This is a genomic window from Pseudomonas sp. NPDC089569, assembly GCF_050280625.1.
Taxonomy (GTDB): domain Bacteria; phylum Pseudomonadota; class Gammaproteobacteria; order Pseudomonadales; family Pseudomonadaceae; genus Aquipseudomonas.
On the sequence record NZ_JBNNVQ010000049.1, the window covers coordinates 1 to 40,478 of the forward strand.

A 40,478-nucleotide genomic window follows, 5' to 3' on the forward strand; every position below is an offset into this window, starting at 1 on the left:
CGTAGTTGGAGGTAATGATGATGATCGGACGCTTCTTGGCCTTGATGGTCTCGTCGATCTCGTAAACGTAGAACTCCATCTTGTCGAGTTCTTGCAGCAAGTCGTTGGGGAATTCGATGTCGGCCTTGTCGATTTCGTCGATCAGCAGAATCACCCGCTCATCGGACTCGAAGGCTTCCCACAGCTTGCCTTTTTTCAGGTAGTTGCGAACGTCATGCACCTTGTCCACGCCCAGTTGCGAATCGCGCAGGCGACTGACGGCGTCGTACTCGTAAAGGCCCTGGTGGGCCTTGGTGGTGGACTTGATATGCCAGGTAATCAGCTTGGCGCCAAAGGATTCGGCCAATTGCTCGGCGAGCATGGTCTTGCCGGTGCCCGGTTCGCCCTTGACCAGCAGCGGCCGCTCCAGGGTGATGGCGGCGTTGACCGCCAGCTTCAGGTCATCGGTGGCGACATAGGCCTGGGTGCCTTCGAACTTCATCTGCTAATCCTCGAACGGTAATGCCGACCTGAACGAGGCAGGACGCGGCGCAATAAAGAGTCAAACCCGACTATAACGCGCTGCCCGGTCGAGTGGGAACGCAGACGGCTTATTCAGTCTCTGAATGGGGCGTCACATCTTGACTCGGTTTCGGCCGCTGGCCAGTATTGAGGTATCGCTATTTTGGCGATAGCTTGCGGCGCATGTCTACCAAATACCGATTTAGAGATACCTATCGCATTCAGTTGCGGGAAAAGGATCATCCGCCGCCCCACGTTCACCTGACCGGTGGCGGGCTGGATGTCATGCTGAGTCTGGAAACCCTCGAAGTGATGGTGGGCAAGGCTCCGTCGCTGATCATCAAGGAGGCACTGGCGTGGGTCAGGGCTCATCAAGTGCAATTGCTGGAGGACTGGAAACGATGTTACCCATGAAGCGACCACGACTGTCGGCGGTGCTGGCTTTGCCGGATTATCGTCTGGCGTTGACCTTTATCGATGGTCAACAGTTGACCCTTGATCTGAGCCACGACCTGCAGGCTTTCCCCGGATTGCAGCCATTGCGCGGCGGTGCATTCGATACTGCCGTACTCGGCGATGATGGCTGGTGTGTCGAGTGGCCGGAACAGGATATCCAGATAGGTGCCGACACCTTGTACCTGGATGCGCTCGCCCAGAACGCATCGGATGAAAACACGCGGATCTTCATCGACTGGCGTGCCCGCACCGGGTTGTCGCTCAATCAGGCTGCCGAGGCGCTGGGGGTCAGTACCCGCAGCATCAGCCGCTACAGCAACGGTCGTGAAGCCGTGCCCCGATCCCTGGCCCTGGCGTGCCTTGGCTGGGACTTCCTGCAACGGCAATCGAAATCGCCGAGGGCGGCTGAAGATACCGGTCGTTACACCGTCACACGCAAATTTTAACTGGCATCCGGTTTCGGTCGTTCATAACGCGCATTGAACGCCTGAATGAATCCATTACGCAAAATCTGCAAAAAAGCCTGGAACGCGCTGACATCGCGCTGATGTACGCTGCCTTTGAGTTCAACCCGCGTCGCAAACTGATTTTTGCCCTGATTTTTCAATACCGTTTCGGTGCCGCCCACAAGCGCTTCCCACACGGAGCGAAACAATCCCTTTTTGTCGTTTTCCACGTCCTGATGCCAATTGAACACATCAACGTCGAGCAACAACGGTTTGATATAGCCGGTGAGCTGGCCCTTTTTGGCCTCGGCTTCGATCACCAGATCCCCGTGCCCGGCATGGAAGTCGAATTTTCCGTAGGCAGAAGCGAAGTCATTCAGGCGTCTGAGCTCGATGTCCCGGGCCCGCAGGCGAAATTCGAAGTCTTCAAAGTCGCTCAGCGGGGCGAACGTGGCGCTGGTTTCCAGGGGCGCATGCCCCAGCAGCAGAGCCTTGCCCTCGAAGCGAGCGTCGCGTTTGCCCTTGGTATCGACCACATTGGTCAGGTTGTGGAGGCTGGCGTCGACTTTCGTGGCGGTCATGTCGACGGGCGGTCTGGAATTGAAGTTGCGAAAGCTGACCTTGCCGTTATTGATCCGCACTTCGTTCAAGGTGATCGGCAAGAGTTTGCCCAACTGTGCCCGCCAATCGGTGCCCTGGCCGGTTTGCGAGTTCTGCTTGTTGGCGCCGCCATCGACGAAGTTCACCTCGGGCCTGACGAATCGGACTTTGGCCACCACGGCGTGGTCGTGCCAGAGCGAATGCCAACTGACCGACAGGTCGATCAAGGGTGCATTGACGAACGGTACAGGTACCTTGCCGTCGACCTTGACGATTTTCAGACCGTTTATTTTGTAGGCGCCGCGCCACAGCGCCAGGTCCACGTCGGCAATCTGGCCACGATAGTCCCCCATGTCGGCCAGTTTGTCGTTGAGGTAATCGCGCACCAGATAGGGCAGGGCCAGGTGCAGGGTGAGCATCAGCAACACGAGGCCGGCGAAGGTCCACAAAGGCCAGCGGTATCGGCGTTTCATGGCGGTAAATCTCTGGCGATCTAAAGCCATTGACTGCGCTGCCATGCCGACGTTCGACCTGACTGGACGACTACGAGCAACAGGCATACCTTTGTGCGCCTATTCAATGCTGTATCAAGGACCCAGCCATGAGCCGTATTTTCGCTGACAACGCCCACTCCATCGGTAATACACCGCTGGTGCAGATCAACCGCATTGCGCCACGCGGTGTGACCATCCTGGCCAAGATCGAAGGGCGCAACCCCGGTTATTCGGTCAAGTGCCGGATCGGCGCGAACATGATCTGGGACGCTGAAAGCACTGGCAAACTCAAGCCTGGCATGACCATTGTCGAACCCACCTCCGGCAATACCGGCATCGGCCTGGCCTTCGTGGCCGCGGCCCGTGGCTATAAATTGATGCTGACCATGCCTGCGTCCATGAGTATCGAGCGACGCAAGGTACTCAAGGCGTTGGGCGCCGAACTGGTGCTGACCGAGCCGGCCAAGGGCATGAAGGGCGCAATCGAGAAGGCCGGCGAAATCGTCGCCGGTGATCCTTCCCAGTACTTCATGCCGGCCCAGTTCGATAACCCGGCCAACCCGGCCATTCACGAAAAGACCACCGGCCCGGAAATCTGGAACGATACGGACGGTGCGGTGGATGTGCTGGTGGCGGGCGTCGGCACGGGGGGAACCATCACCGGCGTGTCGCGGTATATCAAGAATACCCAGGGCAAACCGATTCTTTCCGTGGCGGTGGAGCCTGCCGTATCGCCGGTGATCACCCAGGCATTGGCCGGGGACGAGATCAAGCCCAGCCCGCACAAGATCCAGGGCATTGGCGCCGGTTTCGTACCGAAGAACCTGGACCTGTCGATGGTGGACCGGGTGGAGTTGGTCAGTGACGAAGAGTCCAAGGCCATGGCGTTGCGTCTGATGCAGGAGGAAGGGATTTTGTGCGGCATCTCCTGCGGCGCGGCGATGGCGGTAGCGGTGCGGCTGGCCGAGACACCGGAAATGCAGGGCAAGACGATCGTGGTGATCCTGCCCGATTCCGGCGAGCGTTACCTGTCGAGCATGCTGTTCAGCGATCTGTTTACCGATCAGGAAAACCAGCAGTAACGGTTCGCTAGCGGGGCGGTGGAGAAGCAGGACGGTTTTCTCCACCAGGCCGATCCGGGTCAGCCCGCGTTCAGTCGCTGCGTGTTATGAAGGGCTTTATTGCGCAATCCTCAACACTGAATGTTGAAACAGCCGGGTTTTTCCCGAGGTCGGCAATGTTTATCATGCCGACAGCCGCGTCGGGCAAATGGCGTTGCGCAAAGTGTCTATTACCAAGGAGTTGTTGATGACCATTTCCTTTGCCGCGAAAGCGTCGTTATTGCTGCTGTTTCTCTGCAGCACGCTTTATGTCCATCTACGTGGCAAGGCGCGCTTGCCGGTCCTGCGCCAGTTCGTCAACCATTCGGCGCTGTTTGCACCCTATAACGCCTTGATGTACCTGTTTTCGGGCGTGCCTTCCAAGCCTTATCTGGATCGCAGCAAGTTCCCCGAGCTGGATGTGCTCAAGGACAACTGGGAGACCATTCGCGACGAAGCGATGCACCTGTTCGACGAAGGTTACATTCGTGCCGCCGAGAAGAATAACGATGCCGGTTTCGGCTCGTTCTTCAAGAAAGGCTGGAAGCGTTTCTATCTCAAGTGGTACGACAAACCGTTGCCGTCGGCCGAGCTGCTGTGCCCGAAAACCGTGGCGCTGGTCAGCGGCATACCCAACGTCAAGGGCGCCATGTTCGCGCTGCTGCCCGGTGGCAGTCACCTCAACCCGCACCGCGATCCGTTTGCCGGCTCCCTGCGCTATCACCTGGGGCTGTCGACCCCCAACTCCGACGATTGCCGCATTTTTGTCGATGGTCAGGTCTATGCCTGGCGCGACGGCGAAGATGTGATGTTCGATGAAACCTACGTGCACTGGGTCAAGAACGAAACCGAGAAGACCCGGGTCATCCTTTTTTGCGACGTGGAGCGGCCACTGAGCAATCGCTTGATGACTCGCATCAACCGCTTCATCAGCGCCTGGCTGGGGCGTGCGACTGCCCCGCAGAATCTTGACGACGAGCGCGTGGGCGGCATCAACAAGGCCTACGCCTGGAGCAAGAACTCCAGCGACAAATTCAGCGGTGTGGTCAAGCAATGGAAGCGGCGCAATCCCAAGGCGTACCGCGTTCTACGGCCCGTTCTGGCAGTGGTGGTGCTGGCGTTGTTGGGGTACTGGCTGTTTGGGTAACTGAACAATCACCTTCCCCTGTAGGAGCGAGCAAGCTCGCGATTGACTACAAGACAACGCGTACTTTCAGACAGCACGCGTTATCGTTGACGACCATCGCGAGCTTGCTCGCTCCTACAGGGAACTCATTTACTGAGGGCATGTTCGGCCCGCACCGAATTCATGAACGCCTGCATCGCCGATGATTGAATGCGGTGGCGTCGGGTAATCAGGCCAAAGGGCGGTAGCCGGGCTTCGAATTTGATCGGTAGCACGGCCAAAAGATCGCGTCCCGGATAGTCTTCGACCACCGACACCGGGGTGACGCCCAGCATGTCGGTCTGTTGTATCAACGAGAGCAGGGTCATGATCGAGGTGGTTTCGACGATGCTGCTGGGGATATCGACCCGGGCATTGTGGAACACCTGATTGATGATCGCGCGCATCGGGCTTGGATGCTGTTGCAGCACCCAGGTCATGTTTTGCAGCTCGGCCCAACCCAGTTGTTTCTCCTGGGCCAGTGGATGGTTCACACCGGCAATCACGCACAAGGCTTCTTCGCCAAGGCTGTCGAAGAGCAGTTCCTCGGCCCGGGCACCGGCCGGAATACGCCCCAGCACAATGTCCAGCTGGTCCTGCAACAGGGCCTGTACCAGCACGTCGCTGGTATCGACCTGGATGCTCATGGACAACCGCGGATGGCTTTGTTTCAGGGTCGCGATGGTGCGGGTCAACAGCCCCGAAGCCAGCGCCGGGATCGCCCCGACCGCCACCCGGCCCAGGTTGCCGGATTCAAGCGCCACCAGTTCCTCGCGCATGCCGCTCAGTTCGGCGAAGACCATGCGCGCGTAGTAAATGACGGTTTCGCCGAAAGGGGTGGAGCGCATGCCACGGGGCAAGCGTTCAAACAGCTCGACGCCGAGCAGGTCCTCGGCTTCGTGCAACATTTTGGTCGCTGCCGGTTGAGTCATGCCGATATGGTCGGCAGCCCTACGCAACGATCCGAACTCCTGCAATGCCAGCATCAGGCGCAGTTGGCGCAGACGCAGTCGACTGTGGATCACATTGGCATCAGGAATTTTGGTCATGGGCCGCGCTCGCAAAATGGACTGCGGCAAGCCTGACAACAAATGTCAGGCGTTGCCAGCATTGCCGTGTCATTGCACCGATTTTGCCTTCGCAACGGGGGACTTGCGCAGGCCCACCAAGGTTTGCAGCGCTTTGGAAATCAGCGGCCAGAACAGCATCAACAGCGCTGCCGTGGTCAGGCTGCCGACCAACGGGTTGGACCAGAAAATGCCCAGGTGTCCGTCGGAGAACAGCATCGACTGACGGAAAGCATCTTCAGCCTTGTCGCCGAGTACCGCAGCGAGTACCAGTGGCGCAATCGGGTAGCCGAGTTTCTTGAACAGATAACCCAGCGCGCCGAAGCCCAGCATCAGCATCACGTCGAAGAACGCGTTGTGCACCGAGTAGGCGCCGATGGCGCAGACCATGATGATGATCGGCGCAATGATCGAGAACGGGATGCGCAGGATCGAGGCGAACAGCGGCACGGTGGCCAACACCACGATCAGGCTGACCACGTTGCCCAGGTACATGCTGGCAATCAGGCCCCAGACAAAATCGTGTTGCTCGACGAACAGCGTCGGCCCTGGATGCAGGCCCCAGATCATCAGGCCACCGAGCATCACCGCTGCTGTCGCCGAACCTGGAATGCCCAGGGTCAGCATCGGCAGCAGGGCGCTGGTGCCAGCGGCATGGTCGGCGGTTTCCGGGGCGATCACGCCTTCGACTTCGCCTTTGCCGAAGTGGTCGCGGTTCTTCGAAAAACGCCGCGCCAGGCTGTAGCTCATGAACGACGCAGCGGTCGGGCCGCCGGGGGTGATACCCATCCAGCAACCGACCAAGGTGCTGCGAACGATGGTCCACCAGTAACGCGGAAGCTTCGCCCAGGTGCGCAGGATCACCATCGGCGTGATGCGCGCATGCTCGCCACGGAACACCAGGCCTTCTTCCACGGTGCAAAGGATTTCGCCGATGCCGAACAGGCCGATCACCGCCACTTCGAAGCTGATGCCGGTCATCAGGATCGGCTGGTCGAAGGTCAGGCGCAGGTTGCCGGAGACAGTGTCCATGCCGACCGCCGCCATGGCGAAGCCGATCATCATGGCGACTACGGTTTTGAGCGGCGGATTCTTGCTCATGCCGATGAAGGTACAGAACGCCAACAGATAAACCGCGAAAAACTCCGGTGAACTGAACGACATGGCGAACTCGGCGATGCGGGTCGACAGGAACGTCAGCAGCAACACGCCGCACAGGGCACCGATCAGTGCCGAACTGAAGGCGGCGGTCAGGGCCTCGGCGGCGCGGCCTTCGCGGGCCATCGGATAGCCGTCGAAGGTCGTCGCCACCGAGGAAGGCTCACCGGGAATGTTGAACAGTATCGAGGTAATCGAGCCGCCGAACAGCGCTCCCCAATACATGCACGACAGCAAAATGATCGCCGACACCGGCGACATGGTGAACGTCAGCGGCAGAAGCAGGGCCACGCCGTTGGGCGCACCAAGGCCGGGCAACACGCCGACCAGAATACCCAGCAGCACGCCCACCACCATCAGGCCGATGTGGCCTGGCGTCAGGATCAGGTCCATGCCTTGCAACAGGGAATCGAATTCGCTCATTTGAACTGTCTCCCGGCCATCGCTATCCAGTCACCCACGGGACCGGCATCCAGCGGGACCTTGAACCACAGCGCGAAAATCAGGTAACTGGCCAGTACCGCGCCGCACGAAACAGTGCCAATCATCCATTTGCCATAGGGCTTGGCGCGGACCTTGTCACGCCACATGAACCAGGCAATGAATGCTGCCGAAGCCAGGTAAATACCGGTGAACGGCATGGCGCCGACAAACAGGGCGATGGGCACGAACACCGACAGCACTTGCCTGAACGCACTGCGACTGACGAAGGCCACGTTCAAGGCTTGCCAGCGCACCAGCGCCAACACGCCGTTGGCAACGCTCGCGGCACTCAGCAGCAGGCCGATGTAGAAGGGGAAGTAACCCGGTTCCGGGCCGGCATCGCCCCAGCCGATGCCTTGCTCGGCGCTGCCGTACATTACGACTGCACCGATCAGGGTGGTGAACAGTGTCAGGCCGAGTTCGACCCAACGGGTGCCGACCAGTGCCGGCGAGTCCGAAGAATGGGACATGAAAACACCTCCAGCAGGTGACGGCCGCCTGTGGGCGGCCGCGGCAACTTCAGTTTTTCAGCCAGCCGGCTTCCTTGAACACCGGCGTGACACGGGCGGTGTCCTGTTCGATGTAGGCGGTCAGCGGCTCACCTTCGAGGAAAGTCGGCACCAGGGCGTTCTGCTTGACGTAGGCCTTGAACTCGTCGGTCTGGGTGACCTTGCGCATCAGCTCGACGTAGAAGGCGCGTTGCTCGGCGCTGACGTCGCCAGGCATGAACACGGTGCGCGGGAAGCGATACTGGTCGATGCCCAGGCCCTGTTCGTGACAGGTCGGCACATCGGCCCAGGATTTGTCGCCGGCGACCTTGTCGGTGTAGCTCATGCGTTCCTTGCTGAACACGCAGAGCGGCTCGACCTGGTCGCCACGCCACTGGCTGACGCTTTCACTGGGGTTGTTGACGTTGGCGGCGATGTGCTTGCCGGCCAGTTGCGTCGCCGCTTCACTGCCGCTCTTGAACGGGATGTACACCAGTTTGCTGTTGTTGGTCTGGTTGAGCAGCAGGGTCAGGGTCTGGTCGACATCCTTGGACTGGCTGCCACCCATGCGCAGGTTCGAGGGATCAGCCTTGACCGCCTCGTAGAAGCCTTTGGCGTCTTTCCACGGTGCGCCCTTGTAGCTCCAGAGAATGAAGTCATCCTCGGCCACGGCGGCGATCGGCGTCAGCTCCTGCCACTGGTAGCCGAGCTTGGACACCAGCGGCAACAGGTAAATGTTGTTGGTGCCGATCACCAGTTTCTCGGCATCGCCCTTGTTCATCTTCATGTCGAGAAAGGCCTCGGCGCCGTTACCGCCGCCCTTGTTGAGGACGATGGTGTTGACGTCGAGCAGCTTGTGGGTAGTGATGATCGACTGGATCAGGCGCCCGAGCTGGTCGGTCCCGCCACCGGGACCACCGGCGACGACGATTTCGACGTTCTTGTCCGGTTGCCAGGCGTGAGCCAGGGCGGGAAGGGCACCGGCGGCGACCAGTGTGCAGCCAAGAAACAAACGGGAGGTACGGCGGACGAATGCATTTCGCATGATGGAAGAGCCTCGTTTTTGTAATTGTTATTTGCGACTTGTCTGCGCCCGAAAGCCGCAAGCCTGGCCCGAGTGTGGGAAAGCACCGTCGCCGCGTCTAGTCAAAACAATACATACACCGATAGCCTGGGGTTATAGCTCGGTTCGCTGTGGGACCGGGTTTGGCGGCGAACAACGATAACGCGTTGCATCATAGACACTGCGGTGTTCGGTTCGCCCGTAGGAGCCAGGCTTGCCGGCGAAGAACGATAACGCGGTGCGACAGATGCACCGCGGCGTTTGGTTCGCGGGCAAGCCTCGCTCCTACAGGCGAAGAACGATAACGCGATTCACCGGGTACACCGCGGCGTCTGGTTCGCGGGCATGCCAACGTTGAAAGGTTGCTGAAAGCAGGGCATGACATAACCCGAAGCTATCGCCTGATTTCAAGTTTTGATTAGACGGTTATCGCCCGGCCTTCGATAGTGCTCACCACCGGCTCAAGACATCCCAAAAAAATAATAAAAGAGGTACGCACCATGGCTCGTCCCAGTGCTTCCCTGCATTTGCCCGGCGCAGATGCTTCGCCCTCCGACGCGGCACTCCCGCAGGCGTCGACCGCCAGGGCCAGCAATGTGCGTTGGCGGATCTTCGCGATCATCTTCGCGTTGACCATGGTCAACCTGATCGACCGGGTGTCGCTGTCCATCGCGATGCCGACCATCGCCCATGAGTTTTCCCTTTCGCCCGGCATGCAGGGCCTAATCCTCAGCAGCTTCTTCTGGGCCTATGCACTGTTGCAGATTCCCGGCGGCTGGCTGATCGATCGCTTCGGCCCGCATCGGGTCATCAGTTGGTCCACCGGTTTGTGGGGGGCGTTCCAGGTGCTGGCGGCCTTCGCCACCGGTGGGTTGTCGTTGCTGTTCGCCCGCGTGGCGCTGGGGGCTTCGGAGGCGCCGTTGTTCCCGTCGGGCGGTAAGTTGATTTCTCTTTGGCTGGCCCCCGGCGAACGCAGTCGCGGCGCGGTATTGATGGACAGCGGCAGCCCGCTGGGCGTGGCACTCGGCGGGCTGATCATCGCCTACCTGATTGCGTCGCTGGACTCCTGGCGCCTGGCGTTCGTGATCGCCGGTATCGCGACCCTGGCGCTGGCCTGGCTGGCGCGGCGTTACCTGCGCGATGACCCGACCAGTCACCCGCAGGTCAATGCGCGGGAACTGGAGAAGATCAACATCGGCCGCGCTACACCGGCTGCCGAGGCTGCCCGTGCGCCAGTCAAGGGGCTGGGTATCGCGGTCCGCTCCCTGAGCGGCTTGCTGATCGGTCGGGCCAGTTGGGCGATGGTGTATTTCGGCCTGCTGACCTGGGGGCCGAGCTACCTGGCCCAGGCCCGAGGGTTCGATATCAAGGGCATTGGCGCGGCAACCTTCGTGATTTTCATCTGCGGCGCACTGGGGTCGCTGACCGGCGGTTTCCTGTGCGACACCTTGATCCGCAAGGGCGTCAGCCGTGGCGTGGCGGTCAAGAGCCTGCTGGCGTTTTCCGGCCTGGTGGCCCTCGGCGCGTTCCTGCTGCTGCCGACCCTGAGCAATCCTTACGCTGCGGTGGCGTTGCTGGCCATGACCGCGTTTTTCCTGATGTGGGGCAGTCTCTACTGGAGCTTCCCGGCGTTGCTGGCAGCCCCGGCACGGGTCGGCCTGATCGGCGGCGTGATGAACATGGCCGGCAGCACCGGCGGTATCGCGGTGCCGATTCTGGTGGGGGTGATCCTGCAAATGGCCGGTGGCTTCGCGCCGGTGCTGGGGTTCTTCGCGGCGTGCTCGGCGGTCTTCGTCCTGGCAACGCTGTTCATCAGTCTCGACGAGGTGCGCCATGGCTGAGCGTCTATCCGACAAGGCCTGGAACGGTCCGATCATCGATGCCCATCATCACTTCTGGGACCCTGCGATCAACGACCACCCGTGGCTGGCGCCGCAGGCCAACATCCCGTTTCGCTACGGTGATTACAGCGCGATCAAGCGCCGCTATTTTCCCGAGGATTACTTCGCCGATGCCGGTGACCATCGCGTGGTGCAAACCGTATACGTCGAGACGGAATGGAACCCGCAGGACCCGATCGGCGAAACCCGTTTCATCGAACAACTGGCCGCCCGCTATGGCGTACCGAACGCAGTTGTCGCGCAGGCCTGGCTGGATCACCCGGACGCCATCGCGGTACTGACCGAACAAGCCGCCTTCAAGTGTGTGCGCAGTGTGCGGCACAAACCCGGCGGGCCGACGTCACCCGAGCAGTTCGGCCGCGTGCGCAGCCTGATGAGTGACGAGCACTGGCGGCGCAGTTATGCAGCGCTGGAAGGATTGGGTCTGCATTTCGATTTGCAGACACCCTGGTGGAACCTGCCTGAAGCCGAACGGCTGGCTCGGGATTTTCCCGGCATCACGCTGATTCTCAACCACGCCGGATTGCCCAATGATCGCAGCGCCGAAGGCCTGGCGGGATGGCGCGCGGCAATGGCAAGGCTGGCCGAGTGGCCGAACGTGCAGGTGAAGATTTCCGGCCTGGGACAGGCAGGACGGGCCTGGCGCGCCATCGACAATGCGTGGATCGTGCGCGAGGTGATCGCAATGTTCGGCAGCGACCGGGCGATGTTCGCCAGCAACTTTCCGGTGGACAGCCTGTGTGGTTCGTTCGACGACATCTACAGCGGTTTCAAATCCATCGTCGCCGATCTGCCGGTGGCCGATCAGGAGCGACTGTTCTACAGCAACGCGCAGCGTATTTACCGTTGCGAACCTTGCGCCATTGACCGGGCGTGGCCTGAACCCTTGAGGAGTGAAGCATGAAAAAAACCACCATCGCCATGGTCCTGGGCGACCCGGCCGGTATCGGACCGGAACTGATCGCGCGCCTGCTGGGCGAGCCCGAGGTACGCGCCAAGGCCCGGGTGATTCTGATTGCCGACGAAGCGGAAATGCGTCGCGGCATGCGCATCGCCGGGGTGGAATTTCCCTATCGCCGGGTGGAGTCGCTGGAACAGTTGTCGTTCGTTGACGACACGCCGCTGTTCTACGATTTTCGCGGCGACGCCATCGGCGAATTTCCCCGTTGCGAGGCCAGTGTCATTGGCGGTCGCTACAGCCTGGATACCCTTGAAATCGCCCTGCGCCTGACCCAGGCCGGTACCACCGACGCCGTGCTATTCGGTCCGTTGAACAAAACCTCGCTGCACATGGCCGGCATGGCCCACAGCGACGAGCTGCACTGGTTCGCCGAGCTGCTGGATTTCCACGGGCCGTTCTGCGAGTTCAACGTGCTCGACAACCTCTGGACGTCGCGGGTGACATCCCATGTGGCCCTGGCCGATGTGCCGGGCCTGCTCAGCCAGCAACGGGTGGTGGAAGCGATCCGACTGATCGATACCGCGCTCAAGCGCAATGGCCTGGAGACGCCTCGTATCGGTGTTTGCGGGCTCAATCCGCACAACGGTGACAACGGCTCGTTCGGTCGCGAAGAGCTGGACATCATCGGCCCGGCCGTGCGTTCGGCCCAGGCATTGGGGATTGCCGCGGACGGGCCGTATCCGGCCGATACGATTTTCCTCAAGGTCCAGGGCGATGCCAGCGCCTTCGACGCCGTCGTGACCATGTACCACGACCAGGGGCAGATCGCGATCAAGCTGATGGGCTTCTCCCGTGGCGTCACGGTGCAGGGCGGCTTGCCGATCCCGATCACCACGCCGGCCCACGGCACCGCGTTCGACATCGCAGGGCAGGGCAAGGCCAACGTCGGCGCGACGCGCCAGGCCTTCGAAATCGCCTGCCGGATGGGCGCCAACCGCGATTGATGTTTCGCGGTATCCCCCTGACCGCGAACGGAACGCCGCGGTGTATCTGACCCACCCCTGTTCGCCCGTAGGAGCGAGGCTCGCCCGCGAACGGAACGCCACGGTGTATCGGACCCACCGCTGTTCGCCTGTAGGAGCGAGGCTCGCCCGCGAACGGGACGCTGCGGTGTATCTGACCCACCGCTGTTCGCCTGTAGGAGCGAGGCTCGCCCGCGAACGGGACGCCGCGGTGTACCTGACCCACCCCTGTTCGCCTGTAGGAGCGAGGCTCGTCCGCGAACGGGACGCCGCGGTGTACCTGACCCACCGCTGTTCGCCTGTAGGAGCGAGGCTCGCCCGCGAACGGGACGCTGCGGTGTATCTGACCCACCGCTGTTCGCCGGCAAGCCTGGCTCCTACGGCACGCCGGACACCGCGGTGTACCTGACAACCCGCGTCATCGTTCTTCGCCGGCAAGCCTGGCTCCTACCGATCAAACCAAACCCCTGTGGGAGCGAGCCTGCTCGCGATAGCGGTCTGTCAGTCACTGCACAAGTGTCTGGCAGGCTGCATTCGCGAGCAGGCTCGCTCCCACATTTTTTTGTGTGGCGCCTGATAACCCGATCTGTCTGTTATGACTTTTGCGATCACCCCAGGTTATCGCCGGATACGCATAAGTGATTATCCGCAACCCTTTGCGCTGGCTAAAGTCGCTCCATCGAATGAACGCCAGCGGTCCTTTGCGGCCGCTGCGATCAGGCGAATGACAACTACAAAAAGCCCGCCTTGTCACTTCCGCAAGGCATCGATCGGCAGCAAAGGAACACTCCCATGACCCGTCCAGATTCCACCCTGGTTCTGTCCAGTGCCATCGCCAAAAGCCGGCTGCGTTTGCTGCCGTTTCTGATCCTGATGTACATCCTGGCCTTCATCGATCGCTCCAACGTCGGTTTCGCCAAAGCGGCCCTGCAGGCGGACACCGGGCTGGGCGATGCCGCGTTCGCTTTCGGGGCGAGCATTTTCTTCATTGGCTACGCGTTCTTCGAAGTCCCCAGCAACTACATGCTGCACCGCTTGGGTGCCAAGGTCTGGCTGTGCCGGATCATGGTGACCTGGGGCCTGGTGTCGGCGGCGATGATGTTCGCCCACAACGCCCAGACCTTCTACGTGCTGCGCTTCCTGCTGGGTGTGGCCGAGGCCGGTTTCTTCCCCGGGATCATCCTCTACCTCACCTACTGGTTCCCGGCGCAGAGCCGTGGCCAGGCGCTCGGTCTGTTCTACTTCGGCCTGCCACTGGCGCTGGTGTTGGGCAGCCCGCTGTCGGGCTGGCTGCTGGACTTCCACGGGGTGTTCGGCCTGACCAACTGGCAATGGCTGTTCGTGGTCGAGGGCTTGATGGCCTCGGTGGTCGGTATCGCGGCCTACTTTTATCTGGTCGATCGTCCGGCCCAGGCCCGCTGGCTCAGCGTCGATGAAAAACAGGCACTGGAAAAAGCCCTGGCCGACGAAGACGCGCAGAAACAGCACAACAGTCCGCACGGGTTCCTCAGCGCCTTGCGCAACCCTCGGGTGCTGCAGTTCTGCGTGGCCTATTTCACCATCCAGATGAGCGTGTACGGCGTCGTGTTTTATCTGCCGACGAGGATTGCCGGGCTGCTCGACGGGCATGTCGGCCTGAACGTTGGCCTGATCACGGCGATTCCGTGGATCTGCGCGCTGATCGTGACCCGCCTGATCACTCGTTACGCCGACCGCACCGGTCAACATCGTCGCCTGGCGGTGTGCATGCTGACCATGGCCGCCCTGGGCATCGCCGCTTCGGCGCTGGGCACGAGCATGGTGCCGGTGGTCCTGGCGTTCTGCTTCGCGGCTGCGGGCTTCGTGTCGGTGCAACCGCTGTTCTGGACCATCCCCACCAGCTACCTCAGCGGTGCTGCCGCAGCCGGCGGGATTGCCCTGATCAACTCCCTCGGCAACCTCGGTGGTTTCGTTGCGCCGAACCTGAAAACCGTGATGGAAACCTCGTTCGCAGACCCCCGTGCCGGCATGTTCGCCCTGGCGGCGGTCGGCATCCTCGGCGCCATCCTGCTGTCCCGGCTTCGCACCACCCACGCATCTGGCTCACAACTCTCACCGGCTCAAGTTGGCTGATCAAATCCCAAGCATTGGCAAGGAACTGTATTCATGAAAATCAAAGCGATCCGTACCCGCGTTTTCGAGTGGAAAGGCAAAGTCGTCCCGCCTCAAGCGCACTTCTGCACCAACGCCAGCGACATCCTGTTCGAGCGCGGCGACGCCATGGGATCGTTCCGTTTCCACGGTTGGCTGGTGGTGGAAGTCGAGACGGACACCGGCCTGGTCGGCATCGGTAACTGCGCCCTGGCACCACGGGTGGCCAAGGAAATCATCGACACCTACCTGGCCCCCATCGCTATCGGCGAAGACCCGTTCGACAACGAATACATCTGGCAGAAGATGTATCGCCAGAGCCACGCCTGGGGCCGCAAGGGCATCGGCATGGCGGCGATATCGGCCATCGACATCGCGGTCTGGGACATCATGGGTAAAGCGGTGAACAAACCCGTGTTCAAGCTGCTGGGCGGGCGCACCAAGGAGAAGATCTGGACCTACGCCTCCAAGCTGTACGCCAACGACAACCTCGATCTGTTCCTCGAGGAAGCCCAGGGCTACCTGAACCAGGGTTTCACCGCGCTGAAGATGCGCTTCGGCTACGGTCCCAAGGATGGCCCGGCGGGCATGCGTCGCAACATCGAGCAAGTGCGCGCCTTGCGTGAACTGGCCGGCCCCGACGTGGACATCATGCTCGAATGCTACATGGGCTGGACCCTGGAATATGCCCGGCGCATGTTGCCGAAACTGGCCGAGTTCGAGCCGCGCTGGCTCGAAGAACCGGTGATCGCCGACGACATCGAGGGTTACATCGAGCTGAAAAAAATGGGGATCATGCCGATCTCCGGCGGCGAACACGAATTCACTTCCTACGGCTTCAAGGACCTGCTGGAGCGTCGCGCCGTGGACGCCATCCAGTACGACACCAACCGCGTCGGCGGCATCACCGCGGCGCGCAAAATCAACGCCATGGCCGAAGCCTGGTCGGTGCCGGTGATCCCCCATGCCGGGCAGATGCACAACTACCACCTGACCATGTCCACCACCGCCTCGCCGATGGCCGAGTTTTTCCCGGTGTTCGACGTCGAAGTCGGCAACGAACTCTTTTACTACGTGTTCAAGGGCGAGCCGCAACCGGTCAACGGCTACATCCAGCTCGACGACAACAAACCGGGCCTGGGCCTGGAAATCTCCGATGAATACCTGAGCGACTTCAACATCATCGAATGACCCTTGGGCGCCGCCAACGCGCGGCGCCGTCCACGACTTTCGGGAGGCCGACATGCGCCTGATTCAATTTGAAAACACTGCCGGGCAGCGCCAGGTCGGGCTGGTCGAGGGTGCGCAAGTCCAGGTGCTCAAAGACACCTTGAGCACGCGCGAACTGGCTCTAGCGGCAATTCGTGCCCAATGCAGTCTGCAAGAGGAAGTGGCCCGACGCGGCACCGAGCCTGGCCCGGATTACGCGCAGCTGTTGCACAACGGCCAGGTGTTGCCACCGCTGGACCACGAAGACCCGGCCCATTGCCTGATCAGCGGCACCGGCCTGACGCACCTGGGCAGCGCTTCGACGCGGGACAAAATGCACCAGCACGATGGCGCGGTCGAAGCCGGCATGACCGACACCATGCGCATGTTCAAGTGGGGGCTGGAGGGCGGCAAACCGGAGGAGGGCCAGGTCGGCGCGCAGCCGGAGTGGTTCTACAAGGGCGATGGCAGCATTGTCGTGCGTCCCGGTGCGGACTTCCCGGTGCCGCCGTTTGCCGAGGACGCCGGTGAAGAGCCGGAGCTGACCGGTCTCTACGTGATCGGCGACGACGGCCTGCCATACCGTGTCGGCTATGCCCTGGGCAATGAGTTCTCCGACCACGTGATGGAGCGACGCAATTACCTTTACCTCGCCCACTCCAAGCTGCGCAGTTGCTCCTATGGGCCGGAGTTGCGCGTCGGCGAATTGCCAAGGCACCTGGTCGGCACCAGCCGGATCAAGCGCAACGGCGAAACGATCTGGGAAAAGGAATTTCTCAGCGGCGAAGACAACATGTGCCACAGCCTGGCCAACCTCGAATTCCACCATTTCAAATACGCGCAGTTCTTGCGGCCCGGCGATGTCCATGTGCACTACTTCGGCACCGCCACCCTGTCGTTTGCCGACGGTGTGAAAACCCGGCCGGGGGATCGCTTCCAGATCAGCCTCGATGAATTCGGCGCGCCGTTGATCAACGGCATTGGCGAGAGCGCCCAACCATTGGCCATCGGTCAGGTGCGTGCGCTCTGACTCTTCAATCACCGGCGCTGTCGGCCGGTCAAGGAACCCACATGACATTGCCCCTTGGACACAACTACATCGGCGGCCGCCGCAGCGCCAACGGCACGGTGCAGCTGCAAAGTCTCGACGCGACTACCGGCGAACCCTTGCCCGGCAGCTTCTTCCAGGCCAGCCAGGCGGAGGTGGATGCCGCCGCGAAAGCCGCCGCTGCGGCGTATCCGATCTACCGCAACCTGAGCGCGGAAAAACGCGCGCAGTTCCTCGATGCCATCGCCGAAGAAATCGATGCCCTGGGCGATGATTTCGTCGCCACCGTGTGCCGTGAAACCGCATTGCCCGCAGGACGCATCCAAGGCGAACGCGGTCGTACCAGCGGGCAGTTGCGTCTGTTCGCCAAAGTGCTGCGTCGTGGCGACTTCTACGGTGCGCGTATCGACCGCGCATTGCCCGACCGTCAGCCGTTGCCACGTCCGGACCTGCGCCAGTACCGCATTGCCCTGGGGCCGGTGGTCGTGTTCGGCGCCAGCAACTTTCCGTTGGCATTTTCCACGGCCGGCGGCGATACCGCCTCGGCGCTGGCCGCCGGTTGTCCGGTGGTGTTCAAGGCCCACAGCGGGCACATGGCAACCGCTGAATGGGTGGCGGACGCGATCATCCGCGCGGCCGTGCGTACGCAAATGCCGGCGGGTGTGTTCAACATGATCTACGGCGCCGGGGTAGGTGAGTGGCTGGTCAAGCATCCGGCCATACAAGCGGTAGGTTTCACCGGATCGCTCAAGGGCGGCAACGCCCTGAGCCACATGGCGGCGACCCGGCCGCAACCGATTCCGGTGTTCGCCGAGATGTCGAGCATCAACCCGGTGTTCCTGCTGCCCGAAGCGCTGAAGGTGCGCGGCGAGCAGATCGCCGCGCAACTGGCCGGTTCGGTGACGCTGGGCTGCGGGCAGTTCTGCACCAATCCCGGCCTGGTCATCGGCCTGCGCTCGCCGCAGTTCAGTGCCTTTGTGGAAGCGTTCTGCGCCAACATGAATGAACAACCGGCACAAACCATGCTCAATGCCGGTGCGCTGACCAGTTACAGCCGGGGTCTCGCTGAACTGCACGAGCATCCGGGGCTGACGCACCTGGCGGGCAAGTCGCAGCAGGGCAATCAGGCGCAACCGCAGGTATTCAGGGCCGATGTCAGCCTGTTGCTCAAGGGCGATGAACTGCTGCAGGAAGAAGTGTTCGGGCCGACGACCATTGTCATCGAGGTCGAGGATCAGGCGCAGTTGGCCGCGGCGCTGCATGGCTTGCGCGGGCAACTGACGGCGACCTTGATCGGTGAAGCCGATGAATTGCCGCAGTACCGCTGGCTGGCCGAGCTGCTGCAGGAAAAGGTCGGGCGGATTCTGTTCAATGGCTATCCGACCGGTGTCGAGGTCTGCGAAGCGATGGTTCACGGTGGGCCGTACCCGGCGACATCGGATTCCAGGGGCACGTCGGTCGGTACCTTGGCCATCGAGCGCTTCCTGCGGCCGGTGTGCTTCCAGAACTACCCGGATGCGATGCTGCCCGAGGCCTTGCAGAATGCAAATCCGCTGGGGATTCGGCGGTTGGTGGATGGGGAGGTGAGTCAGTCAGCCCTTTGATGTTTCGGGCGACGCCATCGCGAGCAGGCTCGCTCCCACACGGAGCGCTTATACCTGTGGGAGCGAGCCTGCTCGCGATGGCAATTGCACTAACAACACAAGCTACCGGGCTAGCGTTTCAACCTTTTTCACCGCCGCCGGCTTCAACACCAGCCACAACGCCACGGCAATCAACAGCCCGCCATACACATGCGCCATCGACAGCGGCTCATCGAGAAACAGTCCTCCCCACAACACCCCGAACAGCGGAATCAAAAAGGTCGTGGTCATCGATTTCACCGGACCGATCGAGCTCAGCAGGCGGAAGTAAATGATGTAGGCAAACGCCGTGCAGCCCAGCCCCAGGCCCAGCAACGACAGCCACACGCTCCAGCCGCCCCAGCTTGCCGGTGGTTGGCTGAACACGCTGTAGCCGAACAGTGGCAACAGGAACAAGGTCGCGCCGAGCATGCTGCCCAGTGCCGACAAACGGCTATCGAGACCACCGGCCTGATCGAGCCAGCGGCGGGCGAGGAATCCGGCAAACCCGTAGCACGTGGTGGCGAGCAGGCAAGCCACGGCACCCATCAACAACCCGATATCGAATGCCACCGGACCCGCGCGGGTCAGCACGCCGACCCCGAACAGCCCGAGAAATACGCCAGACAGTTTGGCGGCGGTGAGTCTTTCATGGAAAAACAGGCCGCCGATCAGCACGCCCATCAGCGGCGTGGTGGCATTGAAAATTGACGAATAGCCGGCGGGAAGCACCTGCGCGGCAACCGAGTACAGGGTCGCCGGAATACCTGAGTTGATGACGCCGAGCAGCATCACGGTCTTGAGTTTGCCTTTGAAATCCCAGCTGATACGCATCAGCCCAAGAATCACCAGCAATCCGGTAGCGGCAATCGATACCCGGAAAAAAGCGGTAGGAATACTGCCAATCACCGGCGCGATGATGCGCATGAACAGAAAGCTCGCGCCCCAGATGGCCGCCAGCGACAGTAAACGGAAGATATCGATGGGGTTCACGGCACACGCTCTCCTTGTTCGGGGCGAGAGTGTTGCCGAGAGCCTGATCGATAGCAACCGGAAAACGGGCATCGAATTCCGGCGCCAGCGGTTTGTGCGGTTACACCACGAAGCGTGATACCAGCGTGTTGAGGTCGATGGCCAGTCGCGACAGTTCCTGGCTGGCGGCGGAGGTCTGGGTTGCACCGGCGGCGGTCTGGGTCGAGAGGTCGCGGATGTTCACCAGGTTCTGATCGACTTCCCGGGCCACCAGCGCCTGCTGTTCGGCGGCGCTGGCGATCACCAGATTGCGCTGGTTGATTTGTGAGATGGACGCGGTGATTTTTTCCAGGGCTTGCCCTGCGCTGTTGGCCCGGCGCAGCGTCTGGCCGGCCTGCTCGGCACTGCTCTGCAGCGCGCCGACCGTGGCCCCGGTGCCTTGCTGGATATTGTTGATCATCAACTCGATTTCTTCGGTGGAGTCTTGCGTGCGCTGAGCCAGCGAGCGCACCTCGTCGGCCACGACGGCAAATCCGCGTCCGGCTTCACCGGCCCGCGCCGCTTCGATGGCGGCGTTGAGGGCCAGCAGGTTGGTCTGGCCGGCGATGCCGCGAATCACTTCCAGTACCTTGCTGATGTCCCGGGCCTGTACCGCGAGGCCTTCAGCCTGCCCGGAGGCATCGAGCACCTCGTTGACCAGCCCCTGGATCGAAGCGATGGTTTCGCTGACCTGAGCATGACCGTGCTGGCTGTCCTCGTTCGAGGCCTGGGACGCTTCGGCGCTGGACACCGCGTTGGCCGCGACTTCATCCACTGCCGTGCTCATTTCGGTGACCGCGGTGGCGGCCATTTCGATCTGGTCGTTCTGTTGTTGCAGGCCACGGGTGCTTTGTTCCATCACCGAACTCATCTCCTCGGCAGCACAGGCCAGTTGTTTGGCGGAGTCGCTGATGTTGCCGATGGTGGCGCGCAGGTTGCCCTGCATGTCGGCCAGTGCACCGAGCAATTGCGCGGCCTCGTCCTTGCCCTCGGCGGCAATCCGGCCGCTGAGGTCCCCCGAGGCGATCCGGCGGGCGACGTCCAGTGCCTGATTGATCGGCCCGGTGATGCTGCGGGTCAGCAGCCATGCCAGCAACAGTGTGGCGATCAAGGCCGCGATGATGATCGTGCCGACAATCCACAGGGCACGCTGATACATCTGGGCCGAGGCATTGGAGGCGGCGTCGGCCCCTTGCTGGCTGAAATCGATCATGCCTTCAAGAATCCGGTCCAGCTCGCTGCCCAGCGGCGCCAACTCATTGTTGAGCCGGGCATAGGCTTGTTCTGTCTGACCGGAGTCGATCTGGGCAATGATCTGATCGACCAGGGCCAGGTACTTGATGACGGTGGCATTCAGGCTGGCCAGCATGGCCTGTTGACGGTCGCCGGACGTCCGGGTTTTTTGATCGTCAAGGCGCTTGAGCAACTCCTGGCGCTGGGCCGTGATGATGCCTTTGCTTTTTTCCCGGCTGGCGGCCTGGCTGTTGGCAACCAGACGCAAGCCTTCCAGGCGGATGGTGGCGATGTTGGCCGCTGCGTCATGGATGCTTTCGATGTTCGGCATCCAGAACTCTTCAATGACCCTCGCACTTTCGCGAAGCGTTGCCATTTGCCCGAGGCCGAAGAATCCAACGACGACCAACAGACCGGCCAAAACGGCAAAACTCAGACTGGCGCGCAAACCTATGCGCATGTTCCTTATCGACATGAAATGCTCCTTGGGTGTTTTTTGGGGGCGTCCTCGTGAACCGGGGATCTTTTTATAAGGCGGGTGAAAGCGCGCTGTATATCAAAGCGCTACTACTTTGGTAAGGCCGGTTTTTTCGCAAGAACAGCCTATTGGCGAGGGCGTATTCGATCCGGCTCCGCGACAGCGAACGAGGGGATGGATCCCCATCGCAGGGAATACAAGGCCTGCAAGGTAATCGACCCCGCGTGACATGTCCGACTGCTTGGTCCTTTTATTGACTAAACAGTCGATTAAAAAAAGCGACAAAAAATTTCGCCGCTGCCCGAGGCTGTCGCCAGATGGCCGAAATGACGCTTCTCTTGCACCCGCTTCACTGGCTAAGCTCAGGGCTCACAAATTCCCGCAGAGGTCTCACCATGCCGCAGCAATGGCCAGCCGCCGACATCGCTCGCCTGATCCTCGATGGCTTTGACGATTACCGCGAGCATTTCCGCCAGATCACCGACGGCGCCCGCGCCCGATTCGAGCAGGCCAAGTGGCAGGAAACGCAGTCGGCATCGGCGGCGCGGATAAACCTGTACGAGGAAAAAGTCAGCGAAACCGTGGAGCGACTGCGCACGGCGTTTGACGCCGACACGCTGGACGTCAGCTGCTGGCCGTTGGTCAAGAGCGCCTACATCAGCCTGATCGATCTGCGTTTTGACGATGAGTTGTCCGAGACCTGGTACAACTCGATTTTCTGCGGCCTGTTCAGTCATGACCTGATCAGCGACGGCTGCATGTTCATCCATACCACCCGGCCAAGCCTGCGCCGGGCCCGTGCTGCGCAAACCCGTACCTACAAGCCCCAGGGCCAGTTGTCGGGCATGCTGGCGAGCATCTTTGCCGACTACCGGTTCAGCGAGGACTACGCCGACCTGCCGGGTGACCTGCGCCGTCTCGAGGCGCAATTGCGCGAGAACCTGCCGGACTGGGTGTGCAAGGACCCGGAGCTGAGTGTTGAGCTGTTTTCCTCGGTGCTCTACCGCAACAAGGGCGCCTATCTGGTGGGGCGCATCTACACCGCCGATGAGCAATGGCCGCTGGCGATTCCGCTGCTGCACCGTGAAGGTCGTGGCATCCAGATCGATGCATTGATCACCGACGAAGCGGATGTGTCGATCATCTTTTCCTTCACCCGTTCCTATTTCATGGTGGATGTACCGGTGCCGGCGGAGTTCATCGGCTTCCTCAAGCGCATCCTGCCGGGCAAGCACATCGCCGAGCTGTACACCTCGATCGGTTTCTACAAGCATGGCAAGTCCGAGTTCTACCGGGCGCTGATCAACCACCTGGCCAATACCGACGACCAGTTCATCATGGCGCCCGGCGTGCGCGGCATGGTCATGAGCGTGTTTACCCTGCCGGGGTTCAACACGGTGTTCAAAATCATCAAGGACCGTTTTTCTCCTTCGAAGAACGTCGACCGCGCCACGGTGATCGAAAAGTATCGATTGGTGAAAAGCGTCGACCGCGTCGGGCGCATGGCCGATACCCAGGAGTTCGCCGATTTCCGTTTTCCGCTGGGCAAGTTCGATCCGGCGTGCCTTGAGGAACTGCTGGAAGTCGCGCCGTCCACGGTGTCGGTGGAAGGTGACAGCGTGTTGATCCGGCACTGCTGGACCGAACGGCGGATGACGCCGCTGAACCTCTACCTGGAAAACGCCAGCGAAGCGCAGGTACGCGAGGCGCTGGAGGACTATGGTCTGGCGATCAAGCAGTTGGCGGCGGCGAACATTTTTCCAGGCGACATGCTGCTCAAGAACTTCGGTGTCACCCGTCACGGTCGCGTGGTGTTCTACGACTACGATGAAATCTGCTTCCTGACCGAAGCCAATTTCCGCCACATTCCGGCGCCACGTACTCCCGAAGACGAAATGGCCTCCGAACCCTGGTATTCGATCGGCCCGCTGGACGTGTTCCCCGAAGAGTTCCCGCCGTTCCTGTTTGCCGATTTTGCTCAGCGCAAGTTGTTCGACCAGTTGCATGGCGAGTTGTACAACGCCGACTACTGGAAAAGCCTGCAGGAGGCGATTCGGGCGGGGAAGGTCATTGATGTGTTCCCCTATCGGCGCAAGGGCCTGGACAACGAGTAGCCCTGACTGATCGTTCCCATGCTCTGCGTGGGAACGCCTCCCCGGACGCTCTGCGTCCGCTTTTGGGACGCGGAGCGTCCCTGGCTGCATTCCCACGCAGAGCGTGGGAACGATCAATGTGCTCCGGTTTTGTGGCCGTCATGAGTCCAGTGTGGGAGCGAGCCTGCTCGCGATCGGCCGCGCAGGGGGCGTAAAATCTGCGACAATCGCGCCCTTGCGCCACTAGACGACCGAATTGCGTACCCGATGACCGACGAATCGCCCTCCATCGACAAACTGCTGAAAAACCTCGATCACGCCATGCTCGCCGACCGTCACCGGTTGCGGCGGCAGTTGCTTGAGCTGCGCAAGAAACCCGACGAGGCCAAGCTGGCCCAGTGGGTGGAACGCCTGCAGGCATCCTGCGATCAGGTGCTGGCGCGCAAGGCCAGCCTGCCGGTGATTCGCTACGACGACAGTCTGCCGATTGCCGCCAAGCGCGATGAGATCAAGAAGGCGCTGGACAAGCACCAGGTGCTGATCATCGCCGGCGAAACCGGTTCGGGCAAAACCACCCAGTTGCCCAAGATCTGCCTGGAAATCGGTCGCGGTCAGCATGGCCTGATCGGCCACACCCAACCGCGCCGGATCGCCGCACGCAGCGTTGCCAGCCGTGTTGCCGAAGAGCTGGGGACGCCGTTGGGGGCGCTGGTCGGCTATCAGGTGCGCTTCGAGGATCAGAGCGATTCGAACACCCTGATCAAGCTGATGACCGACGGTATCCTGCTGGCGGAAACCCAGAACGACCGGTTCCTGGAACGCTACGACACGATCATCGTCGACGAAGCCCACGAACGCAGCCTGAACATCGACTTCCTGCTCGGCTACCTGAAAACCCTGCTACCGCGTCGCCCGGACCTGAAAGTCATCATCACGTCGGCGACCATCGACCTTGAGCGTTTTTCGAAACACTTCGACGGCGCACCGATCGTCGAGGTCTCCGGGCGTACATTCCCGGTGGAAACCTGGTATCGCCCCCTGACCCTGGAGCAGGACGAGGAGGGCAACCGTGTCGAAGACGACCTGACGGTCGACCAGGCGATCCTTGCCACCCTCGACGAAATCGCCGCCCATGAACGCAGCGAACGCCGCAGCCCCGGTGACGTGCTGGTGTTCCTGCCCGGCGAGCGTGAGATTCGCGACGCCGCCGACATGCTGCGCAAGGCCCAGCTCAAACACACCGAGATTCTGCCGCTGTACGCGCGCCTGTCGCCGGCCGAGCAGCAGCGGATCTTCCAGTCGCACCCGGGTCGTCGCGTCGTATTGGCGACCAACGTCGCGGAAACCTCGCTGACCGTGCCGGGTATTCGCTACGTCATCGACAGCGGTACCGCGCGCATCAGCCGCTACAGCTACCGCGCCAAGGTCCAGCGCCTGCCCATCGAAGCGATTTCCCAGGCCAGCGCCAACCAGCGTAAAGGCCGTTGCGGCCGGGTCGAGCCGGGTATTTGCGTGCGCCTGTACAGCGAGGAGGATTTCCTCGGTCGTCCGGAGTTCACCGATCCGGAGATCCTGCGGACCAACCTGGCGGCGGTCATTTTGCAGATGCTGCATTTGCGCCTTGGCGAGGTCAGCGCGTTCCCGTTTATCGAGCCACCGGATGGCAAGGCCATCAGCGATGGTTACAACCTGCTGCAAGAACTCTCGGCGGTGGACCGCAACAGCCAGTTGACGCCGCTCGGTCGCCAATTGGCGCGGTTGCCGGTGGACCCGCGCATGGGCCGCATGCTGCTGGAGGCCGCGAAGCTGGGCAGCCTGCAGGAGGTGCTGATCGTCGCCAGCGCCATGTCGATCCAGGACCCGCGCGAGCGGCCACCGGAGCGCCAGCAGGCGGCGGACCAGGCCCATGCACAATGGAAGGATGCCGACTCGGATTTCGCCGCACTGGTCAATCTGTGGCGTGGTTTCGAAGAGCAGCGTCAGGCGCTGGGGTCCAACCCGTTGCGCAATTGGTGCCGCAAGAATTTCCTGAATTACCTGCGCCTGCGCGAATGGCGTGATTCGCATCGCCAGTTGAGCCTGATCTGCCGCGACATGCAGTTGAGTCTCAACAAGGAACCGGCCGATTACCCGAAACTGCATAAAGCCGTGCTGGTCGGCCTGCTCAGCCAGATCGGCCAGAAAACCGAAGAAGGCGACTACCTAGGCGCCCGTCAGCGGCGATTCTGGATTCATCCGTCCTCGGGGATCGGCAAGAAACGCCCGCAATGGCTGATGACCGCCGAACTGGTGGAAACCACCAAGCTGTATGCGCGCATGGTGGCCAAGATCGATGCCGACTGGATCGAACCGCTGGCCGGGCACCTGATCAAGAAAAACCACTTCGAACCCCACTGGGAAAAGAAGCGTGGCCAGGTCGTGGCCTACGAGCAGATCACCCTGTTCGGGCTGATCGTGGTCGGTCGCCGGCCGGTGCATTACGGGCCGGTGGACCCTGTGGTGTCCCGTGAGCTGTTCATCCGCGAAGCGCTGGTGCGCGGCGAGATTCAGTCGAAGGCCAAGTGCCTGTCGGCCAACGCGCGGTTGCTGGAGCAGCTCGACGAACTGGAAGCCAAGGCCCGTCGTCGCGACATCCTGGCCGACGAAGAAACCCTGTTTGCGTTCTACGACGCACGACTGCCGGCGGAAATTCATCAGACGGCAACCTTCGATAGCTGGTATCGCGTCCACAGCCAGAAAAATCCGCAGTTGTTGATCATGCGCGAAGAGGATGTGCTGGCTCGCGAGGCCAGTGAAGTCACAGCCCAGCATTACCCGGACACCCTGCACATCGGCGATCTGGAACTGGCGCTGAGTTACCACTTCGAGCCGAATCACCCGCGCGATGGCGTCACCCTGCGGGTGCCGGCGCCACTGTTGCCGATGCTGCCCCCCGAGCGCCTGGAATGGCTGGTGCCGGGTGTGATCGAGGCCAAATGCGTTGCGCTGGTGCGCAACCTGCCCAAGGCCTTGCGCAAGAACTTCGTGCCGGTGCCGGATTTCGTCAAGGCCGCGTTGCAGCGCATGACCTTCGCCGAGGGTTCATTGCCCCAGGCGCTGGGCGGCGAGCTGCTGCGCATGACCGGTGCCCGTGTCAGCGATGAAGCCTGGGCCGAGGCGGCGCAGCAGGTGGAAAGCCATTTGCGCATGAACCTGGAAATCGTCGACGGCCAGGGCAAGTTCCTCGGTGAAGGCCGCGATCTGGCCGAGCTGACGGCTCGTTTCGCAGAGGCCAGCCAGGCCGCATTGGCCGTCCCGCAAACCGCGAAAAGCCAGCAGCCGGTCGAGCCGAAGGTGTTTGCCGCCGTCGCCGAGAAAACCCAGCAGAAGATCGCCGGACTGTCCATGACGGTGTACCCGGCGCTGGTGGAAGAGGGCGGTACGGTCAAGGAAGGACGTTTCTCAACGCCGGCCGAAGCCGAATTCCAGCATCGTCGTGCCTTGCAGCGCCTGTTGATGCAACAACTGGCGGAATCGGCGAAGTTCCTGCGCGGCAAATTGCCGGGCCTGACCGAACTGGGTCTGCTGTACCGCGACATGGGGCGAGTTGATGCGCTGGTCGAAGACATTCTGCTGGCCAGTCTCGACAGTTGCATTCTCGAAGGCGAAGACCCGTTGCCCCGTGACGGTGCCGCTCTGGCGTCACTGGCTGAACGCAAGCGCGGTGCCTGGACCGAACACGCCGAGCGCGTGGCGAAGCTGACCCTGGACATCCTCAAGCTCTGGCATGGCTTGCAAAAGCGCTTCAAGGGCAAGATCGACCTGGCGCAAGCCGTGGCCCTGAACGACATCAAGCAGCAGCTGAGCCAACTGGTTTATCCCGGCTTTGTCCGTGAAACGCCGATGCTGTGGCTCAAGGAGCTGCCGCGCTATTTGAAGGCAGTCGAGCAGCGCTTCGAGAAAATCGGCGCACAGGTGCAGCGAGATCGGGTCTGGAGCGGCGAATTGTCCGGCCTGTGGACGCAATACCAGACCCGCGCCGGCAAACACGCCCAGGAAGGCAAGCGCGATCCGCAGCTGGAGCTTTATCGCTGGTGGCTGGAGGAATACCGGGTTTCGCTGTTCGCCCAGCAGCTGGGGACCAAGGTGCCGATCTCGGACAAACGCCTGAACAAGCAATGGTCGCAAGTCGAACCCTGACATTCACCGCCCCCTGTAGGAGCGAGCAAGCTCGCGATGGAGGTCCAGACACCGCTGGGTGTCAGGCTGCCAGCGTTATCGTTGACGACCATCGCGAGCTTGCTCGCTCCTACAGGGATCGTTGTTGCTGCAAAAAAGCGCCAGAATCCATTGTTTATGGCAAACTTCGCGACCATAAGCGTCGCTTTCGTGACCGAGAGCCAATGGCAGGGTCGCGCGATGGAATAAAACGATGCCAGGTTTGCGTCCCCGGGATGGGAATAGACCCTTTATGTGTTGGTACGTCGGTGCCAATACTTTCTGCCTGAACAGATCAGAGACACGACCATGCATAACGTCGTCATCAGCGGCACCGGCCTTTTCACACCGGCCAACAGCATCTCCAACGAAGAGCTGGTGCAGTCTTTCAATACCTATGTGGCGCAATTCAATGCCGACAATGCCGACGCCATCGCGCGCGGTGAAGTCGAGGCGTTGACCGAGTCCAGCGCAGCGTTCATCGAAAAAGCCTCAGGCATCAAGAGCCGCTTTGTCATGGACAAGGACGGCATCCTCGACCCGCAGCGCATGGCGCCACGCCTGCCCGAACGTTCGAACGACGAATGGTCGGTGCTCTGCCAGATGGCCATCGGTGCTGCCGAACAGGCCCTGCAACGCGCCGGCAAGACCGCAGCGGATATCGACGGTGTGATCGTCGCCTGCTCCAATCTGCAACGTGCGTACCCGGCCATCGCCATCGAAGTCCAGGAAGCGCTGGGCATTCAGGGCTTCGGTTTTGACATGAACGTGGCATGCTCCTCGGCGACCTTCGGTATCCAGACCGCCGCCAACAGCGTCCAGTTGGGCCAGGCCCGGGCGATCCTGATGGTCAATCCGGAGGTCTGCACCGGCCACCTGAACTTCCGCGATCGCGACAGCCACTTCATCTTCGGCGATGCCGCCACTGCGGTGATTATCGAACGCGCGGACCTGGCCACGTCCAAGTACCAGTTCGATGTGGTCAGCACCAAGTTGCTGACCAAATTCTCCAACAACATCCGCAACAACTTCGGCTTCCTCAACCGTGCGGCGGAAGAGGGCATCGGTGCCCGGGACAAGCTGTTCGTCCAGGAAGGTCGCAAGGTGTTCAAGGAAGTCTGCCCGATGGTTGCCGAGCTGATCGGTGAGCACCTGGAGGAAAACAAGCTTAACGTCAGTGACGTGAAGCGTTTCTGGCTGCACCAGGCCAACCTCAGCATGAACCACCTGATCGTGAAGAAACTGCTGGGCCGCGATGCCACCGAACAGGAAGCGCCGGTCATCCTCGACACCTACGCCAACACCAGTTCGGCAGGTTCGGTGATTGCGTTCCACAAGAACCAGGACGACCTCCCGGCCGGTTCCCTGGCGGTGCTCAGCTCGTTCGGTGCCGGTTACTCGATCGGCAGCGTGATTCTGCGCAAGCGCTGAGTCCGCGGTTCACGCGGATTCCTGTGGGAGCGAGCCTGCTCGCGATAACGTCGTATCAGTCGACATACAGGTTGAATGACACGCCGCCATCGCGAGCAGGCTTGCTCCCACATTTGTTTCGGGTAGGACTTCAGGTCGCCACGTTCACGTATTTGCCCGCACTCGCCACGCTGTCGAGCGAATACTGCTTGCTCAGGTTGGCGATCATTTTGTCCAGGGCTTCGCGGGTGGCCGATTGAGCCGTGGCGCTGTCGCTGTTTTGCTCGCGCCCGGCTTGCAGGGCCGCCTTGAGTTCATCGCTGCTGACGCCGCCACTGCTGTCGCTGTCCAGCACCTTGAGCAATGCGGCGCTGGTGTCGGTGCTGGTCGATGAGCCGGAGGTCTGCAATGCACTGGACAGTTCGGTGGCGCTGACACTGCCATCGCCGTCGGCATCGAGGCTGCTGAACAGTTCGTCGCTGGACACCTGTTGCGGTGGCGGTGGTGGCGGCGCGAGGCTGGCGGCGAGTTCATCCTGGCTGACGGTGCCGTCCTTGTTCTTGTCCAGCGCCGAGAAAACCTGCGAGCTGTCGGCGCTGCTGCCGGCGCTGGTCAGGCCGTTGCTCAGCTCATCGCTGCTGATGGCGCCGTCGCCATTGGCGTCCAGGGCGCTGATCAGGGCATCAGCCAGGTCGGTGTTCGGTGCCTGATCCTGGGGCGGTGGTGGAGGGGCCATTGCCGCCATTTCCTCACCGCTCAGGCTGCCGCTGCCGTCACTGTCGAGGTCGCCGAAGTTTTTGCTCAGGCTGACCAGCAGGCCATCGTCGCTTTTCTGCGACAGCGCACTCTTGAGCTCATCCTGATCCACCGAGCCGTCACTGTTGGTGTCCAGTTTGCTGAGCAGTTCCTTTTGAAACTGCTGCGAACGACTGCTGCTGATCGAACTGCTGGTGCTGGTACCGGTATAACTCGTGTAATTGCTGACGCTACCAATCATTGGTCTCACTCCCTGGAATGGAAAACCGGTGGGCGCACCGGCTTATGCAGACTCAAGGGGCAAGTTGTCGTGGGTATATGGGGTTTGTACCGGGTGGTACACATGCACTGTAGGAGCCGAGCTTGCTGGCGAAGGCGCCGGCACATTCGACATCGATTTGGCTGACAGTCCGTCATCGCGGGCAAGCCCGCTCCCACAATGGAAAGGTGCTGGCTTCAGGTGCGCGGCAATCGAATGACCGCGGTCAATCCGCCGCCGAGGGTTTCTTCCAGGTTCAATTGCCCGCCCAGTCGTTCAGCCGCTTCGCGGGCGATGGTCATGCCCAGGCCAACGCCACCGGAGTTGCGATTGCGCGACCCTTCCAGGCGAAAGAACGGTTCGAACACCGCCTCACGTTGCTCGGCGGCGATACCCGGCCCATGGTCGATAACCCGGATCAGCAGCTGTTCGCGATGATCCTCCAGGGCGATGATGGCGTGTCCGGCGTAACGCAGTGCATTGTCCATCAGGTTATTGATGCAGGAGCGCAACGCCATGGGCTGCACTTGCACCGGTGCGCAATAGCCGAAGGCCTGTACATCGGCGCCCTGGTCCTGGGCGTTTTCGCTCAGGGACTCCACCAGCGCCTGCACATCCATCCATTGCGGCGCCTCGCTGGTCCGTTGTTCGTGCAGATAGGTGAGGGTGGCGTCGAGCATGCTGATCATGTCATCCAGGTCCTGACGCATCTGGCCCTGCAGTTTGTTGTCGTCGATCTGTTCCAGGCGCAGCTTGAGCCGCGACAGGGGCGTGCGCAGGTCATGGGATACCGCGCCGAGCATCCGCGAGCGTTGTTTGACTTGTTCGATGATCTTTCGCTGCATCTTGTTGAAGGTGTGTGCCGCTTGCCGTGCCTCCCTTGGGCCGGACTCTTCCAGTGGCGGGCTGTCGAGGTTCTCGCTCAGGCGTTCGGCGGCGTCACTCAGTCGCTGGATCGGGCGGCTCAGCAACTTGGCACCGTACCAGGCGGCGATGATCAGCGAGATCAATTGAAAGGTCAGCGGCACTATCGGCCCGCCAAACCAGGGCCGCGGTGGTCGCTTGGCGAAACGAGGATCCATGGGCGGGGGCTTGCCCTCGAAACCTTCGGAAAACTCCGGCGCAGGGGGAGGCGGGGGCGGTGGGCCGTAATGGCGGAACCAGGCATAGGCCAGCAGATGCGCCAGGACAATCGCAATCAGCAACACCCCGAACAGGCGGCCGAACAGCGTATCGAAGCGCCCACGCATCAGCCGATGTCCCGGGCATCGAACAGGTAGCCTTCGCCGCGCACGGTCTTGATCAGTTGCGGTGCCTTGGGGTCATCGCCCAGTTTCTGGCGCAGGCGCGATACCAGCAGGTCGATGCTGCGGTCGAAGGCTTCGATCGAGCGACCGCGGGCAGCATCCAGCAATTGTTCGCGGCTCAGGACCCGGCGCGGTCGCTCGATGAACACCCAGAGCAAGCGGAATTCGGCGTTGGACAACGGCACCACCAGGCCATCGTCGGCGATCAGCTGGCGCAGCACGCTGTTCAGGCGCCAGTTGTCGAAACGGATGTTCGCCCGTTGTTCGGTGCGGTCGTCGCGCACCCGGCGCAGGATGGTCTGGATACGTGCCACCAGCTCGCGGGGTTCGAACGGCTTGGCCATGTAATCGTCGGCGCCCAGCTCCAGACCGATGATCCGGTCGGTGGGTTCACAACGGGCGGTGAGCATCAGGATCGGGATGTCCGACTCGGCGCGCAACCAGCGGCATAGCGACAAACCATCCTCGCCGGGCAGCATCAGGTCGAGCACCACGACATCGAAATGCTCCGCTTGCAGAGCCTGGCGCATGGCGGCGCCATCGGTGACGCCGCTGGCGTGAATGTTGAACCGGGCCAGGTAATCGATCATCAACTCACGGATCGGGACGTCATCGTCGACGATCAGGGCGCGAATGCTCCAGCGTTTGTCGTCGCCTGGCGCTTTTTGGTCGTCGTTCACAGGTGTGTGGGTGTTGTGCATGCGTGCGTTCATCTGCCAGAGAGGCTGCCAACCACAAAGATAGGCCGCGAGGTTGTGGCTTCAGCATAGGCGTCCGGCCCTGAGGCGGGAAGTGCTGTAGGGAGTTGTTGCGGTAGGCGAGGCTAGCGGACAAGGGTGTTGTGGACGTGTCAGACATGTATCCGATTCGACACAAACTCTTCAAGAGCTAGTCTTGCCTGAACGTTCTCGACGATTTGCCGATCATCGGGTCCCGCTGTGGCGTCGCTTCCGCTACAATGCGCGCCGATTTCGACTTGCCTGAGAGCCCGCTCATGTCCGCCTGCCAGACTCCTATCATCGTCGCCCTGGATTTCCCCACTCGTGACGCCGCACTGAAGCTGGCCGATCAGTTGGACCCGAAACTGTGCCGGGTCAAAGTCGGCAAGGAACTGTTCACCAGTTGCGCATCGGAAATCGTCGGCACCCTGCGCGACAAGGGTTTCGAAGTGTTCCTGGATCTCAAGTTCCACGACATTCCCAACACCACCGCGATGGCGGTCAAGGCAGCGGCGGAAATGGGCGTGTGGATGGTCAATGTGCACTGCTCCGGTGGCCTGCGCATGATGGCTGCGTGCCGTGAAGAGCTGGATAAACGCAGCGGCCCGCAACCCTTGCTGATCGGCGTGACCGTGCTGACCAGCATGGAGCGTGAGGACCTGGCCGGCATCGGCCTGGATATCGAACCCCAGGAGCAGGTGCTGCGCCTGGCGGCCCTGGCGGAAAAGGCCGGGATGGATGGTCTGGTGTGCTCGGCCCTGGAGGCCCAGGCGCTGAAGTCTGCCCATCCGTCGCTGCAACTGGTGACGCCGGGGATTCGTCCGGCCGGCAGCGCCCAGGACGACCAGCGCCGCATCCTCACCCCGCGCCAGGCGCTGCAAGCCGGTTCCGACTATCTGGTGATCGGCCGTCCGATCAGCCAGGCGGCGGATCCGGCCAAGGCATTGGCAGCTGTGGTTGCAGAGTTGGCATAAACAGCGCCTGCACAATCGTTCGCGGGCAAGCCTCGCTCCTACAGGTCGTGGTAGTCGGACCTGTAGGAGCGAGGCTTGCCCGCGAAGCTTTTACACCTTCAGCACCAACTTGCCGAAGTTCTCTCCGCTGAACAATTTCATCAGCGTCTCCGGAAAGGTTTGCAGGCCTTCGACAATGTCTTCCTTGCTCTTGAGCTGCCCCTTGGCCATCCAGCCGGCCATTTCCTGCCCGGCGCTGGCGAATTGTGCGGCGTAGTCCATCACCACAAAGCCTTCCATCCTGGCGCGGTTGACCAGCAGTGACAGGTAGTTGGCCGGGCCCTTGACCGCTTCCTTGTTGTTGTACTGGCTGATGGCGCCGCAGATCACCACCCGCGCCTTCATGTTCAGGCGACTCAATACCGCGTCGAGAATATCGCCGCCAACGTTATCGAAGTACACATCGACCCCTTTGGGGCATTCACGCTTGAGCCCGGCGATGACGTCTTCGTTCTTGTAGTCGATGACACCGTCGAAACCCAGCTCATCGAGCAGGAACCTGCATTTGTCCGCGCCGCCGGCGATGCCCACGACACGGCAGCCTTTGATTTTGGCGATCTGCCCGGCAATGCTGCCCACTGCACCGGCTGCACCCGACAGTACGACCGTCTCACCCGCCTTGGGTGCGCCGACGTCGAGCAGGGCGAAATAGGCGGTCATGCCGGTCATGCCCAGCGCGGACAGGTAACGCGGCAGGGGGGCCAGGTTGGGATCGACCTTGTAGAAGCCCCGCGGCTCACCCAGGAAATAGTCCTGCACACCCAATGCGCCATTGACGTAATCCCCGACCGCGAACGAGGGATGGTTCGACGCCAGGACCTTGCCGACGCCAAGGGCGCGCATCACTTCACCGAGTCCGACCGGCGGAATGTAGGACTTGCCCTCGTTCATCCAGCCACGCATGGCCGGGTCCAGAGACAGGTACTCGTTCTTGACCAGGATCTGGCCCGCCGCCGGTTCGCCGACCGGTACTTCCTGATAGGTGAATGTTTCGCGGGTCGCCGCGCCCACGGGACGTTTGGCGAGCAGGAACTGGCGATTGGTCTGGGAGGTCATGGCAGGCACTCAGGATGAATGAAGCCTTGTTGATAGACCTTCATGGACGATGCCGCAAGTTTGGCTGATGCGGCGAATGCAGGTTGATCCGTTGCAGTGATAGTTGGTACGGATGTTCCATCACTGCCACTCATGGGCGTCCAACCGGCCTTTTGATAGTGCTGCCGTGTCACGGGGTGCCATGACTAGACTGGGGAAACGTGATCCCCCGCAAACATTCTTTTCGAGGACAGAACAATGAGCATGACGTTTTCCGGCCAGGTGGTAGTGGTGACAGGCGCGGCAGCCGGTATTGGCCGTGCAACTGCCCTGGCGTTTGCCGCCGAAGGCTTGAAAGTGGTGGTGGCCGATATGGACACGGCGGGCGGTGAGGGCACCGTGGCCTTGATCCGTACAGCGGGCGGTGAAGCGACCTTCGTGCGTTGTAACGTCACTGTCGAAAGCGAGGTGAAAAACCTGATGGATGAGGTGGTCACTGCCTACGGCCGTCTCGACTATGCCTTCAACAATGCCGGCATCGAAATCGAGAAAGGCAAACTGGCCGAAGGCACTGTCGACGAGTTCGACGCGATCATGGGCGTCAATGTCAAAGGCGTGTGGCTGTGCATGAAGTACCAGTTGCCGTTGCTGCTGGCACAGGGGGGCGGGGCGATCGTCAATACGGCGTCGGTGGCGGGCCTTGGTGCCGCACCGAAAATGAGTATCTATGCGGCCTCCAAGCATGCGGTGATCGGCCTGACCAAATCGGCGGCCATCGAATACGCCAAGAAAAAGATCCGGGTCAATGCGGTATGCCCGGCGGTGATCGACACCGACATGTTTCGCCGCGCCTATGAAGCCGACCCGAAGAAAGGCGAGTTCGCCAATGCCATGCACCCGGTAGGTCGCATCGGCAAAGTGGAAGAAATTGCCAGTGCCGTGCTCTATTTGTGCAGCGACGGTGCGGCTTTCACAACCGGGCATTCGTTGGCGGTGGATGGCGGCGTTACAGCGTTCTGACACCAGTCGCTGCCGGGTAAACACTGAACCCGTGGGAGGAGACGCTCCCGCGGGTTTTCGTTTTTCAGGGCAAGGATTTCGAGGGAGCCATGGCGCTCTCGGCAGTGTGTTTCAAGGAATGTTAAGCGGGGTTTTTAGCGGCGTTGTCGCACATCCCGGCCGGTGCTCCTGTGATTAACTGGTTTGCGCAAAACCAACAGGAGTGGCTTGCTCATGGAATTGAGAATCGATCGACAGGCCCAGGTGCCGGTCGTACAACAAATCGTCGACGCGCTGCACGGCTGGATCCGTTGCAACAAGGTAGTACCGGGGGCACGCTTGCCTTCGGTACGACAAATCGCACGTATCAACCTGCTCAATCAGTCTTGCGTCGTCGAAGCCTGCGAGCGCCTGACCGCGCAAGGCGTTCTGGCGTCGCGCCGTGGCAGCGGTTTCGTTGTGGCTGTACCAGCATCGCTCGCCCCCGGACAACAGGATGTCTCGGGATTTGCAGGCGCAGACATCAATCAATGCCCACCCTTGTGCGAGTTGCAACTGGGCGGCGGCAGTCTCCCTGAAGGTTGGCGCGAGACGGACGACCTTGCGTATGCCATCCGCCAGGTCAGTCGCACCGACATGGCTGGCTTGTTCAGCTATAGCTCGCCATTGGGCTTGCCTGCCTTGCGCCAGCAGATTCTCAAGCGACTTGATCGACTGGACATCCATGCCCGGGACAGTCGCATCCTGACGACCGCGGGGGCCAGTCAGGGTTTGGATTTGATTGTGCGCACGTTGCTCAAACCGGGTGATTGCGTGGTGGTGGAGAGCCCCGGTTATCCCCTGCTGTTCGAACTGCTCAGGTTGCAGGGCATCAAAATGCTCGAAGTCTCGCGCACCCCGCACGGGCCGGATGTAGCCGCATTGGAGGCATTGCTGCACGAACACCGGCCTCGTGGATTGTTCATCAATAGCTTCCATCACAACCCGACCGGTTGCAGCCTGGCACCGGTGGTCGCACAGCGGATACTGCAACTGGCCAGGGAGTACGGGCTGCTGGTGATCGAAGACGATGTCTATGCGGACTTGTGCAGCGGCCCCGGCAAACGTCTGGCGGCATTGGATGAGCGTGTGATCTACATTGGCAGTTACTCCAAAACCCTCAGCAGTTCCTTGCGGGTCGGGTTTGTGTTGGCAAACCAGGCAGTGATCGGACGACTGGCCGAGGTCAAGATGATCAGCAGCATGGGGGCGTCGGGATTTTGCGAATCGGTGCTGGCCTGTCTGCTGGCCAACGGTGCCTACGGCAAGTTGGTAGAGCGCCAGCAAAAGCGTTTGGACAGGGATCGGCAGACTGCATTGCAGTTGCTCGAAGACGCTGGATGGGAGGTTTTCGGCAAGCCTGTGGGCGGCCTGTTCATCTGGGCGCGATCACGGATGCGGGACTTCGCGCAGGTGCAGGCGCAGGCCCGGCGCTGTGGCGTCGTGCTGTCGTCGATGACCGCTTTCAGTCCCCAGGGGGCGAGTAATGACTGGCAGCGTATCAACGTAGCCTGTGCCTGCGATCCGCGAGCCCGGGCATTTTTCCGTGCCACGGCTTCGGATCGACCTCCAGCGTTCTGAAAACGACGGGTTCGTAGCTTTTTGCCATTATTCCGACGCCAGAGACTTGTGTTGCCCAAGGGCCGTTGCGACTCTGCGTCTACAGACTCTGGCGGGGGACCAAGTGCAATGATTTCGGCCATGCAAGGACGTTTTGCCAACCTCGGTATGGCAAAAAAAATGGGTATCGGGTTTGTGCTGGTGCTATTGCTGACTGCTTTGGTGGCGGCTATCGGTGTCTGGTCACTGCAAACCATCAGCCTGCGATTCGACGGGCTCAAACAGATGTCTTCACTCAACAGCGGTCTGCTGAAGGTACGCCTGCTGGAGCAGGAGTATGCCTTGCACGGCAACCCGAAAACCGCCGATGCCCTGCACGAAGGCGTCGATGGCCTGATTGCCGTGGCGAACCAGCTCAAGGCCGAGTCGGCCGTCAATGTGCCCGTGATGAATGATGTCGAGCAGTCTCTGGGTGCCTATCGCAAGGCATTCGACGAGTTTGTCTCGCTGAGCCAGGCCAAGGACCTGGCCCTGGAAATGGCCAGTTGGTCGGTGTCCAGTGTCGCCAACAATCTTGATGTCTTGCAGTCCGGGCTTGCCGATGACGGCGCCTACACGCTGAAGGATTCCGAGGGCAAGGACGGTGCGCAATTCATCGAGCAGGCCGGTCAGGTCAGTCAGGTATCGCGGCTGATGCTGCAAGCCTTGAACGAAGCACGTGTGCGTCTGGACAAGAGCCGCAAGGGCGACGACAGCGCGGGGCAAGGCAAGATCGAACAGGCCAGTCAGGCGCTGGCCCAGGCCGAGCAATTGAAAACCACGGTCAAGGATGAGGGGTATCAAACCGTCCTCAATGAAGTGAGCGGCCATATCGCCAGCTTCAACGACAAACTTGTCGAGTACACCGGCCTGCTGGAACAGGAAAAAACCGTCTATCAACAGCTGCATCAACGCGCGGCGCAGGTGGTCGAGCGCGTGGATCAGGCCTATGTCGCCGAAGACCAGTCGATGCAGGCCGAGCTGAAAAAGAACTCGTTGCTGATCATCGCTTCCTCGGCGCTGGCGCTGCTGGTCGGGTTGCTTGCAGCCTGGGTGATCACCCGGTTGATCGTGGGGCCGTTGCGTAGCGTGATCAGCGTGGCGCAGCAGATTGCCGCGGGGGATCTGAGCGGTACGATCGAAGTGACCCGCCGTGACGAAATCGGCCAGTTGATGCAGGCCATGCAGCAGATGGGGGCGGGACTGAGCCAGATCGTCAGCGGTTTGCAGGCGGGTATCGAACAACTGGCCACTTCCGCGCAGTCATTATCTGCGGTGACTGAACAGACCAACCTCGAGGTCAGTAACCAGAAAGAAGAAACCGAGCAGGTTGCCACGGCGATGAACCAGATGACCGCTACGGTACACGACGTTGCACGTAACGCCGAGGAGGCCGCGGTGGCGGCGCAAACGGCCGATGGCAAGGTCGAAAGCGGTCAGCATGTGGTGCGCCAGAGCATGGCGCGGATCGAGCAGTTGGCGGACTCGGCGACCTCGGCCAGTTCGAGTATCGAAAGCCTTAGCGCGGAAATCCAGAACATCGGCACAGTACTGAGTGTCATCAAGAGTGTGGCCGAACAGACCAACCTGCTGGCGCTGAACGCCGCCATCGAGGCTGCGCGGGCCGGTGAGCAGGGCAGGGGCTTTGCCGTGGTGGCCGACGAGGTGCGTGCGCTGGCCAGGCGGACCCAGCAATCGACCGAGGAAATCGAGCGGCTGGTCAGCGCCTTGCGCGCTGCGGCGCAGGCGTCGGTGCAGCAGATTCAGAGCAGTGGCGAGCTGGTGAAACTGGCGGTCAGCGATGCGCTGCAAACGGAAAGTGCGCTGGGCAGCATTGCGGCGGCCGTGTCCTTGATTCAGCAGATGAACCAGCAGATCGCTGCCGCCGCCGAAGAGCAGAGTTCGGTGGCCGAGGAGATCAACCGTAGTGTCACCAGTATTCGTACCAGTGCGGACCAGTCTTCGTTGGCCATGCAGGGGAATGCGGCGTCGAGTATCGAGCTGGCGCAACTGGGCATCGAGTTGAAGGGAATGGTGGGGCATTTCAGGCTTTGATGCCCAGCGGCGAATAACCTGGTGGGAGGGAGAGCCTGCTCGCCAGGGAAGGGTGTCAGTCGACATCAGTGTTTGACGACATTGCGCTATCGCGAGCAGGCTCGCTCCCACAGTGAATCGCAGGCAAAAAAAAGCCACCGTAAACGGTGGCTTTTCTGTTTTCGCTGATCAGTCGTAGACCACTTTTTTCTTCCAGTCCGCATCTGCCTCGACATCCTTGAGGCCCTCGGTCAGTTGATTCACATCGCCTTCTGCCGGGGCGATACGGTCCATGACTTGCGCATTGGCGCGGGCCAGGAGCTTTTCCAGGTATTCCAGCTGTTCGGCGTAGATTTGTGGCTCCTGCTGCTTGCGCAGGTATTGCACGCCTCGTTCGAATGCCAGGCGTGCCTGGCCGGGCTGGTTCTGTTGCAGGCAATGCTGGCCGAGGTTGTTGAAGAATTCGATATGCAGCAGCACCAGGATATGGCGGACTTCGCGAATCCAGTGCTTGGCTTCGCCGGCCGGCAGGAAGCCGTCCTGTGCGGCGCGGGTGATCTGGCCGTGCAGGGCTTCGAGCAGGAAGCGTACGTCCTTGGCCTTGGCTTCGGTCTGGATCGGTGCCGGTGGATTGTTGACCGGGATCGACTCGCCCTGGGCAACCAGGGATTCAAGCTCGGTAATCCGTGCCTTGAGGTTGGAACTGGTTTTTTCCAGGTTCAGAAGACGCTGGCAAACATTCAGCTCCAGGCGGGTCATCAGCAGCTTGAGCCCTGGTGTCATCAACTGGCCGGGAAAGGTCTCGGTGATCTCGCCGCAGCGACGCAGGCGATCGTTGAGTTCAACCTTGGTACGGGCCCTTTCCAGCTTGTTGTTTTCCACCACATGGTTGATGTAGCCAATGGCGATCAATAATGCGATCCCGGCTATGACGAGCAGGGTGATCATGAGTGGTGTCACCGGTAAGACCTCTTATATAGGGTTCGCGTGCGAGTTTGGTGGCTGGGCATATATAGGTGCCAGAACCGCTCGACGAGTTGGATCAGTGTGGCACAACCTGTATCGGCCGCAGTTCACTTACATGAATGCTGGCACCAGTGCAGCATATTGCTATCACCTGTGAGTGGACTATAGCGCCTTGGCGGGCGCCAGAATATAGGCGTCAAACACCGGGCGACGGAAAACCCGCAGCAGCGTCGAAAAGCGGGGCGAAGTCATTGATTTAAATAAATTTATATCAGGGGGTTGACGACCCCTCAAACCATCCATAGAATGCGCGCCACTTGCAGCGTAAAGCACACAGCGAAACGAAGCAGGGAGTGAATGTTGTAGTGTGTCCCCTTCGTCTAGTGGCCTAGGACACCGCCCTTTCACGGCGGTAACAGGGGTTCGAGTCCCCTAGGGGACGCCAAGCGGGAATAGCTCAGTTGGTAGAGCACGAC

Annotated in this window: 31 protein-coding genes, 1 tRNA gene and 1 pseudogene; 20 read left to right on the top strand and 13 right to left on the bottom strand. The window is 61.2% G+C overall.

Annotation, left to right across the window (positions count from 1 at the left end; genetic code table 11):
* The coding region (locus ACQKP2_RS18885; protein ID WP_427578560.1) for an AAA family ATPase at positions 1 to 481 on the bottom strand (481 nt) is incomplete at its 3' end.
* 203 nt (positions 482 to 684) lie between these two features.
* Between ACQKP2_RS18885 and ACQKP2_RS18890 the strand changes: the two genes are divergently transcribed.
* Positions 685 to 915 carry a DUF4160 domain-containing protein gene (locus ACQKP2_RS18890; RefSeq protein ID WP_427578561.1) on the top strand — a complete coding sequence of 77 codons (231 nt, stop codon included), beginning with the start codon at positions 685 to 687 and terminating at the stop codon, positions 913 to 915.
* Positions 903 to 1,403, top strand: coding sequence for a DUF2442 domain-containing protein (locus tag ACQKP2_RS18895; protein WP_427578563.1), 501 nt, complete (start codon positions 903 to 905; stop codon positions 1,401 to 1,403). Before ACQKP2_RS18890 ends, ACQKP2_RS18895 begins: the two co-directional genes overlap by 13 nt.
* Here ACQKP2_RS18895 and ACQKP2_RS18900 read toward each other — a convergent pair.
* Positions 1,400 to 2,476: a DUF748 domain-containing protein gene (locus ACQKP2_RS18900; RefSeq protein WP_427578564.1), complete on the bottom strand. Its 1,077-nt coding sequence runs from the start codon at positions 2,474 to 2,476 to the stop codon at positions 1,400 to 1,402. The two genes, ACQKP2_RS18895 and ACQKP2_RS18900, sit on opposite strands and share 4 nt — an antisense overlap.
* A gap of 128 nt (positions 2,477 to 2,604) precedes the next feature.
* Between ACQKP2_RS18900 and cysK the strand changes: the two genes are divergently transcribed.
* Positions 2,605 to 3,579: a cysteine synthase A gene (cysK, locus tag ACQKP2_RS18905; RefSeq protein ID WP_427578566.1), complete on the top strand. Its 975-nt coding sequence runs from the start codon at positions 2,605 to 2,607 to the stop codon at positions 3,577 to 3,579.
* 226 nt (positions 3,580 to 3,805) lie between these two features.
* Positions 3,806 to 4,744, top strand: coding sequence for an aspartyl/asparaginyl beta-hydroxylase domain-containing protein (locus ACQKP2_RS18910; protein ID WP_427578568.1), 939 nt, complete (start codon positions 3,806 to 3,808; stop codon positions 4,742 to 4,744).
* Between the two features lie 125 nt (positions 4,745 to 4,869).
* Here ACQKP2_RS18910 and ACQKP2_RS18915 read toward each other — a convergent pair whose 3' ends face one another.
* The 4 genes from ACQKP2_RS18915 to ACQKP2_RS18930 all read right to left on the bottom strand — a co-directional run bounded on the left by ACQKP2_RS18915 (position 4,870) and on the right by ACQKP2_RS18930 (position 9,003).
* Positions 4,870 to 5,811 carry a LysR family transcriptional regulator gene (locus ACQKP2_RS18915; RefSeq protein ID WP_427578570.1) on the bottom strand — a complete coding sequence of 314 codons (942 nt, stop codon included), beginning with the start codon at positions 5,809 to 5,811 and terminating at the stop codon, positions 4,870 to 4,872.
* Between the two features lie 69 nt (positions 5,812 to 5,880).
* Positions 5,881 to 7,410, bottom strand: a complete 1,530-nt coding sequence (locus ACQKP2_RS18920) for a tripartite tricarboxylate transporter permease (protein WP_427578571.1) — start codon at positions 7,408 to 7,410, stop codon at positions 5,881 to 5,883.
* Positions 7,407 to 7,940: a tripartite tricarboxylate transporter TctB family protein gene (locus ACQKP2_RS18925; RefSeq protein ID WP_427578572.1), complete on the bottom strand. Its 534-nt coding sequence runs from the start codon at positions 7,938 to 7,940 to the stop codon at positions 7,407 to 7,409. Before ACQKP2_RS18925 ends, ACQKP2_RS18920 begins: the two co-directional genes overlap by 4 nt.
* A gap of 49 nt (positions 7,941 to 7,989) precedes the next feature.
* On the bottom strand, positions 7,990 to 9,003 hold the full coding sequence (locus tag ACQKP2_RS18930) for a Bug family tripartite tricarboxylate transporter substrate binding protein (RefSeq protein WP_427578574.1): 1,014 nt from the start codon (positions 9,001 to 9,003) through the stop codon (positions 7,990 to 7,992).
* A 518-nt stretch (positions 9,004 to 9,521) separates the two neighbouring features.
* Here ACQKP2_RS18930 and ACQKP2_RS18935 point away from each other — a divergent pair.
* The 7 genes from ACQKP2_RS18935 to ACQKP2_RS18965 all read left to right on the top strand — a co-directional run bounded on the left by ACQKP2_RS18935 (position 9,522) and on the right by ACQKP2_RS18965 (position 18,836).
* Complete coding sequence (locus tag ACQKP2_RS18935) at positions 9,522 to 10,862, top strand: MFS transporter (protein WP_427578575.1); 1,341 nt, start codon at positions 9,522 to 9,524, stop codon at positions 10,860 to 10,862.
* The gene (locus tag ACQKP2_RS18940) at positions 10,855 to 11,826 is read left to right on the top strand and encodes an amidohydrolase family protein (protein WP_427578577.1); all 972 of its coding nucleotides are present in this window, start codon (positions 10,855 to 10,857) and stop codon (positions 11,824 to 11,826) included. The genes ACQKP2_RS18935 and ACQKP2_RS18940 overlap by 8 nt, the downstream gene beginning before the upstream one ends.
* On the top strand, positions 11,823 to 12,827 hold the full coding sequence (locus ACQKP2_RS18945) for a 4-hydroxythreonine-4-phosphate dehydrogenase PdxA (protein WP_427578579.1): 1,005 nt from the start codon (positions 11,823 to 11,825) through the stop codon (positions 12,825 to 12,827). Before ACQKP2_RS18940 ends, ACQKP2_RS18945 begins: the two co-directional genes overlap by 4 nt.
* A gap of 810 nt (positions 12,828 to 13,637) precedes the next feature.
* Positions 13,638 to 14,957: an MFS transporter gene (locus ACQKP2_RS18950; RefSeq protein ID WP_427578581.1), complete on the top strand. Its 1,320-nt coding sequence runs from the start codon at positions 13,638 to 13,640 to the stop codon at positions 14,955 to 14,957.
* A 33-nt stretch (positions 14,958 to 14,990) separates the two neighbouring features.
* On the top strand, positions 14,991 to 16,166 hold the full coding sequence (locus ACQKP2_RS18955) for an L-rhamnonate dehydratase (RefSeq protein WP_427578583.1): 1,176 nt from the start codon (positions 14,991 to 14,993) through the stop codon (positions 16,164 to 16,166).
* A gap of 52 nt (positions 16,167 to 16,218) precedes the next feature.
* A complete protein-coding gene (gene araD1 / locus ACQKP2_RS18960; protein WP_427578584.1) occupies positions 16,219 to 17,214 on the top strand; it encodes an AraD1 family protein in 996 nt (331 codons plus the stop codon).
* A 41-nt stretch (positions 17,215 to 17,255) separates the two neighbouring features.
* Positions 17,256 to 18,836, top strand: coding sequence for an aldehyde dehydrogenase (NADP(+)) (locus ACQKP2_RS18965; protein WP_427578586.1), 1,581 nt, complete (start codon positions 17,256 to 17,258; stop codon positions 18,834 to 18,836).
* A gap of 102 nt (positions 18,837 to 18,938) precedes the next feature.
* Here ACQKP2_RS18965 and ACQKP2_RS18970 read toward each other — a convergent pair whose 3' ends face one another.
* Both ACQKP2_RS18970 and ACQKP2_RS18975 read right to left on the bottom strand, forming a co-directional pair.
* Positions 18,939 to 19,847, bottom strand: a complete 909-nt coding sequence (locus ACQKP2_RS18970; RefSeq protein WP_427578588.1) for a DMT family transporter — start codon at positions 19,845 to 19,847, stop codon at positions 18,939 to 18,941.
* A gap of 100 nt (positions 19,848 to 19,947) precedes the next feature.
* Positions 19,948 to 21,573: a methyl-accepting chemotaxis protein gene (locus ACQKP2_RS18975; protein WP_427578590.1), complete on the bottom strand. Its 1,626-nt coding sequence runs from the start codon at positions 21,571 to 21,573 to the stop codon at positions 19,948 to 19,950.
* A gap of 398 nt (positions 21,574 to 21,971) precedes the next feature.
* Here ACQKP2_RS18975 and aceK point away from each other — a divergent pair, with 398 nt between their 5' ends.
* The 3 genes from aceK (at position 21,972) to ACQKP2_RS18990 (ending at position 29,297) form a co-directional block, all read left to right on the top strand.
* A complete protein-coding gene (aceK, locus tag ACQKP2_RS18980; protein ID WP_427578591.1) occupies positions 21,972 to 23,690 on the top strand; it encodes a bifunctional isocitrate dehydrogenase kinase/phosphatase in 1,719 nt (572 codons plus the stop codon).
* A 246-nt stretch (positions 23,691 to 23,936) separates the two neighbouring features.
* Positions 23,937 to 27,848, top strand: coding sequence for an ATP-dependent RNA helicase HrpA (hrpA, locus tag ACQKP2_RS18985; RefSeq protein ID WP_427578593.1), 3,912 nt, complete (start codon positions 23,937 to 23,939; stop codon positions 27,846 to 27,848).
* 327 nt (positions 27,849 to 28,175) lie between these two features.
* Positions 28,176 to 29,297, top strand: a complete 1,122-nt coding sequence (locus ACQKP2_RS18990) for a beta-ketoacyl-ACP synthase III (RefSeq protein ID WP_427578594.1) — start codon at positions 28,176 to 28,178, stop codon at positions 29,295 to 29,297.
* A 130-nt stretch (positions 29,298 to 29,427) separates the two neighbouring features.
* On the opposite strand, the gene xopAW is transcribed toward ACQKP2_RS18990, so the two are convergent.
* The 3 genes from xopAW to ACQKP2_RS19005 form a co-directional block, all read right to left on the bottom strand.
* Positions 29,428 to 30,273 (bottom strand): XopAW family type III secretion system calcium-binding effector, encoded by an 846-nt coding sequence (xopAW, locus tag ACQKP2_RS18995; RefSeq protein ID WP_427578595.1) that lies wholly within the window; start codon positions 30,271 to 30,273, stop codon positions 29,428 to 29,430.
* A gap of 215 nt (positions 30,274 to 30,488) precedes the next feature.
* The gene (locus ACQKP2_RS19000) at positions 30,489 to 31,541 is read right to left on the bottom strand and encodes a sensor histidine kinase (RefSeq protein ID WP_427578597.1); all 1,053 of its coding nucleotides are present in this window, start codon (positions 31,539 to 31,541) and stop codon (positions 30,489 to 30,491) included.
* Complete coding sequence (locus ACQKP2_RS19005) at positions 31,541 to 32,299, bottom strand: response regulator (protein ID WP_427578598.1); 759 nt, start codon at positions 32,297 to 32,299, stop codon at positions 31,541 to 31,543. The genes ACQKP2_RS19000 and ACQKP2_RS19005 overlap by 1 nt, the downstream gene beginning before the upstream one ends.
* Before the next feature lie 293 nt (positions 32,300 to 32,592).
* On the opposite strand from ACQKP2_RS19005, the gene pyrF reads away from it, so the two are divergent.
* The gene (pyrF, locus tag ACQKP2_RS19010; protein WP_427578599.1) at positions 32,593 to 33,291 is read left to right on the top strand and encodes an orotidine-5'-phosphate decarboxylase; all 699 of its coding nucleotides are present in this window, start codon (positions 32,593 to 32,595) and stop codon (positions 33,289 to 33,291) included.
* Between the two features lie 90 nt (positions 33,292 to 33,381).
* On the opposite strand, the gene ACQKP2_RS19015 is transcribed toward pyrF, so the two are convergent.
* Complete coding sequence (locus ACQKP2_RS19015; RefSeq protein ID WP_427578601.1) at positions 33,382 to 34,386, bottom strand: NADP-dependent oxidoreductase; 1,005 nt, start codon at positions 34,384 to 34,386, stop codon at positions 33,382 to 33,384.
* 237 nt (positions 34,387 to 34,623) lie between these two features.
* Here ACQKP2_RS19015 and ACQKP2_RS19020 point away from each other — a divergent pair, with 237 nt between their 5' ends.
* The 4 genes and pseudogenes from ACQKP2_RS19020 (at position 34,624) to ACQKP2_RS19035 (ending at position 39,057) form a co-directional block, all read left to right on the top strand.
* Positions 34,624 to 35,385 (top strand): SDR family oxidoreductase, encoded by a 762-nt coding sequence (locus ACQKP2_RS19020; protein WP_427578602.1) that lies wholly within the window; start codon positions 34,624 to 34,626, stop codon positions 35,383 to 35,385.
* A gap of 213 nt (positions 35,386 to 35,598) precedes the next feature.
* Positions 35,599 to 36,984, top strand: coding sequence for a PLP-dependent aminotransferase family protein (locus ACQKP2_RS19025; RefSeq protein WP_427578604.1), 1,386 nt, complete (start codon positions 35,599 to 35,601; stop codon positions 36,982 to 36,984).
* 987 nt (positions 36,985 to 37,971) lie between these two features.
* Positions 37,972 to 38,199, top strand: a pseudogene (locus ACQKP2_RS19030) (HAMP domain-containing protein); the annotation flags it as partial.
* Positions 38,194 to 39,057: a methyl-accepting chemotaxis protein gene (locus tag ACQKP2_RS19035; RefSeq protein WP_427578606.1), complete on the top strand. Its 864-nt coding sequence runs from the start codon at positions 38,194 to 38,196 to the stop codon at positions 39,055 to 39,057. The pseudogene ACQKP2_RS19030 and the gene ACQKP2_RS19035, both read left to right, overlap by 6 nt.
* Positions 39,058 to 39,225: 168 nt before the next feature.
* Here ACQKP2_RS19035 and ACQKP2_RS19040 read toward each other — a convergent pair whose 3' ends face one another.
* Complete coding sequence (locus ACQKP2_RS19040) at positions 39,226 to 39,984, bottom strand: hypothetical protein (RefSeq protein WP_427578605.1); 759 nt, start codon at positions 39,982 to 39,984, stop codon at positions 39,226 to 39,228.
* Between the two features lie 387 nt (positions 39,985 to 40,371).
* Here ACQKP2_RS19040 and ACQKP2_RS19045 point away from each other — a divergent pair.
* Positions 40,372 to 40,447, top strand: a tRNA-Glu gene (locus tag ACQKP2_RS19045).
* Positions 40,448 to 40,478 lie beyond the last annotated feature (31 nt).

Bases quoted from the DNA above. Each gene is read 5' to 3' on its own strand.
- ACQKP2_RS19035 (WP_427578606.1), top strand. From the start codon at position 38,194: ATGGGGGCGGGACTGAGCCAGATCGTCAGCGGTTTGCAGGCGGGTATC.
- ACQKP2_RS18900 (WP_427578564.1), bottom strand. From the start codon at position 2,476: ATGAAACGCCGATACCGCTGGCCTTTGTGGACCTTCGCCGGCCTCGTG.
- ACQKP2_RS18890 (WP_427578561.1), top strand. From the start codon at position 685: ATGTCTACCAAATACCGATTTAGAGATACCTATCGCATTCAGTTGCGG.
- cysK (WP_427578566.1), top strand. From the start codon at position 2,605: ATGAGCCGTATTTTCGCTGACAACGCCCACTCCATCGGTAATACACCG.
- ACQKP2_RS18940 (WP_427578577.1), top strand. From the start codon at position 10,855: ATGGCTGAGCGTCTATCCGACAAGGCCTGGAACGGTCCGATCATCGAT.
- ACQKP2_RS18910 (WP_427578568.1), top strand. From the start codon at position 3,806: ATGACCATTTCCTTTGCCGCGAAAGCGTCGTTATTGCTGCTGTTTCTC.
- araD1 (WP_427578584.1), top strand. From the start codon at position 16,219: ATGCGCCTGATTCAATTTGAAAACACTGCCGGGCAGCGCCAGGTCGGG.
- ACQKP2_RS19005 (WP_427578598.1), bottom strand. From the start codon at position 32,299: ATGCACAACACCCACACACCTGTGAACGACGACCAAAAAGCGCCAGGC.
- ACQKP2_RS18915 (WP_427578570.1), bottom strand. From the start codon at position 5,811: ATGACCAAAATTCCTGATGCCAATGTGATCCACAGTCGACTGCGTCTG.
- pyrF (WP_427578599.1), top strand. From the start codon at position 32,593: ATGTCCGCCTGCCAGACTCCTATCATCGTCGCCCTGGATTTCCCCACT.
- ACQKP2_RS18920 (WP_427578571.1), bottom strand. From the start codon at position 7,410: ATGAGCGAATTCGATTCCCTGTTGCAAGGCATGGACCTGATCCTGACG.
- ACQKP2_RS19040 (WP_427578605.1), bottom strand. From the start codon at position 39,984: ATGATCACCCTGCTCGTCATAGCCGGGATCGCATTATTGATCGCCATT.
- aceK (WP_427578591.1), top strand. From the start codon at position 21,972: ATGCCGCAGCAATGGCCAGCCGCCGACATCGCTCGCCTGATCCTCGAT.
- ACQKP2_RS18965 (WP_427578586.1), top strand. From the start codon at position 17,256: ATGACATTGCCCCTTGGACACAACTACATCGGCGGCCGCCGCAGCGCC.
- ACQKP2_RS18975 (WP_427578590.1), bottom strand. From the start codon at position 21,573: ATGTCGATAAGGAACATGCGCATAGGTTTGCGCGCCAGTCTGAGTTTT.
- hrpA (WP_427578593.1), top strand. From the start codon at position 23,937: ATGACCGACGAATCGCCCTCCATCGACAAACTGCTGAAAAACCTCGAT.
- ACQKP2_RS18935 (WP_427578575.1), top strand. From the start codon at position 9,522: ATGGCTCGTCCCAGTGCTTCCCTGCATTTGCCCGGCGCAGATGCTTCG.
- ACQKP2_RS18950 (WP_427578581.1), top strand. From the start codon at position 13,638: ATGACCCGTCCAGATTCCACCCTGGTTCTGTCCAGTGCCATCGCCAAA.
- ACQKP2_RS19020 (WP_427578602.1), top strand. From the start codon at position 34,624: ATGAGCATGACGTTTTCCGGCCAGGTGGTAGTGGTGACAGGCGCGGCA.
- ACQKP2_RS19000 (WP_427578597.1), bottom strand. From the start codon at position 31,541: ATGCGTGGGCGCTTCGATACGCTGTTCGGCCGCCTGTTCGGGGTGTTG.
- ACQKP2_RS18955 (WP_427578583.1), top strand. From the start codon at position 14,991: ATGAAAATCAAAGCGATCCGTACCCGCGTTTTCGAGTGGAAAGGCAAA.
- ACQKP2_RS18930 (WP_427578574.1), bottom strand. From the start codon at position 9,003: ATGCGAAATGCATTCGTCCGCCGTACCTCCCGTTTGTTTCTTGGCTGC.
- ACQKP2_RS18895 (WP_427578563.1), top strand. From the start codon at position 903: ATGTTACCCATGAAGCGACCACGACTGTCGGCGGTGCTGGCTTTGCCG.
- ACQKP2_RS18925 (WP_427578572.1), bottom strand. From the start codon at position 7,940: ATGTCCCATTCTTCGGACTCGCCGGCACTGGTCGGCACCCGTTGGGTC.
- ACQKP2_RS19015 (WP_427578601.1), bottom strand. From the start codon at position 34,386: ATGACCTCCCAGACCAATCGCCAGTTCCTGCTCGCCAAACGTCCCGTG.
- ACQKP2_RS18990 (WP_427578594.1), top strand. From the start codon at position 28,176: ATGCATAACGTCGTCATCAGCGGCACCGGCCTTTTCACACCGGCCAAC.
- ACQKP2_RS19025 (WP_427578604.1), top strand. From the start codon at position 35,599: ATGGAATTGAGAATCGATCGACAGGCCCAGGTGCCGGTCGTACAACAA.
- xopAW (WP_427578595.1), bottom strand. From the start codon at position 30,273: ATGATTGGTAGCGTCAGCAATTACACGAGTTATACCGGTACCAGCACC.
- ACQKP2_RS18945 (WP_427578579.1), top strand. From the start codon at position 11,823: ATGAAAAAAACCACCATCGCCATGGTCCTGGGCGACCCGGCCGGTATC.